53 protein-coding genes, 1 tRNA gene and 8 pseudogenes (2 of these 62 cut by a window edge) are annotated in these 57,671 nt (G+C 41.0%); 38 read left to right on the plus strand and 24 right to left on the minus strand.

The genetic code is table 11. The features are described from left to right. Nucleotides 1–453, minus strand: partial view of a TetR/AcrR family transcriptional regulator gene (locus tag RS130_RS05470; RefSeq protein ID WP_316025121.1) — the 5' portion only. 123 nt of this gene lie to the left of the window's left edge; only the first 453 of its 576 coding nucleotides appear in the window; it begins with the start codon at nt 451–453; the stop codon falls past the left edge of the window. A 170-nt stretch (nt 454–623) separates the two neighbouring features. Between RS130_RS05470 and RS130_RS05475 the strand changes: the two genes are divergently transcribed. Further along, on the plus strand, nt 624–2,228 hold the full coding sequence (locus tag RS130_RS05475; protein WP_428982848.1) for a M28 family metallopeptidase: 1,605 nt from the start codon (nt 624–626) through the stop codon (nt 2,226–2,228). Nucleotides 2,229–2,346: 118 nt separating this feature from the next. Here the strand turns inward: RS130_RS05475 and slmA are convergent, their stop codons facing one another. Both slmA and coaBC read right to left on the minus strand, forming a co-directional pair. Beyond that, nucleotides 2,347–2,937 (minus strand): nucleoid occlusion factor SlmA, encoded by a 591-nt coding sequence (gene slmA / locus RS130_RS05480; RefSeq protein WP_316025122.1) that lies wholly within the window; start codon nt 2,935–2,937, stop codon nt 2,347–2,349. A gap of 10 nt (nt 2,938–2,947) precedes the next feature. After that, nucleotides 2,948–4,165 carry a bifunctional phosphopantothenoylcysteine decarboxylase/phosphopantothenate--cysteine ligase CoaBC gene (gene coaBC / locus RS130_RS05485; RefSeq protein ID WP_316025123.1) on the minus strand — a complete coding sequence of 406 codons (1,218 nt, stop codon included), beginning with the start codon at nt 4,163–4,165 and terminating at the stop codon, nt 2,948–2,950. Nucleotides 4,166–4,296: 131 nt separating this feature from the next. Here coaBC and radC point away from each other — a divergent pair, with 131 nt between their 5' ends. The 6 genes and pseudogenes from radC to mutM all read left to right on the plus strand — a co-directional run bounded on the left by radC (nt 4,297) and on the right by mutM (nt 8,171). Then, a complete protein-coding gene (gene radC / locus RS130_RS05490; RefSeq protein ID WP_316025124.1) occupies nt 4,297–4,971 on the plus strand; it encodes a RadC family protein in 675 nt (224 codons plus the stop codon). Between the two features lie 164 nt (nt 4,972–5,135). Beyond that, nucleotides 5,136–6,215 carry a glycosyltransferase gene (locus tag RS130_RS05495; protein ID WP_316025125.1) on the plus strand — a complete coding sequence of 360 codons (1,080 nt, stop codon included), beginning with the start codon at nt 5,136–5,138 and terminating at the stop codon, nt 6,213–6,215. A gap of 169 nt (nt 6,216–6,384) precedes the next feature. Beyond that, nucleotides 6,385–6,621, plus strand: a complete 237-nt coding sequence (gene rpmB, locus RS130_RS05500) for a 50S ribosomal protein L28 (protein ID WP_158972544.1) — start codon at nt 6,385–6,387, stop codon at nt 6,619–6,621. A gap of 11 nt (nt 6,622–6,632) precedes the next feature. Continuing rightward, nucleotides 6,633–6,789 (plus strand): annotated as a pseudogene (gene rpmG, locus RS130_RS05505) (50S ribosomal protein L33). A gap of 105 nt (nt 6,790–6,894) precedes the next feature. Next, a complete protein-coding gene (locus tag RS130_RS05510; RefSeq protein ID WP_316025126.1) occupies nt 6,895–7,356 on the plus strand; it encodes a hypothetical protein in 462 nt (153 codons plus the stop codon). Between the two features lie 3 nt (nt 7,357–7,359). After that, a pseudogene (gene mutM / locus RS130_RS05515) lies at nt 7,360–8,171 on the plus strand (bifunctional DNA-formamidopyrimidine glycosylase/DNA-(apurinic or apyrimidinic site) lyase). A 51-nt stretch (nt 8,172–8,222) separates the two neighbouring features. On the opposite strand, the pseudogene coaD reads toward mutM, so the two are convergent. Next, nucleotides 8,223–8,712, minus strand: a pseudogene (gene coaD, locus RS130_RS05520) (pantetheine-phosphate adenylyltransferase). A gap of 75 nt (nt 8,713–8,787) precedes the next feature. Continuing rightward, nucleotides 8,788–9,801 carry a glycosyltransferase family 2 protein gene (locus RS130_RS05525; RefSeq protein ID WP_316025127.1) on the minus strand — a complete coding sequence of 338 codons (1,014 nt, stop codon included), beginning with the start codon at nt 9,799–9,801 and terminating at the stop codon, nt 8,788–8,790. Nucleotides 9,802–9,989: 188 nt separating this feature from the next. Here RS130_RS05525 and RS130_RS05530 point away from each other — a divergent pair, with 188 nt between their 5' ends. Together RS130_RS05530 and RS130_RS05535 are read left to right on the plus strand one after the other, a co-directional pair. Next, nucleotides 9,990–10,487 (plus strand): hypothetical protein, encoded by a 498-nt coding sequence (locus RS130_RS05530; RefSeq protein WP_316025128.1) that lies wholly within the window; start codon nt 9,990–9,992, stop codon nt 10,485–10,487. Then, nucleotides 10,388–11,441: pseudogene (locus tag RS130_RS05535) on the plus strand (capsule assembly Wzi family protein). The gene RS130_RS05530 and the pseudogene RS130_RS05535 overlap by 100 nt, the downstream one beginning before the upstream one ends. Here the strand turns inward: RS130_RS05535 and RS130_RS05540 are convergent. Continuing rightward, nucleotides 11,438–12,031, minus strand: coding sequence for a 3-deoxy-D-manno-octulosonic acid kinase (locus RS130_RS05540; RefSeq protein WP_316025129.1), 594 nt, complete (start codon nt 12,029–12,031; stop codon nt 11,438–11,440). The pseudogene RS130_RS05535 and the gene RS130_RS05540 sit on opposite strands and share 4 nt — an antisense overlap. A 245-nt stretch (nt 12,032–12,276) precedes the next feature. Between RS130_RS05540 and RS130_RS05545 the strand changes: the two genes are divergently transcribed. Continuing rightward, nucleotides 12,277–13,353 carry a glycosyltransferase family 4 protein gene (locus RS130_RS05545; protein WP_316025130.1) on the plus strand — a complete coding sequence of 359 codons (1,077 nt, stop codon included), beginning with the start codon at nt 12,277–12,279 and terminating at the stop codon, nt 13,351–13,353. Nucleotides 13,354–13,384: 31 nt separating this feature from the next. Here RS130_RS05545 and RS130_RS05550 read toward each other — a convergent pair whose 3' ends face one another. Continuing rightward, entirely contained in the window at nt 13,385–14,689 is a 1,305-nt protein-coding gene (locus RS130_RS05550; RefSeq protein WP_316025131.1) for a 3-deoxy-D-manno-octulosonic acid transferase, read from the minus strand. A gap of 188 nt (nt 14,690–14,877) precedes the next feature. On the opposite strand from RS130_RS05550, the gene RS130_RS05555 reads away from it, so the two are divergent. The 6 genes from RS130_RS05555 (at nt 14,878) to glpG (ending at nt 20,356) form a co-directional block, all read left to right on the plus strand. Further along, a complete protein-coding gene (locus tag RS130_RS05555; RefSeq protein WP_316025132.1) occupies nt 14,878–15,330 on the plus strand; it encodes a type 2 periplasmic-binding domain-containing protein in 453 nt (150 codons plus the stop codon). Further along, a complete protein-coding gene (locus RS130_RS05560; protein ID WP_316025133.1) occupies nt 15,331–16,512 on the plus strand; it encodes a TonB-dependent receptor in 1,182 nt (393 codons plus the stop codon). It begins immediately after the preceding gene. Nucleotides 16,513–16,515: 3 nt separating this feature from the next. Next, nucleotides 16,516–18,810: a putative bifunctional diguanylate cyclase/phosphodiesterase gene (locus tag RS130_RS05565; protein WP_316025134.1), complete on the plus strand. Its 2,295-nt coding sequence runs from the start codon at nt 16,516–16,518 to the stop codon at nt 18,808–18,810. Nucleotides 18,811–18,830: 20 nt separating this feature from the next. Continuing rightward, on the plus strand, nt 18,831–18,974 hold the full coding sequence (locus RS130_RS05570; protein WP_316025135.1) for a hypothetical protein: 144 nt from the start codon (nt 18,831–18,833) through the stop codon (nt 18,972–18,974). Between the two features lie 198 nt (nt 18,975–19,172). Beyond that, nucleotides 19,173–19,499 (plus strand): thiosulfate sulfurtransferase GlpE, encoded by a 327-nt coding sequence (glpE, locus tag RS130_RS05575; RefSeq protein WP_316025136.1) that lies wholly within the window; start codon nt 19,173–19,175, stop codon nt 19,497–19,499. Nucleotides 19,500–19,504: 5 nt separating this feature from the next. Then, complete coding sequence (glpG, locus tag RS130_RS05580; protein WP_316025137.1) at nt 19,505–20,356, plus strand: rhomboid family intramembrane serine protease GlpG; 852 nt, start codon at nt 19,505–19,507, stop codon at nt 20,354–20,356. A 16-nt stretch (nt 20,357–20,372) separates the two neighbouring features. Here glpG and RS130_RS05585 read toward each other — a convergent pair whose 3' ends face one another. Beyond that, nucleotides 20,373–20,744 carry a flagellar basal body-associated protein FliL gene (locus tag RS130_RS05585; RefSeq protein WP_316027979.1) on the minus strand — a complete coding sequence of 124 codons (372 nt, stop codon included), beginning with the start codon at nt 20,742–20,744 and terminating at the stop codon, nt 20,373–20,375. A gap of 258 nt (nt 20,745–21,002) precedes the next feature. On the opposite strand from RS130_RS05585, the pseudogene RS130_RS05590 reads away from it, so the two are divergent. Together RS130_RS05590 and ubiA are read left to right on the plus strand one after the other, a co-directional pair. Then, nucleotides 21,003–21,404: pseudogene (locus RS130_RS05590) on the plus strand (chorismate--pyruvate lyase family protein); the annotation flags it as partial. Between the two features lie 147 nt (nt 21,405–21,551). Then, nucleotides 21,552–22,380: pseudogene (gene ubiA / locus RS130_RS05595) on the plus strand (4-hydroxybenzoate octaprenyltransferase). 217 nt (nt 22,381–22,597) lie between these two features. Here ubiA and ubiK read toward each other — a convergent pair. Continuing rightward, nucleotides 22,598–22,849 carry a ubiquinone biosynthesis accessory factor UbiK gene (ubiK, locus tag RS130_RS05600; protein WP_316025138.1) on the minus strand — a complete coding sequence of 84 codons (252 nt, stop codon included), beginning with the start codon at nt 22,847–22,849 and terminating at the stop codon, nt 22,598–22,600. An 86-nt stretch (nt 22,850–22,935) separates the two neighbouring features. Between ubiK and rep the strand changes: the two are divergent. Next, nucleotides 22,936–24,950: pseudogene (gene rep, locus RS130_RS05605) on the plus strand (DNA helicase Rep). A gap of 10 nt (nt 24,951–24,960) precedes the next feature. On the opposite strand, the pseudogene RS130_RS05610 reads toward rep, so the two are convergent. The 8 genes and pseudogenes from RS130_RS05610 to RS130_RS05645 all read right to left on the minus strand — a co-directional run bounded on the left by RS130_RS05610 (nt 24,961) and on the right by RS130_RS05645 (nt 35,656). Further along, nucleotides 24,961–27,571, minus strand: a pseudogene (locus RS130_RS05610) (bifunctional diguanylate cyclase/phosphodiesterase). 111 nt (nt 27,572–27,682) lie between these two features. Next, nucleotides 27,683–28,078 carry a c-type cytochrome gene (locus RS130_RS05615; RefSeq protein ID WP_316025139.1) on the minus strand — a complete coding sequence of 132 codons (396 nt, stop codon included), beginning with the start codon at nt 28,076–28,078 and terminating at the stop codon, nt 27,683–27,685. Nucleotides 28,079–28,189: 111 nt separating this feature from the next. Continuing rightward, nucleotides 28,190–28,909 (minus strand): class I SAM-dependent methyltransferase, encoded by a 720-nt coding sequence (locus RS130_RS05620; RefSeq protein WP_316025140.1) that lies wholly within the window; start codon nt 28,907–28,909, stop codon nt 28,190–28,192. Nucleotides 28,910–29,048: 139 nt separating this feature from the next. Continuing rightward, the gene (locus RS130_RS05625) at nt 29,049–30,317 is read right to left on the minus strand and encodes an alkaline phosphatase D family protein (RefSeq protein ID WP_316025141.1); all 1,269 of its coding nucleotides are present in this window, start codon (nt 30,315–30,317) and stop codon (nt 29,049–29,051) included. A 32-nt stretch (nt 30,318–30,349) separates the two neighbouring features. After that, on the minus strand, nt 30,350–30,700 hold the full coding sequence (locus tag RS130_RS05630; protein ID WP_316025142.1) for a PhoD-like phosphatase N-terminal domain-containing protein: 351 nt from the start codon (nt 30,698–30,700) through the stop codon (nt 30,350–30,352). A 73-nt stretch (nt 30,701–30,773) separates the two neighbouring features. Beyond that, nucleotides 30,774–34,022 carry a TonB-dependent receptor domain-containing protein gene (locus RS130_RS05635; RefSeq protein ID WP_316025143.1) on the minus strand — a complete coding sequence of 1,083 codons (3,249 nt, stop codon included), beginning with the start codon at nt 34,020–34,022 and terminating at the stop codon, nt 30,774–30,776. Nucleotides 34,023–34,142: 120 nt separating this feature from the next. Beyond that, nucleotides 34,143–35,096 (minus strand): FecR family protein, encoded by a 954-nt coding sequence (locus RS130_RS05640; protein WP_316025144.1) that lies wholly within the window; start codon nt 35,094–35,096, stop codon nt 34,143–34,145. Beyond that, nucleotides 35,093–35,656 (minus strand): RNA polymerase sigma factor, encoded by a 564-nt coding sequence (locus tag RS130_RS05645; RefSeq protein WP_316025145.1) that lies wholly within the window; start codon nt 35,654–35,656, stop codon nt 35,093–35,095. The genes RS130_RS05640 and RS130_RS05645 overlap by 4 nt, the downstream gene beginning before the upstream one ends. Nucleotides 35,657–36,291: 635 nt before the next feature. Between RS130_RS05645 and RS130_RS05650 the strand changes: the two genes are divergently transcribed. After that, nucleotides 36,292–36,471 (plus strand): DUF6435 family protein, encoded by a 180-nt coding sequence (locus RS130_RS05650; RefSeq protein WP_316025146.1) that lies wholly within the window; start codon nt 36,292–36,294, stop codon nt 36,469–36,471. Nucleotides 36,472–36,725: 254 nt separating this feature from the next. On the opposite strand, the gene RS130_RS05655 is transcribed toward RS130_RS05650, so the two are convergent. The 3 genes from RS130_RS05655 to mutY form a co-directional block, all read right to left on the minus strand. Further along, nucleotides 36,726–36,801 (minus strand) — tRNA-Phe (locus RS130_RS05655). A gap of 150 nt (nt 36,802–36,951) precedes the next feature. Then, on the minus strand, nt 36,952–37,224 hold the full coding sequence (locus tag RS130_RS05660) for an oxidative damage protection protein (protein ID WP_316025147.1): 273 nt from the start codon (nt 37,222–37,224) through the stop codon (nt 36,952–36,954). A gap of 22 nt (nt 37,225–37,246) precedes the next feature. Continuing rightward, on the minus strand, nt 37,247–38,305 hold the full coding sequence (gene mutY / locus RS130_RS05665) for an A/G-specific adenine glycosylase (RefSeq protein WP_316027980.1): 1,059 nt from the start codon (nt 38,303–38,305) through the stop codon (nt 37,247–37,249). A gap of 257 nt (nt 38,306–38,562) precedes the next feature. Here mutY and RS130_RS05670 point away from each other — a divergent pair, with 257 nt between their 5' ends. The 11 genes from RS130_RS05670 (at nt 38,563) to RS130_RS05720 (ending at nt 48,437) form a co-directional block, all read left to right on the plus strand. Then, nucleotides 38,563–39,141, plus strand: a complete 579-nt coding sequence (locus RS130_RS05670; RefSeq protein ID WP_316025148.1) for an alpha/beta fold hydrolase — start codon at nt 38,563–38,565, stop codon at nt 39,139–39,141. A 97-nt stretch (nt 39,142–39,238) separates the two neighbouring features. Next, complete coding sequence (gene trmB, locus RS130_RS05675; protein ID WP_316025149.1) at nt 39,239–39,958, plus strand: tRNA (guanosine(46)-N7)-methyltransferase TrmB; 720 nt, start codon at nt 39,239–39,241, stop codon at nt 39,956–39,958. After that, the gene (locus RS130_RS05680; protein ID WP_316025150.1) at nt 39,958–40,983 is read left to right on the plus strand and encodes a methyltransferase; all 1,026 of its coding nucleotides are present in this window, start codon (nt 39,958–39,960) and stop codon (nt 40,981–40,983) included. The genes trmB and RS130_RS05680 overlap by 1 nt, the downstream gene beginning before the upstream one ends. 9 nt (nt 40,984–40,992) lie before the next feature. Continuing rightward, a complete protein-coding gene (gene glgA, locus RS130_RS05685; protein ID WP_316025151.1) occupies nt 40,993–42,417 on the plus strand; it encodes a glycogen synthase GlgA in 1,425 nt (474 codons plus the stop codon). Nucleotides 42,418–42,422: 5 nt separating this feature from the next. After that, nucleotides 42,423–42,743: a hypothetical protein gene (locus RS130_RS05690; RefSeq protein ID WP_316025152.1), complete on the plus strand. Its 321-nt coding sequence runs from the start codon at nt 42,423–42,425 to the stop codon at nt 42,741–42,743. 106 nt (nt 42,744–42,849) lie between these two features. Further along, nucleotides 42,850–44,499: a sensor histidine kinase gene (locus RS130_RS05695; protein ID WP_316025153.1), complete on the plus strand. Its 1,650-nt coding sequence runs from the start codon at nt 42,850–42,852 to the stop codon at nt 44,497–44,499. A gap of 134 nt (nt 44,500–44,633) precedes the next feature. After that, nucleotides 44,634–45,341, plus strand: coding sequence for a two-component system response regulator ArcA (gene arcA / locus RS130_RS05700; protein WP_316025154.1), 708 nt, complete (start codon nt 44,634–44,636; stop codon nt 45,339–45,341). A gap of 137 nt (nt 45,342–45,478) precedes the next feature. After that, nucleotides 45,479–45,988, plus strand: a complete 510-nt coding sequence (locus RS130_RS05705; protein WP_316025155.1) for a TlpA disulfide reductase family protein — start codon at nt 45,479–45,481, stop codon at nt 45,986–45,988. A gap of 4 nt (nt 45,989–45,992) precedes the next feature. Continuing rightward, entirely contained in the window at nt 45,993–46,217 is a 225-nt protein-coding gene (locus RS130_RS05710) for a DUF4266 domain-containing protein (protein WP_316025156.1), read from the plus strand. Then, a complete protein-coding gene (locus RS130_RS05715; protein WP_428982849.1) occupies nt 46,177–47,499 on the plus strand; it encodes a DUF3570 domain-containing protein in 1,323 nt (440 codons plus the stop codon). Before RS130_RS05710 ends, RS130_RS05715 begins: the two co-directional genes overlap by 41 nt. 92 nt (nt 47,500–47,591) lie before the next feature. After that, the gene (locus tag RS130_RS05720; protein ID WP_316025158.1) at nt 47,592–48,437 is read left to right on the plus strand and encodes an FAD:protein FMN transferase; all 846 of its coding nucleotides are present in this window, start codon (nt 47,592–47,594) and stop codon (nt 48,435–48,437) included. A 171-nt stretch (nt 48,438–48,608) separates the two neighbouring features. On the opposite strand, the gene RS130_RS05725 is transcribed toward RS130_RS05720, so the two are convergent. After that, nucleotides 48,609–48,884, minus strand: coding sequence for a peptidylprolyl isomerase (locus RS130_RS05725; RefSeq protein WP_316025159.1), 276 nt, complete (start codon nt 48,882–48,884; stop codon nt 48,609–48,611). Between the two features lie 19 nt (nt 48,885–48,903). Next, on the minus strand, nt 48,904–49,419 hold the full coding sequence (locus RS130_RS05730) for an FxsA family protein (protein WP_316025160.1): 516 nt from the start codon (nt 49,417–49,419) through the stop codon (nt 48,904–48,906). A gap of 276 nt (nt 49,420–49,695) precedes the next feature. Between RS130_RS05730 and RS130_RS05735 the strand changes: the two genes are divergently transcribed. Further along, entirely contained in the window at nt 49,696–51,462 is a 1,767-nt protein-coding gene (locus tag RS130_RS05735; RefSeq protein WP_316025161.1) for a protein-disulfide reductase DsbD, read from the plus strand. A gap of 64 nt (nt 51,463–51,526) precedes the next feature. Here RS130_RS05735 and upp read toward each other — a convergent pair whose 3' ends face one another. Together upp and RS130_RS05745 are read right to left on the minus strand one after the other, a co-directional pair. After that, a complete protein-coding gene (gene upp, locus RS130_RS05740) occupies nt 51,527–52,156 on the minus strand; it encodes a uracil phosphoribosyltransferase (protein ID WP_316025162.1) in 630 nt (209 codons plus the stop codon). Beyond that, entirely contained in the window at nt 52,153–52,761 is a 609-nt protein-coding gene (locus tag RS130_RS05745) for an acyl carrier protein phosphodiesterase (protein WP_316025163.1), read from the minus strand. The genes upp and RS130_RS05745 overlap by 4 nt, the downstream gene beginning before the upstream one ends. 217 nt (nt 52,762–52,978) lie before the next feature. Between RS130_RS05745 and aroQ the strand changes: the two genes are divergently transcribed. From aroQ to RS130_RS05775, 6 genes are all read left to right on the plus strand, one after another. Continuing rightward, entirely contained in the window at nt 52,979–53,413 is a 435-nt protein-coding gene (gene aroQ, locus RS130_RS05750; protein ID WP_316025164.1) for a type II 3-dehydroquinate dehydratase, read from the plus strand. A gap of 46 nt (nt 53,414–53,459) precedes the next feature. Further along, a complete protein-coding gene (gene accB / locus RS130_RS05755) occupies nt 53,460–53,918 on the plus strand; it encodes an acetyl-CoA carboxylase biotin carboxyl carrier protein (protein ID WP_316025165.1) in 459 nt (152 codons plus the stop codon). 13 nt (nt 53,919–53,931) lie between these two features. Beyond that, on the plus strand, nt 53,932–55,281 hold the full coding sequence (gene accC / locus RS130_RS05760) for an acetyl-CoA carboxylase biotin carboxylase subunit (protein ID WP_316025166.1): 1,350 nt from the start codon (nt 53,932–53,934) through the stop codon (nt 55,279–55,281). A 213-nt stretch (nt 55,282–55,494) separates the two neighbouring features. After that, on the plus strand, nt 55,495–56,376 hold the full coding sequence (prmA, locus tag RS130_RS05765) for a 50S ribosomal protein L11 methyltransferase (RefSeq protein WP_316025167.1): 882 nt from the start codon (nt 55,495–55,497) through the stop codon (nt 56,374–56,376). 108 nt (nt 56,377–56,484) lie between these two features. After that, the gene (gene hemC, locus RS130_RS05770) at nt 56,485–57,411 is read left to right on the plus strand and encodes a hydroxymethylbilane synthase (RefSeq protein ID WP_316025168.1); all 927 of its coding nucleotides are present in this window, start codon (nt 56,485–56,487) and stop codon (nt 57,409–57,411) included. Between the two features lie 22 nt (nt 57,412–57,433). Continuing rightward, nucleotides 57,434–57,671, plus strand: partial view of a uroporphyrinogen-III synthase gene (locus RS130_RS05775; protein ID WP_316025169.1) — the 5' end (the start) only. The gene runs 494 nt beyond the window's last position; only the first 238 of its 732 coding nucleotides appear in the window; it begins with the start codon at nt 57,434–57,436; its stop codon lies beyond the right edge, outside the window.

The raw sequence follows: 57,671 nt of genomic DNA on the forward strand, positions 1-57,671 counted from the left end.
CGCTTCAATATCAATATACGAATGAACCTGACCTAAGAGTAGGGCTTTTTCTAAACAGCCGATAAAATCAATTTGTAGTCTATCTAGATAATGACGGCCAATTTCTCGCACTTTTTCATCATCAAAGCCCAGTTCGGTAATACAATTAATTAGTAAGCATCCTCTGCCTTTCACATGTTGAACGTAATGCTTGAAAAACTGAGTAATAGAATCGAGGCCTTGATTGGTTTCTAAATGAGCCATAGTCTTATTCAACTGACTGGATTGATAGTGCTTCAAAACCATATACAAGAATGTTTGTTTGCTACCAAATTCTAAATAAAACCCTCGGCGATTAAATTCAGTGCGGGTAATGATTTCGTCCATGATTGCACCATGGTAACCATGCTCTAAGAAAACATCTATACCTTGGCTGAGGATGAGATCTAAATCGTATTGGGCTTTACGTGGCATGGGTAATCTCAAAGCTAGAACAAGTATTCTTTACAGGTTAGCCGAGTTAAATTTAGTGTCAAGCTTGCACTCTGCCTGTATCTCGCTTAATGTGCGCACAAATATTATAAGTTATACGCAGGGGGTATATAGTGCAAAAGTTAGGTAAGTTATTGGTTTTGGCAGTTTTTTTGACGGCTTGTCAGCCTGAAAAAGCGAGTATGGAAACAAGCGCTAAGGAGATTTCAGCAGACGCATCTCGAATAAAGTCGCATTTACGCTTTTTATCTGATGATTTACTGGAAGGCCGAGATACTGGGGCTAGAGGGCATGAAATAGCGGCATTGTATATTGCTGCGGAGTTTGAAAAGTATGGATTAAAGCCTGCTGGCGACAATGATACTTACATGCAACGTGTGGATTTTAGACAAGTTCACCTTGATCAATCTTCGGTTAAATTAACCTTAACCAAAGAAGGAAAAGAAACAGAGCTAACTTATCCAAAGCAGTTTATAACCTCAGCGAATGCCAATGAGTTACAAAGTCTTACGCAAGGTGATTTGGTGTTCGTTGGGTATGGCATTATCGCTCCAGAACTTGATCATGACGATTACCAAGGGTTAGACGTTGAGGGTAAAGTCGTGGTAGCGCTATCGGGTAAGCCTAAGTCTTTTCCTAGTGAGGAAGGGGCGCACTTTGGCTCGACTAACGAGAAAAAACGCCATGCAACCGAGCACGGTGCTATAGGTTTAATTAGTATTAGTACACCTACATTTGAAAAAGTGAGGCCTTACCAAAACTTGTTAAACTATTTACACGCCCCCACGGTTCGCTGGGTAGACAAAGATGGCGTACCTGCTGGCACGTTTCCACAGTTAAACAGCGGTGCTTATTTTAGCAAAGAAGCGGCTGAAATTTTGTTTGCTGGGGCAAGCTCAAACTTAGAGCAAATCTATGCTCAGCTGGAAAAAGATGAGTCACCCAAAGGCTTTGATTTACATACCAGTATCAAACTTGAATTAACCAGTACTCATAAACAAATTTCTAGCCCGAATGTGGCAGCAATATTGGAAGGCTCTGATCCCACTTTGAAAAACGAGTATGTATTGTACTCCGCGCATTCGGATCATATTGGTTTTGCCAAAACGGTTAAGAAAGACAAAATCAATAACGGTGCTATGGATAATGCTACGGGGACATCGGTGCTGCTAGAAACTGCAAGAATGTTTAGTTTGTTAGAGAAGCGTCCTAAGCGTTCGATATTGTTTGTAGCTGTCACCGCAGAAGAAAAGGGCCTGCTCGGCTCTGATTACTACGCCCAAAATCCAACCGTGCCGGCTCGTTCAATTGTGGCTAATGTCAATTTAGATATGCCCATTTTGACCTATGAATTCGGTGATGTGATTGCGTTTGGCGCTGAGCATAGTGATTTAAAAGAGTCTGTGGCTAAGGCTGCAGAAAAGATTGGTTTAGAATTGAGTCCAGATCCTTGGCCGCATATGGCCTTGTTTACGCGTTCAGATCACTATAGTTTTGTTAAGCAAGGTATCCCGGCTGTATTTTTGGTGCCCGGCTTGAAATCCGCTGATCCTGAAATAGATGGTAGTGAGCAGTTTAATAACTTTATTAACACTAACTATCACAAGCCTAGTGACGACTTTAGTCAAAAATTCAACTGGAAAGCAGCAACCAAGTTTGCCGAAGTGAACTATCACATTGGTTTGACATTGGCAGAGCAGCCTAATCGTTCTAGCTGGAATGAAGGTGATTTCTTTGGCGACAATTTCTCAAAATAATGCGCCAAGCTATTTGGCGTTAATAAGCGAGCAGGTTATTAACGTGGAATGGTTTTAACGCAAATACAAAAAAACGGACATACTAGGTGTCCGTTTTTTATTGCTGTAACACATGATGTTATTGGAAAAACTGTTTGTTGATGAATTGCCATTGCTCGGCAAAGTTGTCGGTAGGCTTTTTAGTAAATTCACTGCGAATAAACTGGTTGATACGACCGTCAGCATAACAAATTAGCATATTGGCAATTAGGCCTTCTTCTGCCGGTAGGGTTTTGCCTTCACGCAGTTTACGCTCTCTAAGCACTTGTTTCATTTGGGTTTCAAGACGCTCAAACAGCTGGGCGATTCTTTCTCTAAGTCTGTCTTGTTCGCCCATTAAAGCGTCACCATTCAAAATACGCGTAATACCTGGGTTTTTCTCTGCAAAGCCAAGTACTAAATGCAAAATTAATTGGCAACGGGTGGCGGTGTCTTTTTCTTCGTTAATAATTTTGTTGATCCGAGAAAACAACGTTTCTTCGATAAACTCAATTAATCCCTCAAACATACGTGCTTTGCTAGGGAAGTGTCGATAAAGCGCGGCTTCAGACACACCCACGTGAGCTGCTAGCTTGGCTGTGGTAATGCGTTGTCCTGGGTTAGTTTGTAACATACTGGCGAGCGCTTGAAGTATTTGAGCTCGACGATTGGGGCGTTTTGTTGCTGGCATTAATTTAGTCCTAAACGAAAGTGGCGTCTTCTGTTTGTGTTTCTTCAAATTTTTCAGCCACAATTTTCATTAGTTGTGTGGCTAATAAATTCTTATCGGCAATGTTTAGCTGTTTTTCACCCTTGGGCCAAAATACTGTTAGTGCATTTTGTTCACTATTAAAACCAATAGTTTTATTCGACACATCATTGGCAGCAATCATATTAAGCTTTTTTCGCGATAACTTACCTAAGGCATACTCCCTTAGATTCTGCGTTTCAGCAGCAAAACCAACTGTAAATGGTGGATCGGGTAGGTGAGCTACGTCGCTAAGAATATCAGGGTTTTTAACAAAAGTAAGCGTTAACTCTTGTTCTGATTTTTTAATTTTTTGCGTTGCATTTTGTTTTGGTCTGTAATCAGCGACAGCGGCACAAGCAACAAATATATCGCTGTCTTTGATGTTTTGCATCACTGTGTTGTGCATGTCTTGAGCACTAGATACAAGAATCGTCTTTACATTTTCAGGCGGTGTTAAGTCAACCGGACCGCTAATCAAGGTAACCTTTGCTCCCAGTTGTTGGCTGGCTTTTGCCAAGGCATACCCCATTTTTCCAGAACTGTGGTTGGTAATATAACGAACGGGATCGATATCTTCACGAGTGGGGCCCGCGGTAATAGTAATGTGTTTTCCAGCTAATACTTGTGGTACGTCTGGCAGCAATAAATCTGCTATTTCTTGCGGCTCAAGCATGCGGCCGGGGCCAACATCACCGCATGCTTGTTCTCCTTGAGCGGGGCCTAAAAGCTGCACGCCTCGACTGGCCAGTATAGCTAGATTACTTTGGGTTGCTTTGGCCGACCACATTTGTTGATTCATTGCTGGCGCCACATAAATTGGGGCGCTGGTAGCTAAGCATAGGGTTGACAGTAAATCGTCAGCTAATCCATAAGTTAACTTCGCTAAGGTGTTTGCCGTAGCTGGAGCGATGAGTAACTTGTCTGCCCATCTAGCAAGCTCTATATGGCCCATCGCGGCTTCCGCATCTTTATCGAGTAGATCATCAGAAATAGTATTGCCCGAGACCGCTTGGAGCGCTAATGGGCTGACAAATTCTTTCGCCGAACGGGTGATCACAACACGTACGTTGGCGCCTTTGGCTACTAGCTTACGCACTAAATCTGGGGTTTTGTATGCGGCTATGCCGCCAGTAATACCTAGTAAAATATTGGTGTTTTGAAATTGCATGGATGTTTTATTACAGTCTTTATTGAGCCTCTTAGCTAACATTATTGGCTGGAATGCCCCCCTTTTGCTAGGCTTATTTTGCGTTTAGCCATGATCTAAACGTTTTTATTTTTCAATTGAGGCACGGATGCATGAAAATTACAGATTGGCCCAAACAAGATAGACCTAGAGAAAAACTCCTCGCTAACGGCGCTGGCGCGTTATCCGATTCAGAATTACTAGCGATTTTTTTACGTACAGGTATTGCTGGTTGTAGCGTGCTAGAGCTAGCGCAAAAAATGCTCAATGAGTTTGGCAGTTTGCGCTCTTTATTTAAGGCAAGCGAGTCTGAGTTTTGCCAAGTAAAAGGTTTAGGCCAAGCCAAATATGTGCAGTTGCAAGCCTGTTTAGAAATGAGTCAGCGTTTTATGGCTGAAAAGTTATGCCGCGAGAATAGCTTTAACTCTGTAGAGCAAACCCAAGCTTATTTAATCGCTAAATTACGGGATCAACCCCATGAAGTGTTTGCTATGTTGTTACTCGATAGCCAGCACAGGCTCATTACTTTTCGCCCTATGTTTTACGGTACCATTGATAGTGCGTCGGTGTATCCTAGGGTGTTAGTACAGCAAGCCTTAAAAGACAATGCTGCAGCCGTTATTTTAGCGCACAATCATCCCTCGGGCGTCGCTGAGCCCAGTCAAGCTGATAAAAGTATCACGAAACGAATAATCGACGCATTCAGCTTATTGGATATTAAGGTTCTAGATCACTTTGTAATTGGTGACGGCGTGGCCGTGTCATTTGCCCAACGTGGATTGCTATGATTTTCTTGCGAATTAGCCAACATACTGGCAATTTGAGTTTGCGTAGAATTCCTTTAGTTTACGCTTTGTAAATGTGGCATTATGTGCCCTTCAGTTTACGTTATTTTCGGCCGTTATTAAAAGTAATCGCCATGTTTAGGGATGTCCCATAGCCAATGCGAGTAATGCACTTTGTTTCAGGAGGTTTCTCTGGTTCAACGAATGTTGCCAAAGAAATTATCAAAGCGACTAATCAAACGAAAGATATTGACTCATATCTTGTATTACGCCAAAAAAAATCAACAACCCCTGATAAGGTTGAACAATTTAATGCGCAAGGCATAGATACCCGAGTTGTTTCTGGTGCGCTGCATCTGCTAACAATTTATCAGCTTTATAGACTTTGCAAAGAATTGCAGCCAGACATTTTATTGGTCCATGGTTTTAGTGAACACTTGTGGGGGCGTTACGCTGGCTTACTAGCTAAGGTTCCCCATTTAATTCATGTTGAGCATAATTCTCGTGAGCGATATTCTTGGCTACGACTAAAGCAGGCTAAATGGCTAACAAAATATACGGACAAAATTGTCGGTTGCTCAGAGGGTGTTGAAAGTGCTCTGTTAGCGCGAGGTTTTCCTGCTAGTAAGGTTATCAGTATTGCCAATGGAATTAACCCTCTTCCTTATCAAGCAGTTGAATCTATCCCTTTTGAAAAACGTAAGCCACACCTGATTATGGCATCAAGGTTTGCTAGGCAAAAAGATCATGCAAGTCTTATAAGTGCATTGGCAATACTTAAAAATCGCGGCACTACTGTTAATGTTAGTTTTGCTGGCTTAGGTAATAAACACCATTTGGCTACAGCTAAAAAGCAGGTACAGTCTTTAGGCTTGGAGCAACAAGTGGATTTTCTTGGGCATTGCACAAATTTGCCAGAATTGTTGCAAGCACACCAAATATTTGTTTTGAGTACACACTATGAGGGCATGCCCTTGGTGGTTATTGAAGCTATGATGTCAGGTTGTGCGGTGATTGCTAGTGATGTAGTAGGCGTTAAGGAAATGTTTGAGCACAAAGTGGACGGGTATCTTGTAGAGCCACAGTCACCCTTGTCTCTAGCTGATGGTATAGAGAAACTCATTCGGGACCCTAAATTTAGCCAATTACTATCTAGGAATGGTCATCGAAAAGCCTTGAAACAATTTACCATTGAAAAAATGGCAAGTCAGTATCAACAATTGTTTCGCACCCTAATAAAGTCGTGAAAGGCGATTTATTTATAAATTAGTCGATATTTTTACTTTATTCTTGAATTAACTTTGTAATTACTGTATAAAATGCGCCCTCTTGTTAATAGCGTTAGCTGGCATTGGATTTGAAAATTGTTAAATCTAAGTCAGAGCTAAATTTTTTAGAATTGTTTGGAGACAGGCCATGGCCAAAGTATGTCAAGTTACTGGCAAGCGTCCAGCGGTAGGTAACAACCGTTCACACGCAAAAAATTCGACTCGCCGTCGTTTTTTGCCAAACCTTCAATCTCACCGTTTTTGGGTTGAGAGTGAAAACCGTTTCGTGAAATTACGTTTATCTGTAAAAGGTATGCGTATTATTGATAAAAAAGGTATCGATACAGTATTAGCTGATATGCGTGCCGACGGTGTTAAAATTTAAGGAACCAGATTATGCGTGATAAAATTAAATTAGTATCTAGTGCTGGTACCGGTTTTTACTACACTACAGATAAAAACAAACGTAACATGCCTTGGCAAAATGGAGATCAAAAAGTTTGATCCTAAAGTTCGTCAGCACGTTTTGTTTAAAGAAGCCAAAATCAAGTAATTTTACTGGTTTTGTCTCCTGAAGAACCCGGCTTTTTAGTCGGGTTTTTTGCGTTAATGGGATATGGCATACTTACTTACCAATTGACTCACTTATATTACCACTATGATTAGACTTTCTCAGCGCGGTTGGAACAATGTCATTATTTTTACCACCTTGATATTGATATTGTTGTTCAATTTTAGCAGTGATTTTTTAAATCGGGGGATCAGTGGTAGTCAAACTGTCACTAGATTACTTCCGCAATACGCAGTGATTACAACCATTGAATATGTGCATGATAGAGTAGAACGTATCGGGCAAGGTTGGCGGACTGAATCTGGTACCTTGAGCAATCAAGCCTTAAGTCAACTCGTGGATAATTGGCATAGCGCTGAAGTCGAACTGTTTGATAGTCAGCTTAATTGGCAAACTAGCCCGCAAATTATAAAAGTGTGGTTCGTGGGGCAAGCACAGCCAGTTGAATATTATTTTTTACCTTTTGCTGATAAAACCCTAGTCAAATTTGAACAGCAAACTTATTTATTGCTCAGTCCTGATTTTTCACTTTTAAACATAGAATCTTAACTCATGCCTGAATTGCCAGAAGTTGAAGTGAGTCGCTTAGGTATTACTCCTCACCTAGAAAAAAATACTATCCAACAGATTATTGTTCGTCAGCCCCAATTGCGTTGGCCGGTGCCTGAGCAAGTTTATTTAGCTGAAGGTTTGGTTATAGAGTCAATACGTCGGCGCGCCAAATATTTGCTACTTGATACATGCAAAGGCAGCATAGTTTTGCATCTAGGGATGTCGGGAAAGCTATGTGTGGTTGAAAGTGAAACCGAAGTTAAAAAGCATGATCACATAGACATAGTCATGCACAATGGTGTGTGTTTGCGCTTCAATGACGCCCGCAGGTTTGGTTCTTGCCTTTGGCAGGGAATAGATGAACCTCAGCTCAAATTACTAAGTTCTCTTGGACCAGAGCCTTTGACAGATGATTTTGATGGCAGTAGGTTGTTTGCATACTCTCGCAAGAAGTCAGTGGCAATCAAAAACTTCATCATGGACAATAAAGTTGTCGTGGGCGTGGGAAATATTTACGCTAACGAATCGTTGTTTATTGCTGGTATCGACCCTCGTAAGCCTGCCAATAAAGTCAGTAAAAAACGATATTTAGTATTGGCCGAAATTATTAAAAAAGTGTTAGCCAGTGCAATTGAACAGGGGGGACTACCTTGAAAGATTTCATGCAAGCCGATGGTAAACCTGATTATTTCGCGCAACAGTTATTAGTTTATGGTCGTGCCGGCGAAACATGTGATGCGTGTAAAACGCCGATCCAATCCCTAATGATCGGGCAGCGTAATACATTTTACTGCCCCACTTGTCAGTCTTAATCGATTTTACAACGGGTTTATCTAGCGATTCTTTACGGTAGTGGTCAAAGGTTAGGTGTTGGGGTGCAACTTTTTCACTAAGGCTTCCATCACCGCTGGGTGGCAAAACTCATTGACTCGACCTCGGTGCAGCGCAACTTCTTTGACCAGGGTTGAAGAAATGAAAGAATTTTCTTCGGCTGGCGTCATAAATACACTTTCTAGATTGGGGTTGAGCCGTCTATTCATATTGGCTAATTGAAACTCGTACTCAAAATCTGATACAGCCCGCAAGCCACGTACAAGCACTGCCGCATTTTGTTGTTCTGCAAAATCTGCGAGTAGACCAGTAAAACCAATAACCTCAACGTTCTCTAAATGTTGAGTGACTTGTTTTATTAAGGCTACTCTTTCGTCTAGGCTAAACAGCGGTTTTTTACTAGGGTTTGATGCTATGCCGACAATGACATGATCAAACATATTTGCTGCTCGCTCAATTAGGTCTGCGTGGCCATTGGTTATAGGATCGAATGTCGCCTGGGTAAATAGCTTTTCTGGGCATAGAATACACAAATTTTAAAATGTTGAAATAAGGCTACCTAAATCAATCACAAAAGTTAACCAAATTCATCATAAACTAAAATTTATTTGTTGTGGCGTCATAATTCACAGAGCGAGGGCTAATCCACGTCCCTTTAATTGCAGCATTTATGTAGTAACGAATGATATTTCCAAATAATACTCGACTCGCTTGTGCTTTCAGGTGTTTAAATATTAGTAACGATAACAATGCAATTAATGCGGTTTTGATAATCGATTTAGTTAGTACGAATGCCTGCATCAAAAGTTGATTTATGCCTTTAAAGTGCTCAGCTATGAATATATGTCGTGATATGAACACTTCGCTTTTGGTTAGCGCTGCTGTAGCTGGGTTTATTCGAGAACTGCCGCCATGATTGTGAATGATTGATACATCCTGCAGTAACGCAATTGTGCCCCCGTTGTTTTGTGCTCTTTGGCATAGGTCAACGTCTTCACCATATAGCCAAAAATTTTCATTCCAACCAGCTAAAGCTCGAAAATCATTCAAGCGTATAAACATAACGGAACCTGAGACCCAATCGGGATAAACTATTTTTTTATCTTTTGCGAAATCTTGTTTAATTTTTCTATTGCAGACCAAACGATGCACGGCACGACCAAGTCCAGTATAGATATACCAGCGTGGTAAAAAACGCTCTACGCGTTCATACTTTCCATAGGAATCTTTTTTATGAGTAGCGAGAATAGAGTTAGGAGGGAAATTTTTGATATTGGCTAATAAAGGAGTAAAAATATCCATTCTTACTTCGGTGTCAGGATTTAAAAATAGCAAATATTCTCCTTTTGCATCTTTAGCTCCCAGATTACAGCCAGAAGAAAAACCATGATTCCCTGTATTTTCGATAAAGTTTACTTGTGGATATTGTTGACTAATGTTTTGAAATTGCCCATCGTTTGAATAATTATCTACCACTATTACTTCAAGGTTTATTTGCACTACTTCTAATTCAAGTAAACTACTTAGGCACCGCCCTAATTTATCCCAACTTCGATAATTCACAATAACAATGGAAACGTCGGGGGCGGTAAGATCTCGAGATAACGTCAAAAAAACCTCTGGCAATAAGCATAAAGAAATAATATAAGATTTGTTGCATAAAATACCTTAATACAAGAAATAATTCTATTTGTTGTATTAAGGTATTTAGCCTTTATTGCAAATATTCCGTATCATATTAGAAAAATATGTCGTGCATTTCGACTGCCACCTTTTGTTGAACACTATTGGAGTGTAGTTTGTTGAAAATTTGTTTTGTTCTAATTTTATTGGCAGGAATTTTCTGCTCAAAAGTAAGCATTGCTTCTCCTTGGATCGGTACTTTAGAGCCTCAATTACATAAAGATCTGCAAACCTTGAGTGAGTGGGGCGTGTTAGACGCTGCGGTAACCAGTTTTCCGGTTCCGTGGAAAGGCATTGCGCAGCAATTAGAGAACCTTGATACAGAGCAATTATCAGCCATTCCTGCGGTTGCTGCTAAACGGCTTAGACATTATTTACATTTGCATCGAACGCAAAAAGGTCAGTCTGTTGTTAGTTTGTATGGTGCTAGTGACGATAGTCGATTCACTGATTTTTCGGGTGTACAAGCGCAAAAAGTGCAGGCCAATCTAACCAAAGAGTTTTATTTTGGCCGTTGGGCTGGGCAAGTGTCAGCCAATTACGAACGGGGTGGAAAAAGCACTTTGATGAAAGTTTTATTGCGTACCAGTTTGGTGATTGGAATTTACGTTTAGGTAGCATGAGTCAGTGGTGGGGAGGCGCGCAGTCGAGTAGCTTGATCCTAAGTAATAATGCCCGTCCTATTCCTTCGCTAGCGCTGTCTCGTTCTCAAGCGACGCGTTCAGAACACTTTTTATTAAAATACCTAGGCCCATGGTTTGTAACTGCCCAAGTGGGGAAATTAGAAAAAGATCGAGCTGTGCCAGAGGCTAATGTTTGGTCCGCTCGTTTTAACTTTAAACCAATATCTGGTTTAGAGTTAGGCGTTTCGTGGAATGCCATGTGGGGGAGAAGGTCAAGGCAATTCGTTTTCAGACTTTATCGATGTGGTTAGCTTACAAAAAGAATGTGCCAATGACATGACTTGTTCCAAAGAGGAGCGATCTTTACAAGGTAACCATCATGCCGGTTTCGATTTTACTTATACTGTTATGTTGGTTGATCGCCCTCTGACTATTTATGGGCAAAAAATTGGTGAGAATGCCGAGCATTATTATCAAATTAAAGACAGCGCAAATTTATTTGGAGTTTCCAGTTACATACTGGGTAGTAAAGTGTACTTAGAAACGAGTGATACCAATGTTGGATGCTCAACTAATAGTCAGAATAAGAATTGCTATTATGAGCATGGTGTTTATCAGTCTGGCTATCGTCGTTATGGTAGGGCAATAGGCAGTACTTTTGATAGTGATGCCAAAATGATCACAGTTGGGGTAAATAAACAGTTTAGTGATGGTGACTTGTTTGAAGTTTCGCTTAATCGGTTGGAGTTAAATCAAGATCAGCAACAACCTTCGCCAGTATTGCAAGGAAACAGCGAAAAACTATTGAGGCTGTCTGGTTTCTATCAAACACAATTTGGCAATTGGTTAGTTAAGTTAGGGGCAAATTTTGAGGACGGCGACCTTGATGAACTTTCCGAGTTTGACAGTTTAATTTATAGCGAATTCAAGTATCGTATAAATTAAGTAAGATGATATCCAGCGAGTAAGTGTTGCCAATCGCTATTTGACCATTCAATACCTTTGTTTGCTTTTTCTTTTTCAAATGAACGGTGTAGTCGGGCTAGGTTGGCCTTTTTCCATTTATTACCATGCTTAATCGAACATTTGTCAAAATCGATTAACCAAGCTTGATTGCTAGCATCTAACATAATGTTGTGAATATTGAGATCGTGATGGTATACCTGCTGCCGATGAAACTTGGCTATCGTTTGGCCAATGTGTCGCCAGATTTCGCTGTCAATATGTGTGCTTTGCAACAAGTTATAAAGGTCGTTGGCCTGAGGGATTTTGCTTAAAATAATATCCGCTCGATAGTAAATTCCTATTTTTTTTATGTGGGCTGCAATGGGCGTAGGGCAAGGTAAGCCTAGGCTTGTCATATGCTTGAGCAAAGTAAACTCTTGCCATGCACGTGTGCGTTGCAACCCTGTATACACATATTGTTGGTCGAGGACTTTACCAATTAAGCCTCCACGTAAATAGTGCCGTAAGACGAATTGCTTGCTTTGGTGCTCGAAAAAGTAGGTGGTGCCTCTACCCGTTGCCTTAGCCAATGATTTTGTTTTGCGCTAGCCAATATCGATCCGAAAATATTTCGATTGTAGGATCTGCAAAAAAATTATCATCAAATAAAATGACATCAGAGCCACTTGTTTTTTCCTGAATGTTTGGCATGTTACAATTTATTGTTTTTAAACTTATTAAGGGTATTGTAAATCATTCTTTACCTATTGCGGATAGATACTTTTATGCGCGTGTTAACTTTACATTTATCTACTCAATTAGGCGCTTAAAAAATATGCACGAACACCCCGAGAGTAAATCACAATCTGCTGAAATTGAATTAATTATTGGTAATTCTAATTCTAATTTTTCCGGCGTAACATCCACTATGCTGCAAGTTATGTCTTATCAAAAACAACTGATTAATTTGCGAATAATGGGCAAGCACTTTGTCCCCGACCCAGAACTAGTGATTGGATTTTGGGATACGGTGAAATTGTGTCGTAAGCCATTAAAAAATGGTAAATGGCGAATATTTCATGCTCGTAGAGTGGATGAAATGATCCAAGGCGTATTATTAAAGTACGTATTCGGAGCAAAAATTCGTTTAGTATTTAGTTCGGCAGCTCAGCGTAAACGTTCTGGCTCGACGGTTTGGTTGACCAACAAAATGGACGCCATTATCGCGGTAAGTAAACGCTCAGCTAGTTTTTTGCATTTGCCTCCCAATATGATTAATCCCCACGGTGTGCAAGTGGATAACTATACGCCAGCAGCAGATAAACAGGCGGCATGGCAAGCTCTGGGCTACGGCGGGAAATTCGGGATCGGCATTCTAGGTCGAGTGCGAAAGCAAAAGGGCGTACATCTATTTGTTGAAGCTTGTATTCAAAATTTGCCGCAGCATCCAGATATTAATGCAGTGGTGGTTGGGGCTATCTCTGGTAGCAGCCAAGGATTTGTGGATGAACTCAAACAAAAAATAGCGCAAGCAGGTTTGTCAGACAGAATCATTTTTACAGGTGAACTGCCATTTGAGCAAATTCCGCCGATTTTTAGTGCCTTGTCTATGGTGTGTGCCTTAAGTGACAATGAAGGGTTTGGTTTGACGGTGCTCGAAGCTATGAGCTGCCGCGCAGCCGTTTTAGCGACTGAAGCGGGCGCTTGGGAAGAAATCATTCGCCCGGGTGTTGATGGTTATGTCGTGCCCGTCAACGACCAACAGGCGGTATCCGAAAAAATGGCATTGATGTTAAGCGATCGAAATAAGTTGGTGGAAATGGGTATTGCTGGGCGCAGCCGGGTAGAAGATAATTATCGAGTAGAAGATGAAGCTAAAAAGTTAGTCGATTACTTTAGAACATTGCAATGATTGCTATGATGTAGACCCATTGAACACAGGCTTATGGCAATCCGTTAAGGACTTGTAGCGTTTTGCCTATCGCGCCCCTATTTTGTTGAATGACTAAACCTCCTGCACTTCCGTTTTGAATTCTAAGTTCTGGATTGTCAAACCAGTGCTTACATGCGGCGATGATGTCAGCGACATTGTGTACGTCTTTTATTGCTCCGGCATCTTTAAGTGTTTGATGAATGGCGGGGTTATTATAGATTGACGGTCCCATTAAAATAGGCACATTGTATATGGCTGGCTCAAGCGCATTGTGGCCACCTCTATTGGCTATACTGCCTCCAATAAACGCAATATCTGCTAGTGCAAACAATGCGCGCAGCTTGCCCATTTGGTCACACAATAACACTTGTGTCTCAGCCGTACATGGTAGGCCAAGGCTCATCAAATTGAATGGTATATTTTGTGTACGCAACCACTGCTCCACTTTGTCAAAGCGCTGTGGGTGCCTAGGTACTATCACTAAGAGTAAGTCTTGATATTCTTTGGCTAATTCAACATAGGCATCTAGTATAACTTGCTCTTCGGGATCATGGGTACTTCCGGCTACTAAAATACGTTTATTTGCTAACCCAAAGGTTTGGTTAATCTCTTCACTTATGGCTAGTTCTTTAGGGTTTGCGGTGATTTCAAATTTAATATTATTGGTAAGTGTGAGTTTATCTTTAGCAATACCTAGCGATAGATAGTTTGTGTAATCCCGTTGACCTTGAGCACAAATGTGGCTGAAAGACGCCAGCATGGGCTGAAATAGCGCAGGAAATTTAAGATAGGTAGCTGTGGATTTGTTGCTCATTCGACCATTGATTATGTACAAAGGAATGTTCATCTTTTGGCTGATCCCACATAAATTTGGCCATAATTCCATTTCATTAATCAGTATTTTGCTAGGTTTAGTCTTTGTTAAAAAGAGCCATACAAAAAGAGGAAAATCATAGGGTAAGTAATAGTGTGTGGCTCTTTCGGCAAATAGTAATTTAACCCTATCGGCCCCAGTGGTGGTGTTAGTAGAAATAAGAATGGATAAAGAAGGCTGTTCGGCTAGCATGGCCTCAACCAAGTTCTGAACGGCCACCACTTCACCTACAGATGAACAGTGGATTAAAACGCTACTGTTAGATTGTCTTGTTTTACACAACCCAAACCTTGAAAACCTTGCTGTCGAATAGCCTTGTTTACCTAGTAACAGGCGAAACAGAAGGTTGAATAGCAAAAAAGGGCTGAGCAGCAACCACAATAGTGAGTATATGAGTGTTGCGCTGTGCTGCTTAAAAGCTATGAAATAACGTTTTATCATGTGATGTGAGTGGTAGCAAAAATTCGATTTTATGTTATCAGAGTTTCCAAGCGTCGTAAGCTTTTAAGCAATACATTTAGGTCGGCATATTTCTTATAACAGACTGAAACATATTTATTTTTACAAAGTTGTAGATTTTTTCTTCAACTCATCTAGTATAAAAATACACTCACAATGGAGTCGTGTTTTTGTTTCTTTTCAAACGCTATTTATTCACTTTGCTGTTAACGGGAATGTTTACGTCGAGTACGGTAGCTCAAGATAAAGTAAGCGAAGTTAAAGTTATCGTGAATTCGTCTGTCATGACGGTTGACTTGAGTGATACACAAATTCGTAGGATCTTTTCAATGCGGCAAACTGTGTGGGCTGACAAGCAACCTATCACTGTTATTGTGCTTTCCAATGAACATAAAACCCACCAATTATTTAGCACTAAGATACTAGGCGTTTTTCCATATCAACTAGAGAGAATATGGAATAAATTAGTTTATTCAGGATTGGGGGATGCCCCTATTCGTGTTAGCAGTGAAGCACAAATGTTAGCGCTGATCAGTCAACGACCCGGGGCTATTGGTTATGTGATGACTGAATTAAATCGAGACGATGTGAAAATCGTCAATATTGTAAGGGAGCTAGATTGAATGAAATTCAACGTTCAACAGAGATTAATAGCAGTACCCTTAATTTTGTTTACTGGCCAAACTGTTGCTGAGAGTATTAACTTGCATGGTTTTGTGTCACAAGGTGTGATTCAAGCGGCAGATTCTAATTTTGTGGAAAATGATGGTGACGTGTCGGTTAAATTAACCGAAATTGGCGTCAATGCTTCGTTTCGTGTTAATTCGTCTTTGCGTATTGCCGGACAAGGAGTATATCTAAATGGCGGTAATCGCTATCCAGAAGGGGCGAGAATTGACTATTTGTTTTTGGACTGGCAACTAGTGAACACACTCGATTGGAACATTAAAGCGCAGATTGGCAGAAACAAAAACTACCATTGGTTGTACTCATCTACTCGTGACGTGCCGCACACTCGACCCTCTATCGTCTTACCTCAATCTTTATATTTTGATGCTTTTCGAGATGTTGCTCTTGGAGTTGATGGAATCGCTTTATTAGCACAAACCAACAATAGCTTAGGAGAGTGGGATGTTAATATTAGCTATGGTGAATCGAAAATAAGCGACCAAGAGACACGTAATTTACTAGGGGCCAATATTAAAGGAAAGTTAAAGCATGAGTCGGACAAACAATTCAGTATTTATTGGCGTCCAAGCTTAACTAATTGGCAATTAGGTGTAGGCGTTTTAGATGCAGACTTTAGATATCGAGCTGCAAACCAAGATGTATTTATTAGGGGAGATATTGCCTCGCAGCGAGTTTTGATGAATTTATTGTACCAAGGTGAAAGTTGGGAGTTTGCTTCTGAAATCATTAAAGAAAGAGTGGTGGTTCAGGATTTGTTATATTCTGGGTTTGCTAGCGATGTAACGGCTGAGGGCGGATATATCCAAGCTAGGTATTTTCCTAGTCCAGAGGTTACTTTGTTAGCCAGATTAGATATTTATGATAAAAATAATAAAGACAGGGATGGTAGTGCTTTTGAGGCAAGCACCGGTGGTACGATACCTGGTTATTTTGCTTATATGGATCAAGCGACCTTAGGTTTAAGTTGGCAACTATTTAACAACGTTCAAATACAGACGGAATTACACCGGGTAAAAGGAGCTGGACGATTGGCGCCCTTTTTCAACCCCAATGTTGAGGAGAACGCCAGTGAATATTGGAACATTTGGGCAATACAATTGATGTATTGGTATTAGTCTATGCGTAAATTTGTCAGCTTACCCATAAAAATAATGGGGCCATTAATGTTGTCCTTCATAGTGTCTAGCGCTCTTATTACACTTCTGTGGGTAAATAAAAATAACCAAGACTACAATGTTCAACAGCAAACTATGCGAGAAAAAGATCAAAAACAATTTTGGTTGATTGGAGATATGCTGCGCAATCGCATGGAGTTATGGTTTGAATCCTTCATCCACTTCCAAGTAGACAATTCAGATAATATTGAAGAGATAGCGGCAAACTTTCAGCAAGAATTTGAATATATGAAAATTAATTGGCAAATCAATAATCTTTGGTTATTTGATGGTGCCGAAACATTAGTATTAGGTACTGCGAAAGAAGAAACTGTCCCTGCGAAAATACAGACTGATGTAAAAGAAGTGCTGACCTCTCACTCTTCTATTTCTCATATACGCTGCTTAGACATCTGTGAACAGCAAATTAGTATGCCGATGTTGACGCATTCAGGCAATGTGATGGTGTTGTCAATTGGGGCTTCTCTGATGGAGGCGTTGGCTGCGCTACACCAGTCCACTTCTGCTTTGTTAGCCATCGTTAGCACTGAGCCTAATAGCAGGCTAACAATGAGTCAGTTGCTGGTAAACTCACCGATTAGTCAAAAATCTAAATTGATAATGGAAGAGTACCTAGAGCAATTACCAGACGATTTGAGTATTCTAGAGGTGTTAGAATCTGGCTATAAACTAGAAAATAAACAAGGCACATTCTTACTTAATCTGACGCCAATAGAGAAAGAAGTTAGTAACAATATTTACTTATTATTTGTACATGATATTAGCGATGTGTCTGCTGCTCATCGTCAATATAGAACGCGTATTTTGGTTGTTGCGTGTGTAGTTGTATGTTTATCGTTAAGTATTTTGTTTTTTATGACTTCTCAGTTCCGCCGTCGACTGATGCTGGTGACCGAGCAGCTTCCTCTTTTGGCTGCCAAAAAATATCAAGAGTTTAGTCAGAGAAAGTTCGCTAAAAATAGACTCTTTATTGACGAAATAGAGCTGTTGCAAAACTCCGCCAGTTTATTAGGTAAAGAATTAGAGTCGTTAGATAAAACGATTGTCATGAATACGTACGAGCTTGAAAAAATGGCGATGAACGATTGGTTAACGGGGTTACCCAATCGCAACAAGCTTGGTATTGAGCTAAAAAAGTTGTTACCCAAGTTGCAAGATGATTCTCTAAAGTTAGTGGTGATGTTTGTTGATGTGGACAAATTTAGAAAGGTTAATGACACCCATGGACATAAAATTGGAGATGCATTCTTAGTGCATGCTGGGCAAAGAATAATGAATTGCTTGCATGACTCAGAGATTTTATTCCGATTTGGCGGTGACGAGTTTGTAATTGTATTCCTTGAAAAAATAAACAGTGAGCGCTCACTGGTATTAGCAAATAAGTTAATTGAAGGTTTTAGGGATCCTCTCTCAGTAGAGGAATTACTCTTTTACACTTCGATAAGTATTGGTATCACAAGTACAACCAATAGTGATGAGATATTTGAAGACTTGATCCGCCAATCGGATTTAGCCATGTACGCCTCGAAAGATGAGGGCGGGGGGCGTTATAGTATTTTTAATCCGTCGCTACAGGTGAATGTGGTTCGTCAAATCGAAATTGAAAACGAAGTGCGTGATGCTTTAGAAAATAATGAATTTAGCTTTGCACTGCAGCCTCAAGTTGAAATTTCTACGGGAAAATTGCTAGGTTTTGAAGCGTTGATTAGATGGTTCCACCCTAAGCGAGGGTTTATTAGGCCGGATGAATTTATTCCATTAATTGAAAATTCTGAACGCATGGTAAAAATTGGTTATTGGGGAATAAGGCGAGCCTTTGAAATCCTTGAAAAACTGGACCAGTTAGGTTTTAGAAATCTTAAAATTGCTGTTAATTTGAGTGCCATTCAGTTTATGGATCCAGACTTGTTGCCATTTTTAGAAGGGCAGCTAAAACTGTTTTCACGAGACCCATCGCAAATCGAATTCGAAATTACGGAACGCACCTTAGTCGATGATTTTGATCAAGCTCTAACCACCATGAACGAATTGAAAGCCATGGGCTTTATTTTTTCCATTGATGATTTTGGTACTGGCTACTCTTCATTGGCGTATTTGAAAAAAATGCCTGTTGATATCATTAAAATAGATAGGAGTTTTGTTTCAGCAATGGAGCATAGCAGTGCTGATATGCAAATCGTATCGTCAATCATCGCAATGGTACAGCGCTTGGGAATGATTGTGGTGGCCGAGGGGTAGAGACCATTGTTCAGTTGAAAATGCTGAAGAATTTACAATGCAATATTGGCCAAGGTTATTTCATTTCGCGACCGCTTCCAGAGAATGACTTACTGGCTGTATTGGCTCAGAAGTTGGAATATGGCGTATGGGAAGGCCTAAATGACTTAGATTCGATAGAGTGATGCTATACGCCAATTGAGATGGACTAAAGTGAACAGGTTTAATAGTTCTTTGCGTGCTTATTATTCGGCTTTGTTGTCAGTTGGGTATTGGTTATGCTTTGCTGCAAAAATAAATGTATTTTCGAAAAGAGGCGGATGTAATAGAATCAGAGATTACAGGGCAATTTCTATAAATCATTTATATTTGGAGTAGGTTGAATGGAGCAGTTCGCTCATATCTCTGTCCAAGAGACTCAGCAAAAATTAATAACAGAAAATGTAAAGGTTGTAGATATTCGAGATGAGGCATCGTTTCAAAATGGCCACATCGTAGACTCTATTCATTTGACAAACGGCACATTAAATAGCTTTATAGCCGCAGTAGACTTCGATACCCCGGTAGTGGTTGTTTGTTACCATGGGCATAGCAGCCAGCAAGCCGCGCAGTTCCTTATTCATCAGGGCTTTGAGACTGTGTATAGCATGGATGGAGGCTTCGAAGCTTGGCGTAAAGATATGCCTTTTGAAACGGCTAAGGATGAATAACCCTTTTGCCAAATTCAAGCAAATTAATCGCATTTTCTAAAGAGCAACCCGCTAGGTTATTATCTCATTACCTGTCACAGAACGGTATTTCAGCAGAATATAAATTTGTTGAGGCTGAGTATGCCCATGCCGTGTTTTTATCTCGGTTAGAAGATGAAGAACATGCAAGATGTATTGCCGAAGAATTTACCTTGAACCCGAATGATGATAAATACCAAACTGCAGCGTGGCAGTCTGGTCATTCGGTTGATCTCACTGCGGTTAAATCCTTTTCTTTAGATAACCTTATTACTTCACTAAAGGCTTCACCGTTTACCGCCTGTATTTTGCTGCTTTGTACGGGGATTTATGTTCTGGCTAATTTAGGGATCTCAGCGCCTTATGCGTGGCTGCATATCCAATATTTTGACCAATTAGCAGAGAACCATCAGTGGTGGCGTATCTTAGGACCCGCACTGATACATTTTTCGATGTTACATATAGTGTTCAACTTATTATGGTGGTGGTCTCTAGGTAAGCAAATAGAGCAAATTTTTGGCTTGAGTAGTTTGCTGTTGTTATTTGTGATTTCGGCTAGCTTGTCAAATGTGGCACAACTAATGGTAAGTGGCCCAAATTTTGGTGGCTTATCAGGTGTAGTCTATGGCTTGGTAGGTTGCGTATGGTGGCTGGGTTGGCTGAAACCAGAGTGGGGTGTATGGTTACCTAAACCTATTATTGGTTTTCTGTTGATTTGGCTGGTGGTCGGATATATGGATATATTGCCGATAAATATGGCCAATACCGCGCATACAGTCGGTTTAATATGCGGCAGCCTATTTGCTTGGTGGCTATCGAAAAGGCCCAAAACTAGCTAACAATGCGAACATCTCGTTAGTGGTAGAGGTATTTAGTGAAAATCACATCCTTTACCATGTCTGAGCCCGTTTCTCGGCGCATGAGTTTTCTCAGTTGATCTAAGCAATGGCGGCGAATATCTTCTCTACCCGTTAAAGAGCGCACTTTTTCTTCGGTCTGTTGACCAAACACCTCAATCAGCGCAGATCTTAATAGTGGAGAATGATGCTCTGCCTCTTCGAGGTACTTAGCATCTTCTAACATAAGTTCAATAGAGACGGTCACAAATCCTACTTTTCTGACCGACGGACTCAGAAAATTAGTCACTATTTGTGGCTCTATACTGAAATATGCATAATTTTTCTGCGTTGCATCTTGTCCGTAGGCAGCGTTTTGACTATTCAGCATCAAGATTATTGCGGCCATTATCAATAGTTTAGCTGTATGCATAATTGGTTTCTTCGATTGGTAATCTAGTGGTTTAAGTGTATCAACTTTTTACCAGAACCATAAAATATATTTCCTCGCTTTAGTCTTATTAAGGTACTTGATACTATTCTATTTTTATTTATCTCATTGCGCATTATATTGAATTCACAAACTATTTTTCCTATAGGCATACCGTCAAAATGGGTCGATATTAACGGCCTAAATAATTTGCCCCCCGTGCTCAAAAATTGGTTATTAGACAGCGGCTCTCTAACTGAAAGGTTAATGTCAGCATGCACTAACTTTCAGCTCACCGTTATTGGTCAAGGCTCAGTCGAAATTAGTCATGATGAGTTTTTGCAAGTGCGTACCGAGCAGCCACTATTTTTACAGCAAGAGTGGCAAGTAAGAGAGGTGATTCTGTGGGGCGACGGACAACCATGGGTCTTTGCTCGCTCTATTATTCCAATGGCATTGTGGCAGCGAGATTTCTCGGATTTAACGGACAAACCTTTAGGGCAATTGATTTTTAATGACAGTCGTTTCAAACGTATGCCATTTCAATTAACTAGCCTGCCAGACTCAGGGCTATTTTTGAGCCAGCTTAATATGCCCAACGCACACAGTTTATGGGGACGCCGTTCGGCATTTAGTTTTGAACAGTTGAAAATGATGGTGTGCGAAATATTCCTACCTATGGTTCGCCAGCATATGAAGAGATGGAGTGATTCATTGATAACAAATAAAAGCACCGCAAACAATATTTATCATGGGTACTGGCGTTTGATGCGTGCTGATAAGCCAATTGGTACTTTGCTATTGTTATGGCCTTGTTTGTGGGCCTTATGGATTGCTGCCAGTGGTTGGCCCGGCGTCCATGTATTTGTTGTTTTTGTACTTGGCGTGTTTGTGATGCGCTCAGCAGGTTGTGTGATTAATGACTATGCAGACCGTAAAGTTGATGGTGCGGTAAAACGCACCTCTTCTAGGCCGCTAGTCACAGGTACAGGTGTCGAGTAAGCAAGCGTTAATGCTATTTTTTTGGTTGATCGTGGTTGCTTTTGCATTGGTGTTAACACTTAGCTGGCAGACAGTCGCAATGTCGGTGGGTGGCCTAGTATTGGCAACTATTTATCCCTTTATGAAGCGTTACACCCACTTGCCTCAAGTGGTGTTAGGTGCAGCCTTTGGCTGGTCAATCCCTATGGCGTTTGTTGCGCTTGGTCAACCATTAACTTGGCTGGTGTGGGCTGTATACTTTGCCAACTTATGCTGGACAGTGGCCTACGACACCCAGTATGCAATGGTCGATCGTGATGACGACGTCATCATTGGGGTAAAATCTACCGCTATTTTATTTGGCCAATTCGACAAGTTAATTATCTTTATTTTGCAGTTAGTGGCTTTAGTGCTGCTTACTTTTGTGGCAATAGCGCTTGAGGCTAGGTGGCCTTTTTATAGCGCCATCGGTGTCAGTGCCTGCTTGTTTGTTTATCAGCAATGGCTGATTAAAGATCGAGAAAGGCAGTTGTGTTTCAAGGCTTTTTTACACAACAACTATGTGGGCATGGTTTTGGCTCTAGGCATTATTGGGCATTATACCAATCTGCAATGATAACTAGCCACTCAGCGAGACATGACATGTGCAAGGGAGCCATCATTCCTTTATACCGACGCCTTGTTCAAAAAACGCTGGATGCGTTTAAAGAGAACACTTATCAATATGGATTGATAATACTTATTGCTCTAGTCTGCACAGCCTTGTTTAGGGAATGGGCCAGTGTATAAGTCAACAAACCTGGCGTATGTACCACCAGGCCTAGGACAAACACTTACTGTGCAGAAGATGCAGACTCTAGTGCCTCTATCCGTTTTTCAAGGGCTTCTAATTTTTCTCGGGTACGCATTAAAATCTGATTTTGAATATCAAACTCTTCTCGGCTGACAAAATCCAAGCGACTAAGTTGAGATTGCAATACTTGTTTGACTTTGGCTTCGGCTCCTTCAGCAATGTTTTTTACTTCTGGAGGGACTGAATCGGTGATTTGTTTGGCTATTTCTTCCAGTTTTTTAGCGTTTAACATAGTGAATTCTCAAGTTAATTATGTTGGATTAAAAGGCATAATTTCATACAATCGTCGGCCTTTAACTCTAGGCTGTCAAATTTACCATGAAACTTAACCCAGGTCAGAACGAAGCTGTAAATTTTATTTCTGGCCCATGCTTGGTGTTAGCGGGAGCAGGAAGTGGTAAAACTCGCGTAATCACCAACAAAATAGCCCATTTAGTGCGCCAATGCGATATGCCCGCCCGTTATATTGCCGCAGTGACATTTACCAACAAAGCTGCTCGTGAAATGAAAGAGCGAGTGGCTCAAACCTTAGGTAAAAAAGAGGCGAGAGGCTTAAAGGTCTCTACTTTTCATACGCTAGGTTTGAATATCATAAAATCTGAAGTTAAAGCCTTGGGTTTAAAGGCTGGTTTTTCTTTATTTGACGACAAAGACAGTATGGCCTTGTTGAAAGATTTGACAGAGGTTGAACTAGACGGTGATAAAGATCTACTAGGCGCCTTGCAGAGTCAAATATCAAATTGGAAGAATGATCTAATTTTGCCTGAGCATTTAAAGGGTCAAACTTTATCCGCTTTAGATGGCGAATTTGCCGAGTTTTACCAGCGTTACTACAACCACCTTAGGGCTTATAACGCTCTAGATTTTGATGACTTAATTTGTTTACCGACCTTATTATTAAAATCTAATGAGAAAGTTAGATTGAAATGGCAAGCTAAAATTCGTTACTTGCTGGTGGATGAATATCAAGATACCAATACCAGTCAGTATGAGCTAGTTAGACTGCTGGTGGGCGAACGAGCACGGTTCACTGTGGTAGGAGACGATGACCAATCTATTTATTCGTGGCGAGGAGCAAGACCGCAAAACTTGGTTCTGTTACAAAAAGATTTCCCTCGACTAAAAGTGATAAAGCTCGAACAAAACTATCGTTCCTCGGAGCGCATTTTACATTGCGCTAATATTCTAATTCAAAACAATCCCCATGTTTTTGAAAAGAAGCTTTTTCGGAGTTAGGCTATGGTGATCCTCTACAAGTCATAATGGCGAAAAATGAAGAGCACGAAGCTGAGCGGGTCGTCGCAGAGTTGATGGCCCATAAGTTTATGAATGGCACCAGCTATAAAGATTATGCGATTTTATATCGAGGTAATTTTCAGTCTCGGGTATTTGAAAAAGTACTTACTGTAAATAAGATCCCTTACAAGATCAGTGGCGGCACATCATTTTTTGGCCGTACTGAAGTAAAAGATATCATGGCTTACTTGCGCTTATTGGTGAATCAAGATGATGACAACGCACTATTACGAGTGATCAATACACCTACCCGAGGCATAGGTCGAGTCAGCTTGGAAAAACTGGGAAATCTAGCCAACAAAAATCAAACCTCAATGTTCGAAGCAGCCTTTGACCCAAGGTTACAAGAAGTACTAACAGGTAAGGCCCTTGTATCGGTTGAGCAATTTAGCCGTTGGATAGTTGAGCTTTCGGATCGAGTGGTGCGGGGCGATGGTATCGCGACTATTCGAGAAATGATTAAAGCCATGGGGTACGAAGAGTGGCTGTACGAATCAAGTGCCAGCCCCAAAGCGGCAGAATGGGCGATGGGCAATATTAGTACTTTATTTGGTTGGATAAGTGACATGTTAGAAGGCAGCGAGCTTGATCCGCCCATGACCTTACAGGAAGTGGTGAATCGCTTGATCTTACGAGATATGATGGAGCGCGGAGAAGATGAAGACGAAGCCGAGCAAGTACAGTTAATGACATTGCATGCATCCAAAGGTTTGGAGTTTCCTTATGTCTTTATGGTGGGTATGGAAGAGGGGCTACTACCTCACCAAAGTAGTATTGATGAAGATAATATCGACGAAGAGCGGCGTCTAGCGTATGTGGGTATAACCCGCGCACAAAAGGTGCTGTTTATGACCTTAGTCAAAGAAAGACGGCAATATGGAGAAGTGATCAATCCAGAGCCAAGTAGGTTTTTATATGAACTGCCTCAAGACGATTTAGTTTGGGAACATAAAAAAACCAAAACATCTGCCGAAGAGCGCAAGAAAAAATCTGAAATAGGTATCGCAAATCTACGAAACATGATGAAGAAAAATTAGGTTTTGTCGATTAAGCCTGATTTTCATTCTGATTAAGTAAAACTTCTTGGGCTGGGTGTAACACTTTTCCCTGGCCAAATCGGCAACCTAGCTCAGTTAACACTGCCAGTTGTTCCTGGTATTGATACCCTCAGCAATCAATTTAAAATCTAAGTGGGTGGATATTGATAATACCGACTGAATGAGCCTTAAATTGCGTTCGGAACGAGGTAAGGTTTTGACAAAATGATGGTCAATTTTTACATAATCAAATGGGTATGTGTATAAATTGCTCAAAGAGGCTAAGCCACAGCCAAAGTTATCTAGCACTAGAGTAATGCCTGCTTTTTGAGTATTTGCATGGCGGGCAACAAAGACAACGAGGGATCGTTTAAAAAGTTCTCGCCAAATTCAACAACCAACTTCTGAGGATTGGCACCTACTTCAAGGCAATAATCAATCAATTGTTGGGCCAACGATATTTGAGTTAAATAGTGCACTGACAAATTGATTGCGATATGTCTTTTTTGGTCAGCAACTGAAGCAGATTGCCATTTAACTAACATTGCGCAGGCTTTAGCTAATTTGTACTTGTCCATTTCTACTGTGAGACCGCACTGCTCAGCAATGTGCCAATATTGTTCTCGTTTAACCTTTTTCAAGTTAATGTGTTGCCAGCGAATGTAGCACTCTTCGTACAACACGTGTTGGCTAGATAACTCAATGATAGGCTGACTATAAAGTTCAAAAGAGCCGGCATGCAGCACCTTTCTAAATTCTTCTTCTACTTCTAATTCAATCAGTAAGTTTTCACGTATCGTTTTGTCAAAAATAATGTATCTACCACGACCTTTTGACTTGGCTTGATACATGGCTGCGTCTGCATCTCGTAATACCTCATCGGCATTTTTATAAGCCTCATCTAAATAGGCAATACCAACGCTGGCACCCGAATACATATCTTTATTTTCGATCGTAAAAGGCTTGGCAATAGAGGCGATAATGCGAGTGGAAATCTCTTCTATGTCACAGAGCGCGTCAAAATCGTCAAACAACACAACAAACTCATCTCCGCCTAATCGTGCCAGTAGATCATGGGCCCTAAGACAAGAATTGATTCTATTCGCTACCTCTCTTAAAAAAGCATCCCCTGCTAAATGACCTAGAGAGTCATTAATTTGTTTAAATCTATCTAGATCGATAAAGATAACAGCAAAGCTCTTACTGCCCTGTCTTTGTTTGCTAGCGATAGCTAATTCAAGGCGTTTTTTAAATAATACTCGATTGGCTAAACCCGTCAGTGCATCATGTTGGGAGTCGTGTTCTAGTTGGAGTTGAGCGAGCTTTCTTTCTTCAATTTGTTTTTGCAAAAATTCATTTGTGGCATTTAACTCTTCGGTGCGTAGTTTGACTTCTTCCGCTAAGCGTTTGTTATATGCTTGCATGGCTTCTGCGGCTTGTTTTCGCGTTAACGCAACTGCTATATGGTGAGATACAAAGCGCAAAAATTCTAAGTCTTTTATGGCGTACTGCTTTGAGTTTCTGTAACTTTGTACGGCGATGACACCAGATATCACACCATCGACCACCAAGGGAGCTCCGAGCCATGAGTTCGCTTCATGATGCATGGTTACCGCCACTTCTTCTGATAGCTCTCCTGCTTCATACAACGCTGACACGTTAGACGGATCTATGAGTTCTGCTTGTCCATGGCGAATTATATACTCAGTTAAACCTAACCCCATGTTGCGGGTTTTGACTTCAGATTTCACTTCATCTTTATAATATGGAAACTCTAAGGTCTGATTTTCGGTATTTATGGTTGCGACATAACAGTTAGGAGCGCCAATTAGACGGGCTAGAATGTCGTGGATAGCGGCATAAAAATCACTCGTGTTTTGCTGTGTAGCAGCAGATAACTCAGATATTTCAAATAGTGCTCGCTGTAACAGCTCTATTTTTTGTCGTTCATTAATTTCGTCTTGCAACTCTTCATTCATCAGCCGTAATTGTTTAGTGCGCTGACGAATTGTTTGTTCAGTCAATTCTCGACTTTTGACTCTATCAACACAGTTCACTATATGTTGCGATACAAACAGTAATACCTCTAAATCTTCTTGAGTATAACGAATCGACTCATCGTAACTTTGAACGGCAATGGCTCCGATTACTTGTGAACCCCGTTTAAGCGGCACCCCTATCCAATCTACCGGAATGGCCCCAATCGTCTTGATCGACATTTTGGCTAAGTCACTACTATAAGTTTCTTGGCTTAAAAATAAATGTTCGCCTGTACGTAATATATAACCTGTGAGACTGTCTTTTAAATCTTCTGCGGACACTTTGGTGACGACATTCTCGTCAAATTGGTCAACAAAGTAGACAAACTCTATGCTGTCACTATCTTCTTCGTAAAATGCCACAAAGAAATTTTCAGCCGGAATAAAATTACCAATAATACTTTGAATGGCAGGGTACAAACTAGATAACTCGTTGATTGAGCTAGCTAATTCTGAGATTTCTAATAAGGACTTTTGAATGGCGTCAGAATGTTGATATTTTTTAGTGATTTTCTGTAGCTGAGGAACTAGCTCGCGTAGTTCTTCAAGGGATAGTTGTTCGGCTACATTTTCTGACGTCATGTTTAGCAAATATTCACTATTAATAAATGGTTAGGAAAATGGGGACAATCGACCAAAAAAGGCCATTGTTTAGATGGCCTTTTAGTATGCTAGTTGAATACTTAAACTGAGTTAAATACCTTCTATCATATGTTCAATGGCAGCTTTAAGCTCGTCGTCAGAACAGTCACCACAAGTCCCTTTAGGCGGCATGCCTCCTATACCGTTGATCGCATTTTGCCAAACAGTATCAAACCCTTTCTCAAGTCGTGGTGACCAATCACCCGCATTTTGAAATTTTGGAGCATTTAGTACACCGATTGAATGGCATGCAACGCAGGTTTTGTTGTATATATCAGCACCAGAACGTGGACCACTTGATGCAGATTCAGCCTTAGCTCCTGCAACATGTACTTGGCCAACTGGCTGAATACGTGCCTTGATTTCATCGTCTGTCATATCTTGGGCTGACGCGCTAAAGGCGCACAATATACCTAAACACAAATACAAAAAGGCATTAAATTTCACAAAATTCTCCAAATCGGTTCACTGTTACCTTCAAATCTGAGACAGATTATAACCACTAAAGTTTTGTGAACAACTATTTATGTTATTTTCATTAAACTAATAATTTGTACTTTATGCGCAGGGTTTATAAAAAATAGCATTGATTAAGGTCTCTTCTCGGGTGTTGGGGTCTTCTACTTTACCGGTTAAAGTTTGCCAGATACCTAAATCTTCTCGTGACCACCATAGGAATGGCCGAGATACTGATTGCTCATCGACTAAGAAGTTTGCGTCTTTTATTAGCTTCAAATATTCCATGTCTGTTTTCTGTACGCTCATAGGGTGGCGAAACAGCAACTTAATAATAAAAGAGTGAATATAACGACGACAAGATTCAGCAAACAAAACACAACCGCCTGGTTTTAATACTCGGTAAAACTCTTGTATTGCAGATTCTTGGTCGACAATATGGTGAAAAGTTTGGTGGCAGAAAATCATATCTACCGAGTTCGCTGGTAAGGTTATTTCTGCGGCGTTGCATACTAACAGGTCAATTTGTGCCTGACATTGCTGGACTTTTTCTGCGGTTTTTATTTTAAGGTCTGGATCGACGTCTAAGGCTATAATTTTACTGGGTGAAAACCTCGAGTCTAGTTCTAGCAATGAATGCCCAAAACCGGTTCCAATATCTAATATTGTCTCAAACTGCTGGGGCTTTCCGGCGGGAAATAATCGCTGTAAGTCATTTAACGCTCGCCTAAGTACGTGAACAATCCACGTATCAGTATTAAGAAACCAGTCACCAAACTTTGTTTCTCTTACCCACACTTGCTTCTTATTAACTGTGTTCAAGTCTTGCCCTTTTTAAATACTTGCTAAATGAGGCTGAATTCGTTTCAGGCATGACTATATCGATATTGTGCGAAAAATTAAATATGAAACTGAAGCCTAAAAGGCCAGCAATTGCTTGCAGGCCTTCGGCATGTTTGTCTTAAATACGATATTTCAATCCTTGTCTTGTCCGGTCAATAGTCATACTTTTTTGCAAAAAACTAGCAGTCGAACGTTGGGTGACGGTCTGCATAGCAATGTAAGCAACTTTAGCTTGGGTTTTAGTCAAGGTGGTTTTGACATATCCCCTGTGCTCACAATCGGCCCATAATACTTCTGCATTTTGCTCACTCAATAAGGTATCGAATTTACGCGCATATTCAGCGAAATAATCAAAACTACCGGGTGAGGTGACACTAGTGGTGCCAATTTCAAAACCCATGCTTTGTCCTTGTTGCGTATGCAACTTATTCGCCCAAAAGCAATGGCTATCACCAGTGAACACTAATAAGTCATCTGCTTTGACATTCATGCATTGCTCATAAAACTTTTCTCGCGCTGCAGCATAACCATTCCAGGTGTCTAGAGAAATGGGTAGCTTCCATTTTCCTAATTGTTGGGCTTTAGCCACTTTAGACTTAGCCTTTTTGGAGAACTTAGGGTGATTAATATCTACATGTTTAGTGATGTCAGGCATGTCGATTTTAGCCATAGGGATCTGATTACCTATTAGTCGCCATGGTTCCTGATTGCTAACTGATTGGGCTAATTTTTTGCCTAAAAAATCTTCCATTTCTGGGTGTAAGATGGTTTGTGCAGGGTTGTATAGCTGTTCTCGCACAAACTTGTCTCGGGTTTGTTGATTGGTTATATTCGCCAAGTGCTGACTGTACTCAACTTGCTTACTTCTACCTGTATGTCGAGTTTCTAAGGTTATCAAGCTGGCAAGGTTACCAAATTGAAAGTGGCGCCATAGTTTCGCTCTATCTGCAATTTGCTTAGGATCACGTATAGGCATCCATTCGTAATAGGCTTGCAAAGAAGCTGCACGGCGTGCGTACCAGTCACCTTCATTTATTTGGTGATTTTGTGCGCCATGTAAATATGGGTTGTTGGTTGATTCATGGTCATCCCAAGTAGGAATAAGCGGGTGGGCCGCATGCATTAACTTAGAGCCTTGGTCTGTTTTATATTGTGCATGACGCGTTCGATAGTCGGCTAAAGTAATTGTCTCATTGGCTGGCAAATGTTCACGATTTAACAGCTGTCCAGACACGCCACCCCAACTTTTTCGACTATATTCGTACATAAAATCTCCTAGGTGTAAAACAAAGTCGATTTCTTTATCCTTAGCAATATGTTCGTATGCATTGAAGTAGCCAAACGGAAAATTTGAGCAAGACACTACGGCAAAGGTGAGCTTATCCATATCCCTTTGGCTTAAGGTTTTTGTGCGGCCTGTTAACGAGTGAAAGCTACCCAGACTAAAACGGTAAAAGTACCTTTGTCCGGGGTTAAGCCCGTTACATCGACTTTTACTGTGAAGTCGGAGTGGGCTGTTGCTAGCTCTGTTCCCGATTTTGCTATTTGCTTAAAGTCTTCATCTAAAGCAACTTGCCACTTAACTTGGCTGGAAAACATTACCGATAAACGCGTCCATATAATAACGCTATTGTGGGTGGGATCGCCGCTGGCGACGCCGTGTGCAAACAACTGTGAGGCTTGATCCTGTTGGTTCTTGCCGTCGGCTGCAGCCGCAAACATGGCAGCAGACGCGCCCACTAAAAAATTTCTTCGTGTGATTGGATTCATGATAGGTATTCCTAAGCAACTATATGTAACCGCCCTAAGGAAGTTATTTCCTTAGGGCGGTTACTAAGAGCAGTTAAAAGTCGTAGGTTAACTTTGTATATACATAGCGTCCTGAAATACTATGAACACGTCCAAAAGTACCGAAGCTTTCATCAGCAAGGGGAGGGTATTTGTCAAACAAGTTTTTGATGCCAAATGTGACTCGCAAGCCTTTTAATGCGTCTTTCTTGAACTTATGACTAATGTAACTATTCACTTGCTGCCATGCGTCTATTTTCCAGCGTTGATCGACCCCATCAACTGTTATTTTGGCACTCGATTCTTCAAAATCTCCAACGTATTCCCAAAATAGCGCACTGGTCCAGTTGCCGATATTCCATTTAACAGAGGCATTGGCTTTCCACTCAGGGCGACCATTGACTCCTACTAATTGGCCAAGTGAGCTTACAGGCAGACCAGCATTAATTAGCACTTGTGATTCGTTACCAGGAAATGACTCAACACCCTTAAGATGAGCGGCAGAAAAATTATAAGTGAACTTACCAAACTCACCGTCTGTTATGTATTGAGCGGTATAGTCAACGCCACTAGATTTGCGTTGATTTAGGTTCATGTAGGGGTCGAAAATACGCAATATTTCACCGACTGGGGTAATATCGGTACCGTCAAATAACGCCAGATCTTCATCAGTAGGTGTGGCGCGAACAACGTTTGAATTGTTACTGCCATCTCGCAAATACAGCTGGTCTAGGGCTGACTGGTTTCCAGCTCCTAATACGCCAACTACATCACGTTGCACTACTTCCCAATAGTCTATGGCAAATGTCAGATTTTGAATGGCACTAGGGGTGACAACTAAACCTAACCCTCGGTTGTAAGATGTTTCTGATTCAAGCTCTGATGATTCACGAATGACCGCCACTTGGTTACCTTTACAATTGGTATAGTTACCTTCAATTAAGCCTTTTTGTAGCATGGCTTCACATCTGGCGTAATCAACCGTCGAGGACTGGCGTTGAACCGCGCTAGAGTTAAGTTGTACTAAGTTAGGAGCACGAAAACCTTTTGACCAACTCGCGCGAATCATGAAATCGTCATTCAAAGCCCAAGAGGCCGCAATTCGCGGAACAACAACACTTCCAAAGTCAGAAAAATGCTCAAAGCGAGTGGCTGTTTGAACGTCTATTGCTTGTACCAATGGAATGGCTTGGCCCGGAGATACTAGTGGGATGGCTAGCTCTGCGAAGGCAGAGAACACAGTGTGATCTCCAGATAAATCATTGGTTGGGCTATCACCTAATGAGTTACTTTGGTGCACCGCCCCCGAGATAGCATCTACATATGGTTCGGTGCCATCTAGTCGAGAATCTCTATCATCACTGAAACTCTCGTAACGGTATTCTAGGCCCGAGGCAAAACCAACGTTGCCTGCTGGCAAACTAAATAGGTCACTATTGGTTACTTTAAAGTCAACTAGTGCTAGTTCTGTATCACCTTTTTTATCAAGATCATCATAAATAGCCGATACTACTTCTGGCGAGTTACATGCGCCACAGAAAGGGTTGTACGCGTCTGGACTAGTTTTGTTGATAGCGGTTTGCAGTTTGCTTACCGATACCGCGTAATTTGTTTTATCTTTGCTGATAGCTGTTGAATACATAGCAGCAGTATCGAAATCCCAATCGCCCCATTGCCCGTTGAGGCCAACTAATGCACGGTAAGTTTCATTGGTAATAGTGGCTTGTCTTGGAATAACTGTATCGGTTACACGATATGAGCGCAGCAATAAGTCAAGCCCTTCACTGGCAATACTATCGGTGTTGGCTAGACGATTTGGATTGGTACTTCCATCAGTTAAGTTGATATTTCCAAAGGGGTTCCAGTATGCATCTTTCGAAATGGTGATATATTGATCCGTCAATATTCGTGCAGAGTCACCTTTGCGTTTCGTTTCTGCATAGTAAGCGCCTAGCTCACCGTATAATTGCAAATCAGGGCTAAGATCATAAGTGATAACCGAAAATAGGTTGGCCCGATGCCGTTCAGAAAATAAGTCTCGCTCTTGTTCTAGATCGTGGTACATGGGGTTGTCATTATTGTAACTCCAATAACCATTATCAATACAAATATCATCGCTAATATTTGCTAAACAACCGGTATTTGTAGTGGGTTGAACATGAAATCTTCCCGATGAGTTGGTTAGTACTGTACCGTCATCTAGGGTAATAACGCCTGCATCGACTTTGTCGAAGTAACCATGCCCGCCAATTGATGTGCGGTTGTCAAAAGCATTGTTACCCTCAAAATCAGTGCCTTCTAGAAAAGGAGTTCGATTGGCAACGGCATACTTGTATCGAGAAGCAGGTACCGCATTACGGTGACTATATCCGCCATATATAGAAAAATGGCCTTTGCCGTTGGCAAACTCATTACCGCTACCAATAGTAAAATTAGTGTCTTTTTTACCTAAAGTCGTTTCTTTGCCGTAGCGAAAGGTCGCGCGGGTGCCTTCATAGTCGTCAACCATAACGGTATTGATTACCCCTGCTACTGCATCTGCTCCATATAATGCTGATGCGCCATCACGCATGACTTCTAACCTAGATACCCCCGCTGTAGGAATAGTATTGGCGTTATAGGTTACAACAGGCACAGAGTTACTATTTTGCCAACCAGGATGGACAGCCATGCGGCGTCCATTAATCAACATTAATGTGTTACCCGTGCCAACAGAGCGCAAATTAACGGACGCGATATCGCCGCGAACTGTATTGACCCCACCAGAGAAATTGGTTTCATTAAAATCTACATCGCCAGATTGAGGGAGCATTCGTAGTAGCTCAGCGCCATCTGTGGCACCAAAAGCGGCGATATCTTCACTGCTTAGCATGGAGATGGGCAGAGTGCTGGAAATATTTGCTCCCGCAATATAAGAGCCAACAACGACTACCTCTTCAATGTATTCGTCTTCTTCTGACTGGATTGAAGATTGCGCTTTTTGTGGAGCGGCTGGTTTATCCTTTTTTATTATTATAATTGCACCACTCGCACTTTGTGTTGCCTGATATTGACTGTCTTGTAGCGCGGTATTAAGTGCATTGACTAAACTGTCAGATGTTGTCACTGAACGAATAATGGTACTTTCATCTATGCCTTCAGGCAGCACAATCACTTGATCATATTTTTCAGATAATACTGATACAGCATCAACTAAGCTTTGTTGCTTAATTGAGTAGTTTTCTGCGGCCAGTAATGGTTGACTGCTGCCTAAAGCCAAGGCAATAGTCGCCGCCAATAGGCGTGGTCTATGATTAGTGAACATGTGTGAATACTCCGTAGTTATTTAAGTTGGAAATAGTGGATTTACTTAAATAACGATTAGCTCCGCTGTCTGTTTCAGTGCAAATGACAGATTCATAAAACCTTCACAAAACTGGGTGATTTAGTTTTTCAGCCATATCACACCCATTGAGTCGATATGCCACTGGATGTGGTGACTTACCTGTAGTGCATCTAAAAATTGATTCAATTGGTTTAACCTAAAAGAGGTGGTGATAACTTGCTGACCAATTTGCGGATGAGCTAGTCGAATTGGATCCTGACGGTATCGATTCAATACACCTACAATTTCAGCAATAGTGACCTTTTGAAAAGAAAAGCGTTTGTTTCGCCAGCCAGCAAATTGTGTCTGTTGGCTAGTGCTGATATCCGAAAATTCACCTAGATTGCTAACAGTGACTGATTCAGATGCAGTGAGCTCTTCCTCAAACGCTTTATTGCTTACATTCACTCGACCTTCTGCCACTTCTACTTTGATAGACTTATTTCGCTTTAACACTTCGAATACTGTACCGAGTACCGTTACTTCAAGGTCATTAACCGTCACTACAAACGGCCTTTGTGGATCTTTAGTGACTGCATATATGGCATCACCTGTTATTTGGGTAACCTTGCGTTGCCGTTCATTCTGAGAAACCAATACGTGGCTTTTTGCCCCTAGGGTGATTTTTGTGCCATCGGCTAAAGTAAAATCTGCTATTTCACCCCGTGCAGTTCTAAATTCTAGGGGAGGCGAATAACTGCTTTGTTGATAAACAAAAAGAAATGCGACCAAGGCTACACATGCGGCGATTAAACTAAATGAATGGCGCAACTTCTTAGGCGAAGGCTTTTTAACTCGTTGTTTTAAATAGGCCTCTTCACCCAATGAGCTATAGCGCATTTGACGGTGCATCACCTCCAGCTCTCTAAAACACTGGATATGCTTATCGTCTAAACTCAGCCATGCTTTTAGTTGCTGTTTTTGTTCAGGTGCGCACATGCCTGAGTGCAGTAAGCGGTGATATTCTCTAGCTTGTTGCCAAATTTCCTCACCGTAGTTCTGATGTAGATTCATTGACAGCTTCCTTTTATTGCCAAATATGAAATATTTTCAACCGAATGACCTTGTTCCCAGGTAGTAATCGATTGGTCCAAAAGTGTTTGCGCCGCTACTATCGTGCGGCTGATATTGGCGATAGGTAAGCCGGTTTCTTTGGCTATTTGGCGATAACTCTTGCCCTCTATAATACTCATCGTCATTAACTGTTTTTGTTTTTCGCTAAAGGTTGAGATAGCTTTCTCGACTAAGGCATTGCGCTCTATTTGCAGGGCTGATTGTTCCGCTGAATCTTCAAAAATGGGATCTATATCTAATTCTTCAAAAATTTGATCAATAACCTGCTGTTGTTTATCTATTCGTCTAAATTGGTCAATAAAAAGGTTTCGCGCAACTGTGTAAATAAATGCCTTGGGGTTCTCAATTCGATGTTGATCACACACTTCTGAATATCGACAAAATGCTTGTTGAGCAATATCTTCTGGATCAGGCGGGCCTGAGCCAAACCGAGCGTGTAGCTTGGCGCACAGCTCCGGCCAATACTGCTGATACAGTTGGTTGAAAAACTTCGATTTCATAAATATTATCGTCAAACTTAAGGCTCCGAGAGAGTATGACGTTTACGTTACGCTTTTATGAAAGGCAACGTTGAGGTCAAAAAGTAGTTCTTTAACAAGACGAATGAAAAGCAAAACTGTTTCAGTTTGATAAGAATAATTTTGGCGCGTTGAACTAACCTGTTCCGCTGGTTCTGCAGTTTACGTCAACGCTCGTCATCCCTGCATGCTGTTAGCAGGGATCCAGAGTTTAGCTATGGGTGTCTTAATTGGATCGTTGAACTAACCTGTTCCGCTGGTTCTGCAGTTTACGTCAACCTTCGTCATCCCTGCATGCTGTTAGCAGGGAGCCAGCATTTATCCACTAAAAAACCGAACAAACATTCACCTCATAGGGCACAACTACTGAGCGGCACAGCGCAAGCCATAAAATTAGAATGAAATAAAATAGGCGATTTTCTTAGCTTCCAGACATTTATCGGAGCGAGGCTGATTTCATGGGGGTCTTAATTGGAGCGCTCTACCTTCCACGTCCATATATTAATATAGGCTGGAGGAGCCCGTCGGTCGCCCGATAGTGTTTTTATTATAAAATGCAAAACTAAAGTTTATTTATGTACGTACTAGAGTACATACCCAACCTAAAAGTGATAAATATGTTCTCAATATTTAAAACAGATCCAATTAAAAAATTAAACAAAGCTTATGAAGCTAAGCTTGAGCAAGCAATGCTAGCACAAAGAAATGGCGACATTAGATCCTATTCAATGATTACTGCTGATGCGGAATTAATAGCAAACAAAATAGAAGAGCTAAAAAATTCGGCTGAAACTTAACGCTTAATTTATGGGGCTTTAAGGGCGATTTCTACGTTAGTTTTGCAATTCCTATTGAGGCACTCATAAAGGTGGATTTTTTAAAGATTGTCATCAAGTTTAGTTATGGGTGTCTTAATTGGAGCGTTCTAGGAGAACTTGCAGAGCCGGTTGAACACAGAGTGTCGTTTTTGGAAACAACGGTTTTATTTGGAAAGTTGAATTGGGGCGTTAAAACAAAAAGCCCCGCAATTTCTTGCAGGGCTTATCGAATATGGTGCCCAGACTCGGGATCGAACCAAGGACACGAGGATTTTCAATCCTCTGCTCTACCGACTGAGCTATCTGGGCTTCAACTCACAAGTTTTTGTCTTAAAGACCATACTTGCTTCGCTGTGGGTGCGTATTAAACGGATTTAGGCCATTCAAGTCAACACCTTTTTTAGGTATTTTTACCGATCGCTTATAGATTGAGCAAAAATAGCCTAAAAAGAGCAGAATTTACGCTTTTGGAGCAACATAGCCTTCTATGTCAGGCTCTTTTCCTTCAAATAAATAGCCCTGCATTTGCTCTTCTAGAAATTTTCTGGCGTTTGGTTCCATCATATTTAACTTATTTTCGTTAATTAACATGGTTTGCTTAGATTGCCACTGGGCCCAAGCTTCTTTAGATATGTTATCGAAAATCTTTTTCCCAAGTTCACTAGGGTAAAGTTGAAAATCTAGGCCGTCGGCTTCTTTTTGTAAGCGCTGGCAAAAAATGGTTCTGCTCATGATAGTAATCTAACTTTGGTTGTTAAAAATTCTTGCTGATTGTACTAAATAGTTTCTTGGTTGGCGCGGCTAATCCAACATTTTGTGGTGCTAACAAATCAAACCACATCTGGCTGTCTTCCATCACTTGGCCAGTTGGTTGTTGCTTAAGGTGCAAAATGACTGGGGTAATGTCTAAATGAAAGTGACTAAATGTGTGTCGAAAAGCAGGCAGTTCCGATTGCTGGGCGTTGTCATTACTGACATCAAACCCTAGCTTTTCAGCTTGTGGAATAATGTGTTGTTGGCTATCTACTTGGTGAAAACCCCATAAACCGCCCCACAGGCCACTTGGTGGTCGCTTGTAAATAAACACCTGCTGTTGCCACATAGGAATAAGCATAATAGTAGATTTGACTGGGATGTCTTTTTTAGGCTTTTTGTGGGGCAACTCAGCCTGCCGACCTTGCACAAAGGCTAAGCAGCTTGACGCAAGAGGGCAACTGTCACATTTGGGTTTTGAGCGACTACATAAGGTTGCGCCCATGTCCATCATGGCTTGCGTGTAATCACCTGTGCGGTTGGCTGGGGTTAGTTGGTCGGCAAATTGCCATAACTCAGTTTCTACTTTTTTACTACCGGGCCAGCCTTCTACCGCAAAATAGCGAGCTAACACTCGTTTTACGTTGCCGTCTAAAATACTATGGTGTTGATTGCAAGCTAAAGATAATATCGCTCCAGCAGTGGAGCGGCCAATACCTGGTAGCGCTATAAGTTGCTCGATTTGCTGGGGAAAATTGCCTTGATATTGGTCTCTGATCACTTGCGCTGCTTTTTGTAAATTTCGGGCTCGAGCGTAGTAGCCTAATCCAGTCCAATGATGCAGTACTTCGTCTTGCGGGGCATTGGCTAGGTCTAGTACGTTAGGAAAACTCTGCATAAAACGTTGAAAATAAGGGATTACAGTTTTGACTTGGGTTTGTTGCAACATGATTTCAGATACCCAAACCGAATAAGGGGTTTTACTAGCTTGCCAAGGCAAATTTTTTCGACCATGGATGTCAAACCAAGCTAAAACCTTTTGGCTGAAATCGCTGTTAATAGCATTTTTATTGGTTGGCACTAAATTGATTACTTTGCGCTGATTGAAATTAACCGGATAATACCTGATTAACGCACAAAAAGTTTGGTCGATAACAGAATGTCTAACTCGAATACATCGAAACACTGCATACAGCACCCAGTGATTTTTTCCCTGGTACTTTATGTGACGAACGGATTTTTAATGCTTGCTGGCAATACTTAGATATTCCTAAGCGCGCTTTTGTTCCTCTGCAATGGGCGGAAGATTTAACGCAAATGAAAATGCTGAGTGCTGACCGATTAGCTTACTTTGAAGAAAAAGTACATTTAGTCGGCTATTCAATGGGGGGCTATTTAGCGGCATTAACGGCATTAGAAAACCCTAGTAGAATCGCCTCGCTGACTTTAATTGGGAGTACCTGCGACGCCTTAGCAGAAACCGCACAAAAAGCTAGGCAACAGACCTTAAGGCTTATTAAGAATAAGCAATACAAGGGCATGACACAGAAACACTTGGCGCAGTTTTTTCATCCATCTAACCAGCAAAATAAAGAATACTTAGCCCTAGTGAAAAATATGGAGCGAGACTTAGGGCCCGGTGTCTTAGCTGCACAATATCAAGCAACAGCGAGTAGAAATAACTTATTGCCTAAGTTAGCCAAGGCTAGCTTTGCTGTGAATTTAATCGCTGGAGAGCTAGATAACTTTGTTAGCCCGCAAACATTTAGGGCCATGCAAGAGGCTATACCTAAAGCCAATAGTCACACTATTAGCAATGCTGGTCATATGTCTCCAATTGAACAACCTGCAGAGTTAGCAAAGTGTTTAGCAGAAAATATGACCAAATTCGGCTAACGGCTTTTACGTGTTTGCCTTGCAATCAGCTTGGGGCAAAGGATAATGCGCAGCAATGAATGATGAAAAATCAGTAAAAATTTAATGAGAAAGTAATATGAGTCAGTTTAAGAACGAACAAGAAGCCGCCGCAGCAGGCGTATATATTCGTAAAATCCAAAGTTTTGTAAAAAGAGAAGGGCGTTTAACCTCAGGTCAAGCAAAGTCATTAGAGCAAAACTGGCCAACTATGGGGTTAGAGCATGTCAGTGGTATGCAGAATTTTACTGAAACCTTTGGCAGAGCAGCGCCAGTAGTATTAGAAATTGGCTTTGGCATGGGTAAGTCATTAGTTGAAATGGCAGTAAACGAACCAGATAAAGACTTTATTGGCATTGAAGTGCACAGGCCTGGTGTAGGAGCCTGTTTGGGCGAAGCCGCAGAAAAGCAAGTGACAAACCTTAAAGTGTACGAACATGATGCGGTAGAGATTCTGGCCGATTGTGTGGCGGATAATAGCTTAGCTCGAGTGCAGTTGTTTTTTCCAGACCCTTGGCACAAGACTCGCCATCATAAAAGGCGAATAGTCCAACCAGAATTTGTACAGAAGCTTAAGGCAAAACTGGTGATTGGTGGTGTATTTCATATGGCCACTGATTGGGAAAACTACGCCGAGCATATGCTAGAGGTCATGAGCGCCGCTGAAGGTTTTAATAATCAATCAGAAACCAATGATTTTGTGCCTCGCCCAGAACAGCGCCCTTTAACTAAATTTGAGCAACGTGGTCATCGATTAGGTCATGGTGTGTGGGACTTAATGTTTGAGAGAGTGTCTTAATGTTATCTCCAGCCAGCCAAGTGTTGGTCAGAAACGAAGAGCATTTTGCAACAGGTAAGTGGTTATTCGTTAACCCAACCGATGGTCATATTGCCGCAACGTTAAGGCAAGCTGATATCTCGGTATTCCATCAGTATTTTGATATGTATCAGCAAAGTAAAAAGCAAGGCAACGAACAGCAACACACCTTTACGGCGGCCTATCCTACCGATAAAAAATTTGATGGTGCGGTTATTTACGTGCCTAAATCAAAAGAACAATTAAAAATGTTGATTGCCAACGTAGCGGCTTGTTTGCACCCCAATGGCAGTTTACTACTAGTAGGTGAAAATAAAGGCGGCATTAAAAGCGCTGTGAAACTGCTTGATGCTGTTTGTTCGCAGACCAATAAAATAGACTCTGCTCGGCATTGTGCATTGTTTGGTGGTCAGGTAGATAAATCTATCCGAGCATTTGATATTGCGAAATGGCAGACTTTAGTTGAATTGTCGGTGGCAGGGTTAGATTATAAAGTGTGTTCTCTACCTGGGGTGTTTAACCATGGCTCGTTGGATTTAGGGACTAAATTGTTACTTGAAAATTTACCCAATATTCAGTCTGGTCGATTGCTCGATTTCGGTTGTGGTGCGGGTGTAATAGGTTGTTATTTGGCGCTGAAAAGCCCAGCCAGTGACGTAGTCATGAGTGACGTAAGCGCGTTAGCTGTATATTGTTCAGAGCAAAGTGCTAAATTAAACAATCTAGAGGTACGGGTTGTTGCATCGAATGGATTAGCTGAAATAAATGGTAAGTTTTCTGCGGTATATACTAATCCACCTTTTCATACTGGTATACAAACGGATTATTCCGTCACTGAAAGTTTCATCGGACAATTGAATCGCTATATTTCTAATACTGGCAGTTTAGTATTAGTGGCAAACAAATTTTTGCGCTACTCTGAGTTACTTGAAAAACAATTTAATGCTGTTAGTTTAATTGAACAAACGAGTAAATTTAGTCTTTATCAATGTGGCCGTATTAAATAAAGGGTGTTTATGAAAGTTCTTTTTGTTGTTTCAGAAGTTGAAGATTTAGTTAAAACTGGCGGGTTAGCTGATGTAGGTAAAGCCTTACCGTTAGCTCTGGCCGAGTTAGGACACGAAGTTGTTGTTGTGATGCCTTATTACCGACAGCTTGCTGAAAAATTCAATGCTCATGATATTGTCGAAAAACAAAAATTATTTTCAGGTTATACGGCATACGAATTTGGTATCAAAGAATTAAACCTTCAAGGCGTAAAAATTCTAGCGGTTGATCGTCCGGAATTTTTTGCGCGAAAAGGATTATATGCCGACGATTACCATGCATATTTAGATAATGCAGAACGTTTTGCTTTTTTCGCTCATGCTGCACTGAAGTCAGCTCAAGCCATTCATTTTCAACCGGATATTGTGCATTGCAATGATTGGCACACCGCGTTAACGCCCTATTTTGTCAGTATTGATGACAGCGGTTTTTTTGCCAATTCACGTACTATTTTTACAATTCATAATGGTGCTTATCAAGGCACGCATAGATTCAAAGATATTCCATATTTACAGCCCCACTATCAACTACACGGACAGCTAGATGGTGACGCATTAAATTACGTTCGAATGGGGATTCGTTACGCAAATAAAATCAACGCAGTCAGTCCTAACTATGGGCAAGAGCTATTAAGTCCGTTGGGTTCTCATTATTTGTTCGAAGAATTTCAGCGTCGCCAACATGATGTTACAGGTATCCTAAATGGTTGCGATTATAGCCAGTGGGATCCAAATACAGACCCTCATATTGCACAAACTTATAACGTTGACGACTTAGCTGGCAAGTATGTGTGTAAAGCTGATTTACAACGAGAAGCTGGGTTACCTCAGTTGACTGAAATTCCTGTTATCGGAATGGTTTGCCGATTGACTGAGCAGAAGGGCTTTAGCTTTATCTTGCCAATCCTAGAAGAGTTATTGCAACATCGAGTGCAAGTAGTGATTATAGGAACGGGCGATCCAGAGATTACTCACACCTTGAATGACATCGCTGCTAGGTACCCAGACAAGCTTACATTTATTGAAGATTTCAGCGTGCGCAAAGCACATATGATCGAAGCGGGCAGTGATTTCTTTTTAATGCCTTCATTGTTTGAACCTTGTGGGCTGAATCAAATGTATAGTTTAGCCTACGGTACGTTACCAATAGTGCGGGCGGTAGGAGGGTTAAAAGACACCGTTATTGATGTAGCTAGCGACCCCGAAAATGCAACTGGATTCTCGTTTATTACGCCTGACAGTAGTGCCCTGTTATCTTGTATTCGCAGAGCGTTAATCTTTTTCCATGAAGATCAAGGCGCATTTGAAAAAGTCAAAAAAACCGCTATGCGAACTCATTTTACATGGCGACAAGCGGCCGAAAATTATGTGGCGTTGTATCATAGCGCGAGATAACTGCTATGAGCCTATTTTGTCGGTTGAGTATGGGACTGCTGGTATTAGTGACATTTGAAGTCATGTCTATGCCTGCTCAGTGTATACAAGCACCTGAGCGAGCTCAGCTTTGTCCGCATACTATTTATAAAAAAGCGGCGTTAGCTATTCCACAGTTAGGAATTAAACAGAATCAAGTCATATGTCTGTGCCTGACTGATTTGCAAGGCTTACAAAACAAGGCTAAAACTAAATTAGAACAAATAGATCAGCAAGTAACGCTACAGCGAACGGCAAGAAAATATAGCCTGAGCCAAGAGCAGATAAAAACATTACTCAATCACTAAAATATTTTTGTGTTTGTTTAAGTTTTAAATTCAATAAAGTGACCTAGATTGCAATTAGATCGTTTATGTTTCGAATTGTGCTAACTAGGGATAAGTGAAGTGTACTATGTCGTCTGATGTAAAATTTTTATCTATAAGAAGTTTGATTATTTGGGTGGTGATTTGCATCACGTCGGCTTCACTAATTATTGAGTCAGCAGTGAGCTTGTATGGGCAAATAAGAAGTCACAAACAGGCTCTTAGCAATGATGTGGTCGTATTTTCTGATTTGATTAGTGGAATGGCAATTAGCAATATTCAAGCTGATGGTGTCCAAGCAGAACAGCAGAGTCTTAAAGCGCTACAGGCGTCTCCTATCATAGAAAATGTACATATCTATAGAATCAACGAATACAATAAAGCTGAGTTTTTTGCCAGTTATAATAAAGAAGGTATTGCACCAGTAAAGGCCAAATTTGAACAGGTTGAGGAATTAAGCGAACCCAAACATGAGGACGGGGTAGTTGAGGTTATTCGTCCTATTAAAGATGAAAATAGTGTGATTGGATATATATACTTGAGAGCTTCATCTGAAGTTGTCGATCAGCGTATATCAGCTTCCGTATTTATAACCGTGTGTATTTTTCTTGGTTGCTTGCTAATCTGTTTAGTCTGTACATATTTGTTGCAAAGGTCAATTACACGGCCGATTCATTCCTTAGTGCATTTGGTTCAAAGAGTCTCTCGTCAGAAAGATTATTCTAGCCGAGCAGAGTCAACGGGAATTAGAGAACTTGACCAGTTGAGTGACGCATTTAATGGCATGTTGCAACGCACACAAGAACACCTCGAAAGACAAACGAAAGCCGAAGCAGAACAACTTAGGTTGAATTCCAGTCTAGAAGAAAAGGTTAATCAAAGGACCTTAGCCTTGAAAGACGCGAATGGAGAGCTGATCCAAACCCTAGAAAAACTGCATCAGTTTCAAAGACAGATGGTTCAGAACGAAAAAATGGCCTCTCTTGGTGATATGGTGGCGGGTGTGGCTCACGAAGTGAACACGCCAATAGGTTTAGGGGTGACCGCATCTACTATGATGTTAGACAGGTTGGGCGATTTACGTAAGGCATACGAAAACAAAACCTTGAAAGCCAGTGCACTGTCTAAATTCATCATTGAAGGTGAAGAAAACCTTAATATTATTTATCGTAATTTAAATCGTTCGGCAGAATTGATATCTAGCTTTAAACAAGTCGCGGTAGATCAATCATCTGAAAATAATCGTACGTTTTCTTTTGCTAAGTTAATGGACGAAATTTTAATGTCTATGCGGCCTAAGTTGAAGCAAGTGAATCATCAAATACAAGTTTTTTGTCCTGACGATCTATATGTGGAGACAAAAGCTGGACCGATTAACCAAATAATTATTAATTTAATTATGAATTCTATAATTCATGGCTTTGAATTCAAAGATAGCGGCCTCATAATTATCAGTATCCGGCTAGTAGACAACAGCAAGGTCAGTATTGAATTTTCTGATGATGGCTGTGGTATTCCGGAACAAATACGTAAAAAAATATTTGACCCCTTTGTGACCACAAAACGAGGGCAGGGAGGAAGTGGCTTAGGTATGCATTTAGTATATAATTTGGTGACCCAAGCACTAAATGGTTCGATAACCCTTACTAGCGAAGCAGAAAAAGGTGTGAAACTTAACATCTTATTTCCAGTAAAAGTTGTCGATATTGATGACATTCCTAAGGGCTCAATGGTTTAAATTATTCAATTTACGTGTTAATTTGTTAATAATTTGAAAAAATTTTCTTTAAACGCAAGTTTTGCTAGATAAATCCCTGATAATTAGATATTTTCTGGTAAACTTTTAACTAAATTCCAAATCAGGCTTGAAACATGCAGACCCCAAATGTATTAATTGTTGAAGATGAAGTTGTTACTCGTACTACTCTAAAGAGCTTATTTGAAGCGGAAGGGTATAATGTATTTGAAGCTGAAAACGGCGAGCAGATGCATAGTATTTTTGAGAATAATACGATTAACTTGGTCATCATGGACATTAATCTGCCTGGTAAAAATGGTCTTATCTTGGCTCGCGAAGTTCGCGGACGTAAAAATATCGGTTTGATATTTTTGACAGGTAGAGACAACGATGTTGATCGTATCCTAGGTCTAGAAATCGGTGCAGATGATTATCTGACTAAGCCGTTTAACCCTAGAGAGCTAACTATTCGAGCTCGTAACTTATTAACTCGTACCACAAATACCAGTGAAGATGATGATTTACCTAGTCGCGTCAGTTTTAATGGCTGGACACTAGATGGTGACAGCAGAAGTTTAATTTCGCCTAGCGGAAAAGAATTTCGTTTGCCACGAAGCGAGTTCAGAGCATTGCATTTATTCCTAAATAACCCAGGTAAAATCCTGACTCGTGAACAGTTAATTATGGAAATGACAGGACGTGAGTTGCGCCCGAATGACAGGACAGTTGATGTGACAATTCGTCGTATTCGTAAGCACTTTGAATCGGAAGTCAGTGCCGATGACTTAATCGTCACCATCCATGGTGAAGGCTACCGTTTCTGTGGTTCGGTAGACGTTTAACTAATATTCAGGTTAACTAAGTATTTTAAAAAGCTCCTTCGGGAGCTTTTTTGTTTTATATCTCTTAAGTTTCATTTAAGTTTAATCTTCTACACTGGTTTTTTAATCGTTAATTAGCTTTCGAGTTGAGGAGTATTATGTTGAATAAATACAAATTTAAAACACTTGTTGTTTTATTCTGTGTGACTTTTGCTAGTTCTTGGTTGGCAAATGCCCAAGCAGCAAAAGATTTTTCTCTTAATCTTGGGCCTAATTTCGCGACTTTACCAGCGAAATTATCTGGTTTAAAAGGGCAGGTGGTATATCTCGATTTTTGGGCCAGTTGGTGTAAGCCTTGTCGTAAGTCCTTTCCTTGGATGAACAATATGCAACAACAGTATGCAGGCCAAGGGCTACAAATAATCACGGTTAATCTAGATCAAGAAGCAAATCTAGCTGAGCAGTTTTTAACCCAGACTCCAACCAATTTACCCATTGTTTATGATCCCCAAGGAAAAATAGCCGAGGCCTATCAATTATTAGGCATGCCGAGCAGTTATTTAATTGATCGAGCGGGCAATATACGGGTTTCTCATGCCGGCTTTTTTAGTAAAAAACAAAAGCAGTATGAACAAGAAATTGTTTCGTTGTTAGCAGAAAAGGAGTGATTCAATGGCACATAAATTAGTCAAAGTTGTCGCTTTGTTACTGACATTGCAGTTGGCGGGCTGCACAAACTTAGGGGTTAAACCTTGGGAAAGAGATATCTTAGCCAAAAAAGAAATGGCATTAGACTCTGAAGGCAATGACTTAGGGCTAGATGATCATATTTATTTTAGTAAAGAAGCCACTAGTGGTGGTAGAGCCTTTGGTGGTGGAGGCTGCGGATGCAACTGACTCAACAAAAAATGTAAGCGCAGCGTTAGCTACCGCTACATGTGCACTATTAGGTGTGGCGCCCTCAGTTGAAGCACAAGAGTCTGTGTGGGAGGTGGACGCTGCGTTATTATATTATGGTGAGTCTGACCGTGTGACGGCCGTAGAGGGCGTATTTTCTGCTAAAAAAGATTTTGGCGATGAGCACATTTTTTCAGGTAAATTGGTTTTAGACAGCTTAACTGGCGCATCGGCAACAGGTGCAGTGCCACAAAATAGTATTCAAACCTTTACTCGTCCATCAGGAAATGGCCAATATCAAATTAGTGCTGGCGAAACGCCCTTGGACGATACGTTTAAAGATACTCGCTTACAGCTTGAAGCCCAATGGACTCAGCCAATATGGAATGATTATCGAGTTAGCTCTGGGGTGCACTTTTCGAAAGAATACGATTACTTGTCTCTTGCTGCAAATGGTTCATTGGCTAAAGACTTTAATCAAAAAAATACCACACTTTCAGCTGGCGTTTCTTTAGCATTCGATACTATCGACCCTGAAGGCGGGCGGCCATTTGCGTTCTCAGAAATGGTTATCGACCAAGGGCAGTTTAGCGATGAGGCAGCCTACCGGGTGGCATTTGATGCAACTCGTCAGTCAGGTAGTGATAGCAAAACGATTGTTGATTTACTGTTTGGCGTAACTCAAGTGATTAACCGTAAAATGTTGATGCAATTCAACTATGGTTATTCGGTTTCAAACGGTTATCAAACCGACCCTTTTAAAGTACTCAGTTTGGTAGACACATTGGGTCAAACACAAAGCTTGCTCTACGAAAACCGTCCAGAAAAACGCACTCGGCATAGTATTTACTGGCAAACCAAATTTGCTACAAGTCTGGGTGTCTCTGATGTGTCTTATCGTTATGCTACTGATAATTGGGATATTAACTCACATACTATTGATACACGTTTTCGGATTAAGTTAAGTAATAATAGTTATATTCAGCCGCACTTAAGGTATTACCAACAAAGTGCCGCAAATTTGTATCGACCTTTTTTATTAGAAGGAGCAGAGTTACTTCAGTATGCGAGTGCTGACTATCGTTTGGGCGAGATGACGACTTATACCTTAGGTTTGAAATATGGCATGACCTTATCTAGCGACAATGAGTTGGCATTTCGATTGGAGTATTATCAACAAACCCCCGAAAACTCGGGCTTTGCAGCACCAGGTATTTTGCAACAACAAGATTTATATCCTAGCTTAAGTGCAGTGATTGCACAGGTCAGTTATAGTTTTTAATTGATGTAAAAGGACGATAAACCATAAAAAACCATTCATTAGATTTTGAGGTAGAGCAAAAAAGCGACCATTTTTGTGGGCGCTTTGCTGCTATGGCTAGCCCTTGTGAGTTACTCATAGACAGCCAAGATCGGCAATTAGCCGAGCAACTTACCGCTATTGCGTTTAACGAATGCCAAAGAATCGAGCAAAAGTATAGCCGTTATCGCCGGCATAATTTAATTGACAAAATAAACAACTCTAATGGTCAGAAAATAGCAATTGATGACGAGACTTATCGATTATTAGACTTTGCTAATACCTGTTATGCCATCAGTGAAGGGCTATTTGATATCACCTCTGGTGTGCTACGAAAAGTATGGAAATTTGACGGCTCTGACAATATCCCTACCCAGCAACAAGTGCAAAAAATCTTACCTCATATTGGTTGGTCCAAGATAGTTTACGATAAAAACAACATTGCAGTACCCGATGGCATGCAGTTAGATTTTGGCGGTATAGGTAAAGAATATGCGGTAGATAGTGTGGCTAAACTTTGTGTAAAGCACGCACCGTCTGTTTCTGTAGTGGTTAATTTTGGTGGCGATATTCAAGTCACTTGCGCCAGACAAAATAATCAAGCGTGGTTAATCGGTATTGAAAGCTTTGAATCACAACAAAATGCGCAAAAAGGGCCACAAAAAGTACTGAGTATTCAGCAAGGAGGCTTAGCCACAAGTGGTGATGCTAAGCGTTTTCTACTAAAAGACGGAATAAGGTACGGGCATATACTTAACCCTAAAACTGGTTACCCGATAGAAGGCTCCGCCCGATCGATCACTGTGGCTAGCAAACATTGCATCCAAGCCGGATTGCTAGCCACCTTAGCTTTATTGCAAGGCTCTAATGCCGAAGAGTTTTTGCAACAACAAGGGGTAAAGTTCTGGTGTTATCGGTAAGTGCCTTAATTGCTCTTTATCTGTTCTTCGTCGCTGGCCACTGCTTGCAATGGATTTCTGCTAACGGCATGCAGGAATGACCGACTTTTAGCTTGGGTGAAAATATTGCACCTAACCTCTAAATTATTTATTACTGCTGCTCTATTCTGCATAGTTCGCGGTATTCTGCTTTTAACTACGATACAACGTTTTGATTAAGTGAAAACCAAATTGGGTTTTAACGGGGCCGTGGACTTTAAGGATTTCTTTTTTAAATACTACGTTATCAAAGGCTTTTACCATCTGGCCTGGGCCAAATTCGCCTAAGTCACCACCTTTTTTACCTGAGGGGCAAAGAGAGTGCTTTTTGGCTAATTGATGAAAATTTCCGCCTTTATCTAGTTGGGCTTTGATCTTTTCAGCTTCTTCTTTGGTTTTTACTAAAATGTGGCAAGCGCTGGCTTTCATATTGATATCATTCCAATAATTAATCGGGTTTTCTTAAGGTAGGCTTAACATTTTCATCTTTATCTTCAAATTCGCCTTCGATGGTTTCTCCAGTTCGTTCTCCTGATTTATGCTGAAAGTCAAAGTTTGAACGAGTCTGTTGATTGAAGTCTGTTTGATAGCTTTGATTTTGATTGACCATACTCACAGTCATATGTTTGAGTATATTTTTAGCGATGACAGGACGAGTCATGGGTAGGCTTAATAAAAAGCCAAGGCCGTCAGTAATAAAGCCAGGTGTAACCAATAACACTCCAGCAATAACCAAAAGTAGTCCTTCAGCCATTTCTTGGCCGGGCATTTTCCCTGTTTGCATTTTTTGTTGAGCGGTCGCTAACGTACTTAGCCCTTCTTGCCTAACTAAACGCGCACCGAAGAATGCAGTTAATACTACGATTGCCAACGTGTACCAGCCACCAATTTGGTCGCTGACATTAATTAGTAGGGCAATTTCCAAAATAGGTAATATTACGAATAAAATAAATAGCTTTGCCAAAGAAACCTCAATATTGCTTGTATAAATTAATCATTGTACAGATATTGGTCGTTATTCCCGAATAACCAAGTTTAGTATTGTTACAGAGTGTTGCTTGGCTTGTCTAATTTTATCAAGCTTATGGCATACTGTTTGTGGGATTTAGACTGAAAGCGAAAGTACTCTTTGCAGGTCTGTTCAATTGATTCAATGTTTTGTTAAGTTTGCTCATTTAAACTAAGCGTTCAATTTGTGTATAACTTCAAAAGTAGTTTATTAAAAAGAGAAATATAGTAGATGAAATACAGTAGCCGTTTATTTTCCTTGTTTAGTCTTCTTTGCCTATTGCCTTTTTTCACTATTGCTCAGGTAAACGAACCTTTAGAAGACCTGTTTTCTGCTGAGCCAGAGTTTTTGAAAGTTGAGCAGGCGTTTCAGTTTGATTTCAGACAGACAGGCGACAAATTAATCTTAAGCTGGGATATTGCTGATGGTTACTATTTGTATAAAAAGCAGTTTAAGACTGTGGTTAAAAACGCAGAATTATCAGAGCCTAGTTACCCGCAGTCAGAACAGATCGAAGACGAATATTATGGCGTATCCGAGGTATTCCGTCATCGGGTGGATATTGAATATTCTATTCTAGCCGCTGAAGATAACGGTTTAGTCAAAATTCGTTTCCAAGGCTGTGCTGATGCAGGTTTGTGTTACCAACCTATTATCAAAGAAGTTTTTCTAAGCGAAGTGAGCGATGTGCAAGCAGATCTCGCGCCTAAAGCTCAGCAATTTGAGTTAGCCAGTTTGTTGTCTAGTGAGCAAAGTTTGCCTTGGACTCTCCTCTTGTTTCTAGGGCTGGGAATTGGCTTGGCTTTTACTCCCTGTGTATTTCCTATGTATCCCATTTTGTCAGGTATCGTTATTGGCCATGGAAAATCCATTAGCACCTCTAGAGCATTTAGCTTGTCCTTTGTATATGTCCAAGGTATGGCTATTACATACTCTTTACTTGGATTGATAGTGGCTTCGGCAGGAGTGCAATTTCAAGCTAGTTTGCAACATCCGGCTATTTTGATTGGCTTGATCGTGGTTTTTGTACTGCTTGCCGTAGTGATGTTTGGCGCTTACGAATTGCAGTTACCCAGCTCGTGGCAAGAAAAGCTGAATGCAATGAGTAATAAGCAAACCAGCGGAAATTATTTTGGGGTGTTGGTGATGGGAGCTATTTCTGGGCTGGTGGCTTCGCCTTGTACCACGGCACCTCTGACTGGCATTTTATTGTTTATCGCCCAAAGTGGCGACTTGGTTTTAGGCTTTACCGCTTTATATGCCTTAAGCTTAGGTATGGGCATTCCTCTTATTTTGTTTGGCATTACCGGCGGTAAGTTACTACCTAAAGCGGGTAATTGGATGAATATTGTCAAGGTCACATTTGGTTTTATGATGTTAGCTGTGGCTATTATGTTTGTAGAACGTTTGGTGACGCATTTTACAACCGACCTAGCATGGAGTTTGTTGGGGCTAGCAGCATTTAGTTATTTTTATGTGATGAATCAAGATAGTAAAACAACTTTTTTCAAGGGGCTGCGAGCACTGCTCATTTTCATTGGGTTATTTGTTTCAGCTGGTTACGGTTATCAAACTATTACAGGAGTGGATCCCTTAGTCGGGCACAGCCAAATATCTGCAGCACAATCTGAGCATGGTGGTTTTGTGTCAGTTACTAATTTAGCTGATTTTGAGCGTAAAGTGGCGCAGGCCAACGAGCAAGGTAAAACGGTGATGATAGATCTTTACGCTGATTGGTGCGTGGCCTGTAAAGAATTTGAAAAGTACACATTTCCCGATCCTGCTGTGGTTAAGGCTTTAGAAAATACGGTGCTGATGCAAATTGATTTAACCGACACTACCGACACCAATATCGAGTTTCAAGACAAGTTCTCGGTATTAGGTTTGCCGACCATTTTGTTTTTTGACTTGAATGGCCAAGAAATACCATCTTCAAGAGTCACGGGCTACATGAAAGCAAGCCCCTTTGCTCAACATGTGAATGATTTCTTGAATTGATAACTCGGGTTAGCTGATATGTTGGGGCAGTACTACTGCCCCAGATAAAGTTTTTTTAGGTTGATTATTTAGTACCGAAAATCTTGTCTCCAGCGTCACCTAGGCCGGGCAATATATATCCCTTATCATTTAATTTATCATCGATTGCTGCAGTGTAAATGTCTACGTCTGGGTGAGCTTCTTGCACTGCTTGCAACCCTTCGGGGGCTGCCACTAAAAATAAGCCCATTATTTTTTTACAGCCTTTTTCTTTCAGCAAATCTATAGTGGCGATCAAGGTACCGCCTGTGGCTAACATTGGGTCGACTATTAGCGCCGTGCGTTGCTTGGTGTCTTTGACTACTTTATCGAAATAAGCCACAGGTTGCAGAGTCTCTTCATCTCTATACAGACCAACAACACTTATTTTGGCATTAGGGATAAGTCTTAATACGCCATCCAGCATACCGAGTCCGGCCCGCAGAATGGGCACAACGGTTATTTTCTTTCCTTTGATTTTTTGCGTATTGAGCGTTTTGCCATTCCAGCTCTCGATTTTGACTGTTTCGGTAGGCAAATCTCTGGTGGCCTCGTAGGTAAGCAAGTTGCCTACTTCACTAGCCAGCTCTCTGAAGTCCTTACTACTGATGCCTTTTTCGCGCATCAAGGCGAGTTTATGTTGAATTAAAGGATGTTGAATGGCTTTGACTGTCATTGTGGTGGTTTCCTAGTTGTAGGGTTGCTCTGGCTCAATTGTAACCCATGATTCAGTAAGTCAGGATAAAACTGTAGAAAGCTTGTCGCCAGTTGCTGTCTATTGTGAATGATAAATACTTGGGCTTGTTCAGCAAATTTTATTTTACCTTTCAAGCGTTTTTCGATGGAACAGAATGCTCGATAACAGGTTTCTTCGTGCTGATACTCTTTTAGCCATCTTGTAGAAATAAGTCGAGACGCTTGTTGAGTGTAATGAGGGTCGGGTAGTGAGAACGTTTCGAGTTCGGCATAAAACTGAGAAAATAATGATTGATAGCTCTGGGTTGAAAAGAGATGCCAGTGATTGAGCAATAAATGATCAAAGTAAATATCAATTATCACGCCCGCCATTCTGCGCAAATTTCTAGGAAATGCTTGTTTTAATTGGCGCACCAAAGGGTGTGAGTCGGTAAATTTATCTACGCCTCGATGCAGCCTAATACCTAGCTCAAGCTCACTTGGCAGATAAGCTAGATCACTACCCTTGACAAAGTCACCCAAAAAATTACCCAACAAGCTTGTCTGGGTGTGCTTAGCAATATGGATATGGGCTATGTAATTCATTAAAAACTCATCTGCTAATAAATTAAAACTACAAAAAACTAAAACTTTGCATTAATCTTCGCTGATTCGACCAGTATTTTGCTGTTAAATTCAGTTTACTCACTATAATGGACGGGATATTATATTTTTTGTGTGTTTACTATACAAAATAGTGCACAATCACTAGAAAGTATTTGCGTGAAGCAAATGAAAACAATTTTATCTATATGGCGATTTTGTGAATTTATTACTGATTAATGGTCCTAATTTAAATATGTTGGGCAAACGCGAGCCAGAAACTTATGGTTCTCAAAGTCTTGAGCAAATCAATACTGACATAGAGCAATACGCTAAGTCACTTGGTGTAACAATTAGTTTCGTGCAATCTAATGCGGAACATGTGTTAATTGATACGATTCATGATGCGTTTCAAAAAATTGATTTTATTGTAATAAATCCTAGCGCTTTCACTCATACAAGTGTTGCTTTGCGCGATGCTTTGCTTAGTGTAGCGATCCCTTTTATTGAAGTGCATCTGTCTAACGTACATGCAAGAGAGTCTTTTAGGCAGCACTCATATTTATCGGATGTTGCGCAAGGGGTTATTTGTGGCTTAGGTGCACAAGGATATAAATTTGCTATAGCGGCAGCTAAAAATTTATTAGACAACTAAATATCAACAACACTCAGTCGTTGATGAATTGATTAGAGAGAGAACAATGGATATACGTAAAATAAAAAAATTAATTGAGCTGGTAGAAGAATCTGGCATCTCTGAATTAGAAATTACCGAGGGTGAAGAATCAGTTCGAATCCATCGTGGTGGTGCTGCCAGTCAAATGGTTGCTGCTCCGGTACAATATGCTGCCCCTCAAGCTCCTGCTGCGCCAGCTCCAGTTGCTGCACCAGCTGCCGCTGAGCCCGCTGCTGCCCCTGCGATCGCTGGGCATATTTTGAGTTCTCCGATGGTTGGTACTTTTTACCGTTCATCTTCACCAGAAGCCAAGCCTTTTGTTGAAGTCGGGCAAAAAGTAAACGTGGGTGATACCTTGTGTATTATCGAAGCTATGAAAATGATGAATCAAATCGAAGCTGATAAAACTGGTGTTGTGACCCAAATTTTAGTCGACAATCAAGAGCCAGTAGAATTTGACCAACCTATGTTTGTGATTGAATAAAAGGCGTATGACTATGCTTAAAAAAGTTCTTATCGCAAACCGTGGTGAAATTGCATTACGTATTTTGCGTGCTTGTAAAGAGTTAGGTATTAAAACTGTGGCTGTTCACTCGACAGCTGATGAGTCTCTTAAACATGTACTGCTAGCCGATGAAACTATCTGTATTGGTAAAGCTTCGGCCACCGAAAGTTATCTAAATATTCCTCGTATTATTGCTGCAGCCGAAGTCACTGACGCAGATGCTATTCATCCTGGATATGGCTTTTTAGCGGAGAATGCAGACTTTGCAGACGCCATCGAAAAAAGCGGTTTTGTATTTATTGGCCCGAAAGCAGACACCATTAATTTAATGGGTGACAAAGTGTCAGCTATTAAATCTATGAAAGCGGCTGGTGTACCTTGTGTACCTGGTTCTGATGGACCATTAGGTTCTGATGAGGAGCGCAATAAAGAATTAGCTAGAGGTATTGGTTACCCGATTATTGTAAAAGCTGCAGGTGGTGGTGGTGGTCGTGGTATGCGTGTCGTTCGTAATGAAGGTGAATTGATTTCATCAATTGCTATGACCAAAAGTGAAGCCGGGGCAGCCTTTAATAATGATGTGGTATACATGGAGAAATTCCTTGAGAACCCACGCCATGTTGAGATCCAAGTACTAGCTGATGGCCAAGGCAATGCGATTCATTTAGGTGAGCGTGATTGTTCAATGCAGCGACGTCACCAAAAAGTGGTTGAAGAAGCACCTGCACTAGGGATCACCCCTGAAATGCGTGCAAAAATTGGTGCTAGATGTTGCCAAGCTTGTGTTGAAATTGGCTATCGAGGTGCTGGTACGTTTGAGTTCTTGTTTGAAAATGGCGAGTTCTATTTCATTGAAATGAACACACGTATCCAAGTTGAACATCCTGTATCAGAAATGATCACTGGTGTTGACTTGATCAAAGAACAATTGCGTATTGCTTCTGGACAGAAACTAACTATTAGCCAAGACGATATAGTGGTAAAAGGTTTTGCTATTGAGTGCCGTATTAATGCAGAAGACTCAAAAACCTTTATCCCAAGCCCAGGAAAAATCACTAAGTTTCATGCTCCAGGTGGCCTAGGTGTAAGATGGGATTCGCATATTTACGCCGGTTACTCGGTGCCGCCATATTATGATTCTATGATCGGCAAGTTAATCACTTATGGTGAAACCCGTGATGTGGCGATTGCCAGAATGCGTCATGCATTAGATGAGTTAGTGATTGGTGGAATTAAGACCAATATTGATCTACAAAAGAGCATTATGGCCGATGACGCTTTTGCTGCTGGTGGTGCTAACATTCATTACCTAGAGAAAAAACTAGGCTTGGCTGACCACTAACGTTTGAGTGTTTTCTATTGATTTAAAAAAGAGCTTTATTGCTCTTTTTTATGCGCCCAGTTTGGTCAAAACTGGGCGCATAACCCGCTACTTTTGAAAAGTCACATTGTGTGTATGAGTCGTTAATTCAAAAACAGCCCAGTATAGATTTCTACAATTATTAGCTTTTATCTAATGGTATACTCGGCCTAAAAATACACACAGACTTTTGAAATGCCTTGGATCCAACTGAAAATTAATCATCAAGCAGAATATGCCGAACAAATTGGCGATATGTTATCTGCTAATGGTGCGCAAGCGGTGACTTTTGTCGACGCTAAAGACACCCCTATGTATGAACCTAAACCCGGTGAAGTGATGTTATGGCCCGACACCCAAGTTGTAGGGTTATATGATGCCAGTCACGATATGCAACGAGTTATCTCTCAGCTAGAAAAATCGAAAATTCTGGGTAAGAACTTTAATCATAAATTAGATCAGCTAGAAGACAAAGACTGGGAAAGGGAGTGGATGGAAAACTTTCACCCCATGCAATTTGGTAAACGCTTGTGGATATGCCCTAGTTGGCGAGATGTACCTGACCCAACTGCGGTTAATGTAATGCTCGACCTAGGGCTTGCCTTTGGCACCGGAACGCACCCCACTACCAGTTTATGTTTAAGGTGGTTAGACAATTTGACATTGACGGAATCTTTGGTGGTCGACTTTGGTTGTGGCTCAGGTATTTTAGGTATAGCGGCTATTAAGTTAGGGGCCAAGCGTGTGGTGGGTATTGATATTGACCCGCAAGCTTTATTGGCTAGCCAAGACAACGCTAATCGTAACAATATTGGTGATTTGATCGAGCTGTATTTACCTCAAGACCAACCCCAGTTAGAGGCTGATGTAGTCTTGGCTAACATACTTGCTGCTCCACTACGTGAACTTAGAGAAGTGATTACCGCATATTGCAAACCTGGCGGCAAGCTAGTGTTGTCGGGAATTTTAGATAACCAAGCCGCAGAAATTAATGATCTTTATAGCCAAGACTTTGAGATGGAACCCATAGAAATAGATGGCGAGTGGGCTAGGGTATCGGGCGTTAGGCGGCACTGAATTGCTGAACAGTATCAAAACTGTTACTTACATTTATTTGGCTCCTGAGCCTTGGATTTTTTGTTAATATCAACAGCATATTGTTGTTCCCGTTATTTTGGAAATCAGATGTCAAAACGAATTATACGTATTGCTACCCGAAAAAGTGCACTTGCTTTGTGGCAGGCAGAGTATGTAAAAACTGCATTACTGAAGGCTCACACAGACATACAAGTCGAACTAGTGCCCATGAGTACCCAAGGGGATATTATCCTAGATACACCCTTAGCCAAAATTGGTGGTAAAGGCTTATTTATTAAAGAGTTAGAAGTGGCCATGACCGAAGGCAGAGCAGATATTGCAGTGCATTCAATGAAAGACGTACCGGTTGCCTTTCCAGACGGCTTTGGTTTGCATGCTATTTGTGAAAGAGAAAATCCCTTTGATGCTTTTGTCTCGAACAACTTTGCTAGCTTAAGCGAGCTTCCACAGAATGCAGTGGTAGGTACTTCAAGCCTTAGGCGTCAATGCCAGTTACGTAAACTTAGGCCTGATTTAGTCATTAAAGACTTGCGCGGCAATGTGAATACTCGATTGGCTAAGCTAGATGCTGGTGAATACGATGGGATTGTGTTGGCTGCTGCAGGCTTAATCCGTTTAGGTATGTTAGAGCGCATTACTCACGAAATTCCTTACGATGTGTCTTTGCCTGCCGTAGGACAAGGGGCCGTAGGTATTGAATGTCGCAATGACGATGCTGAATTAATTGCTTTGCTAGCACCACTAAATCATCTTGAAACGTCTATCCGTGTACGAGCTGAGCGCGCAATGAACGCCAAGCTAAATGGCGGATGCCAAGTGCCCATAGGTAGTTTTGCGGTACTTAACAATGGCCAAGTTAGCCTGAAAGGTCTAGTAGGTTCGGTAGATGGTCAAACTCTCTTGTATGCAGAACAAACAGGCAGTACTGAGCAAGCTGAGTTAATTGGCGAGCAAGTAGCTGAGCAATTGTTGGCGCAAGGAGCAGGAGAAATATTGGCTGCTTTACATGACTAACCGCGAGCTAAGGTGCTAAGTGATGTATTTACTGCTAAGGCCACAAACTAAATGCCAATCTAGTGCGGTAGCATTTAAACAAGCAGGTTTAAATGCTGTAGCCTGTGGTCTGATAGATACTGTCCTAGATCAAGCTGCTGTAGCGCAATTACCAGATAAAATTAGAACCTTAAGCACCTCATCGTTCTCTCAACATTTAATTTTAGTCACAAGTACCGTGGCGGCTGAACAATGCGCATTGCTTAAACAGCTATGGCCAA

Source organism: Paraglaciecola aquimarina, from assembly GCF_032464635.1.
Classification (GTDB): Bacteria; Pseudomonadota; Gammaproteobacteria; order Enterobacterales; family Alteromonadaceae; genus Paraglaciecola; species Paraglaciecola aquimarina.

Coding starts and splice junctions, on each gene's coding strand:
- slmA (WP_316025122.1), bottom strand. CDS start 2,937: ATGCCAGCAACAAAACGCCCCAATCGTCGAGCTCAAATACTTCAAGCG.
- coaBC (WP_316025123.1), bottom strand. CDS start 4,165: ATGCAATTTCAAAACACCAATATTTTACTAGGTATTACTGGCGGCATA.
- radC (WP_316025124.1), top strand. CDS start 4,297: ATGAAAATTACAGATTGGCCCAAACAAGATAGACCTAGAGAAAAACTC.
- RS130_RS05495 (WP_316025125.1), top strand. CDS start 5,136: ATGCACTTTGTTTCAGGAGGTTTCTCTGGTTCAACGAATGTTGCCAAA.
- rpmB (WP_158972544.1), top strand. CDS start 6,385: ATGGCCAAAGTATGTCAAGTTACTGGCAAGCGTCCAGCGGTAGGTAAC.
- RS130_RS05510 (WP_316025126.1), top strand. CDS start 6,895: ATGATTAGACTTTCTCAGCGCGGTTGGAACAATGTCATTATTTTTACC.
- RS130_RS05545 (WP_316025130.1), top strand. CDS start 12,277: ATGCACGAACACCCCGAGAGTAAATCACAATCTGCTGAAATTGAATTA.
- RS130_RS05550 (WP_316025131.1), bottom strand. CDS start 14,689: ATGATAAAACGTTATTTCATAGCTTTTAAGCAGCACAGCGCAACACTC.
- RS130_RS05560 (WP_316025133.1), top strand. CDS start 15,331: ATGAAATTCAACGTTCAACAGAGATTAATAGCAGTACCCTTAATTTTG.
- RS130_RS05565 (WP_316025134.1), top strand. CDS start 16,516: ATGCGTAAATTTGTCAGCTTACCCATAAAAATAATGGGGCCATTAATG.
- RS130_RS05570 (WP_316025135.1), top strand. CDS start 18,831: ATGCTGAAGAATTTACAATGCAATATTGGCCAAGGTTATTTCATTTCG.
- glpE (WP_316025136.1), top strand. CDS start 19,173: ATGGAGCAGTTCGCTCATATCTCTGTCCAAGAGACTCAGCAAAAATTA.
- RS130_RS05585 (WP_316027979.1), bottom strand. CDS start 20,744: ATGCTGAATAGTCAAAACGCTGCCTACGGACAAGATGCAACGCAGAAA.
- ubiK (WP_316025138.1), bottom strand. CDS start 22,849: ATGTTAAACGCTAAAAAACTGGAAGAAATAGCCAAACAAATCACCGAT.
- RS130_RS05625 (WP_316025141.1), bottom strand. CDS start 30,317: ATGGATAAGCTCACCTTTGCCGTAGTGTCTTGCTCAAATTTTCCGTTT.
- RS130_RS05630 (WP_316025142.1), bottom strand. CDS start 30,700: ATGAATCCAATCACACGAAGAAATTTTTTAGTGGGCGCGTCTGCTGCC.
- RS130_RS05635 (WP_316025143.1), bottom strand. CDS start 34,022: ATGTTCACTAATCATAGACCACGCCTATTGGCGGCGACTATTGCCTTG.
- RS130_RS05640 (WP_316025144.1), bottom strand. CDS start 35,096: ATGAATCTACATCAGAACTACGGTGAGGAAATTTGGCAACAAGCTAGA.
- RS130_RS05645 (WP_316025145.1), bottom strand. CDS start 35,656: ATGAAATCGAAGTTTTTCAACCAACTGTATCAGCAGTATTGGCCGGAG.
- RS130_RS05650 (WP_316025146.1), top strand. CDS start 36,292: ATGTTCTCAATATTTAAAACAGATCCAATTAAAAAATTAAACAAAGCT.
- RS130_RS05660 (WP_316025147.1), bottom strand. CDS start 37,224: ATGAGCAGAACCATTTTTTGCCAGCGCTTACAAAAAGAAGCCGACGGC.
- RS130_RS05670 (WP_316025148.1), top strand. CDS start 38,563: ATGAAAATGCTGAGTGCTGACCGATTAGCTTACTTTGAAGAAAAAGTA.
- trmB (WP_316025149.1), top strand. CDS start 39,239: ATGAGTCAGTTTAAGAACGAACAAGAAGCCGCCGCAGCAGGCGTATAT.
- RS130_RS05680 (WP_316025150.1), top strand. CDS start 39,958: ATGTTATCTCCAGCCAGCCAAGTGTTGGTCAGAAACGAAGAGCATTTT.
- glgA (WP_316025151.1), top strand. CDS start 40,993: ATGAAAGTTCTTTTTGTTGTTTCAGAAGTTGAAGATTTAGTTAAAACT.
- RS130_RS05690 (WP_316025152.1), top strand. CDS start 42,423: ATGAGCCTATTTTGTCGGTTGAGTATGGGACTGCTGGTATTAGTGACA.
- RS130_RS05695 (WP_316025153.1), top strand. CDS start 42,850: ATGTCGTCTGATGTAAAATTTTTATCTATAAGAAGTTTGATTATTTGG.
- arcA (WP_316025154.1), top strand. CDS start 44,634: ATGCAGACCCCAAATGTATTAATTGTTGAAGATGAAGTTGTTACTCGT.
- RS130_RS05705 (WP_316025155.1), top strand. CDS start 45,479: ATGTTGAATAAATACAAATTTAAAACACTTGTTGTTTTATTCTGTGTG.
- RS130_RS05710 (WP_316025156.1), top strand. CDS start 45,993: ATGGCACATAAATTAGTCAAAGTTGTCGCTTTGTTACTGACATTGCAG.
- RS130_RS05720 (WP_316025158.1), top strand. CDS start 47,592: ATGGCTAGCCCTTGTGAGTTACTCATAGACAGCCAAGATCGGCAATTA.
- RS130_RS05725 (WP_316025159.1), bottom strand. CDS start 48,884: ATGAAAGCCAGCGCTTGCCACATTTTAGTAAAAACCAAAGAAGAAGCT.
- RS130_RS05735 (WP_316025161.1), top strand. CDS start 49,696: ATGAAATACAGTAGCCGTTTATTTTCCTTGTTTAGTCTTCTTTGCCTA.
- upp (WP_316025162.1), bottom strand. CDS start 52,156: ATGACAGTCAAAGCCATTCAACATCCTTTAATTCAACATAAACTCGCC.
- RS130_RS05745 (WP_316025163.1), bottom strand. CDS start 52,761: ATGAATTACATAGCCCATATCCATATTGCTAAGCACACCCAGACAAGC.
- accB (WP_316025165.1), top strand. CDS start 53,460: ATGGATATACGTAAAATAAAAAAATTAATTGAGCTGGTAGAAGAATCT.
- accC (WP_316025166.1), top strand. CDS start 53,932: ATGCTTAAAAAAGTTCTTATCGCAAACCGTGGTGAAATTGCATTACGT.
- prmA (WP_316025167.1), top strand. CDS start 55,495: ATGCCTTGGATCCAACTGAAAATTAATCATCAAGCAGAATATGCCGAA.
- hemC (WP_316025168.1), top strand. CDS start 56,485: ATGTCAAAACGAATTATACGTATTGCTACCCGAAAAAGTGCACTTGCT.